57 protein-coding genes (2 of these 57 running past the window's edge) are annotated in these 57,671 nt (G+C 34.4%); 14 read left to right on the forward strand and 43 right to left on the reverse strand.

What is annotated here, in order from left to right; translation table 11 throughout:
* The 16 genes from QLS97_RS07030 to QLS97_RS07105 all read right to left on the reverse strand — a co-directional run.
* On the reverse strand, positions 1 to 83 hold the start of the coding sequence (locus tag QLS97_RS07030; RefSeq protein WP_282715328.1) for a site-2 protease family protein. 1,021 nt of this gene lie to the left of the window's left edge; 83 of the gene's 1,104 nt are visible here — the first part of the coding sequence; its start codon is at positions 81 to 83; its stop codon lies off the left edge, out of view.
* 96 nt (positions 84 to 179) lie between these two features.
* The gene (locus QLS97_RS07035; RefSeq protein WP_282715330.1) at positions 180 to 1,169 is read right to left on the reverse strand and encodes a 2-hydroxyacid dehydrogenase; all 990 of its coding nucleotides are present in this window, start codon (positions 1,167 to 1,169) and stop codon (positions 180 to 182) included.
* 136 nt (positions 1,170 to 1,305) lie between these two features.
* Positions 1,306 to 2,304: an alpha-ketoacid dehydrogenase subunit beta gene (locus QLS97_RS07040; protein WP_282715332.1), complete on the reverse strand. Its 999-nt coding sequence runs from the start codon at positions 2,302 to 2,304 to the stop codon at positions 1,306 to 1,308.
* Positions 2,305 to 2,313: 9 nt separating this feature from the next.
* A complete protein-coding gene (locus tag QLS97_RS07045; protein ID WP_282715334.1) occupies positions 2,314 to 2,580 on the reverse strand; it encodes a zinc ribbon domain-containing protein in 267 nt (88 codons plus the stop codon).
* A gap of 66 nt (positions 2,581 to 2,646) precedes the next feature.
* A complete protein-coding gene (locus QLS97_RS07050) occupies positions 2,647 to 3,594 on the reverse strand; it encodes a thiamine pyrophosphate-dependent enzyme (RefSeq protein WP_282715335.1) in 948 nt (315 codons plus the stop codon).
* A gap of 94 nt (positions 3,595 to 3,688) precedes the next feature.
* Positions 3,689 to 4,159: an OsmC family protein gene (locus tag QLS97_RS07055; protein ID WP_282715337.1), complete on the reverse strand. Its 471-nt coding sequence runs from the start codon at positions 4,157 to 4,159 to the stop codon at positions 3,689 to 3,691.
* Between the two features lie 35 nt (positions 4,160 to 4,194).
* Complete coding sequence (locus QLS97_RS07060; protein ID WP_282715339.1) at positions 4,195 to 4,950, reverse strand: SDR family oxidoreductase; 756 nt, start codon at positions 4,948 to 4,950, stop codon at positions 4,195 to 4,197.
* A gap of 12 nt (positions 4,951 to 4,962) precedes the next feature.
* Positions 4,963 to 7,383 carry a phosphoenolpyruvate synthase gene (gene ppsA / locus QLS97_RS07065; protein WP_282715341.1) on the reverse strand — a complete coding sequence of 807 codons (2,421 nt, stop codon included), beginning with the start codon at positions 7,381 to 7,383 and terminating at the stop codon, positions 4,963 to 4,965.
* 437 nt (positions 7,384 to 7,820) lie between these two features.
* Entirely contained in the window at positions 7,821 to 8,267 is a 447-nt protein-coding gene (locus QLS97_RS07070) for an endo-arabinase (protein ID WP_282715343.1), read from the reverse strand.
* Between the two features lie 111 nt (positions 8,268 to 8,378).
* The gene (locus QLS97_RS07075; RefSeq protein ID WP_282715345.1) at positions 8,379 to 8,870 is read right to left on the reverse strand and encodes a DinB family protein; all 492 of its coding nucleotides are present in this window, start codon (positions 8,868 to 8,870) and stop codon (positions 8,379 to 8,381) included.
* 117 nt (positions 8,871 to 8,987) lie between these two features.
* Complete coding sequence (locus tag QLS97_RS07080; protein ID WP_282715346.1) at positions 8,988 to 9,569, reverse strand: LOG family protein; 582 nt, start codon at positions 9,567 to 9,569, stop codon at positions 8,988 to 8,990.
* 151 nt (positions 9,570 to 9,720) lie between these two features.
* The gene (locus tag QLS97_RS07085; RefSeq protein ID WP_282715347.1) at positions 9,721 to 10,185 is read right to left on the reverse strand and encodes a hypothetical protein; all 465 of its coding nucleotides are present in this window, start codon (positions 10,183 to 10,185) and stop codon (positions 9,721 to 9,723) included.
* A gap of 179 nt (positions 10,186 to 10,364) precedes the next feature.
* The gene (locus tag QLS97_RS07090; RefSeq protein ID WP_282715349.1) at positions 10,365 to 10,829 is read right to left on the reverse strand and encodes a cyclophilin-like fold protein; all 465 of its coding nucleotides are present in this window, start codon (positions 10,827 to 10,829) and stop codon (positions 10,365 to 10,367) included.
* Positions 10,830 to 10,836: 7 nt separating this feature from the next.
* On the reverse strand, positions 10,837 to 11,883 hold the full coding sequence (locus QLS97_RS07095) for an alpha/beta hydrolase (protein WP_282715351.1): 1,047 nt from the start codon (positions 11,881 to 11,883) through the stop codon (positions 10,837 to 10,839).
* Between the two features lie 15 nt (positions 11,884 to 11,898).
* Positions 11,899 to 12,390 (reverse strand): cupin domain-containing protein, encoded by a 492-nt coding sequence (locus tag QLS97_RS07100; protein WP_282715353.1) that lies wholly within the window; start codon positions 12,388 to 12,390, stop codon positions 11,899 to 11,901.
* A gap of 1 nt (position 12,391) precedes the next feature.
* Positions 12,392 to 12,964, reverse strand: a complete 573-nt coding sequence (locus QLS97_RS07105; RefSeq protein WP_282715355.1) for a sugar O-acetyltransferase — start codon at positions 12,962 to 12,964, stop codon at positions 12,392 to 12,394.
* Positions 12,965 to 13,084: 120 nt separating this feature from the next.
* On the opposite strand from QLS97_RS07105, the gene QLS97_RS07110 reads away from it, so the two are divergent.
* The gene (locus QLS97_RS07110) at positions 13,085 to 13,900 is read left to right on the forward strand and encodes a helix-turn-helix domain-containing protein (protein ID WP_282715357.1); all 816 of its coding nucleotides are present in this window, start codon (positions 13,085 to 13,087) and stop codon (positions 13,898 to 13,900) included.
* A gap of 237 nt (positions 13,901 to 14,137) precedes the next feature.
* Here QLS97_RS07110 and QLS97_RS07115 read toward each other — a convergent pair whose 3' ends face one another.
* The 6 genes from QLS97_RS07115 to truA form a co-directional block, all read right to left on the reverse strand.
* Positions 14,138 to 14,845 carry a DUF2071 domain-containing protein gene (locus tag QLS97_RS07115; RefSeq protein ID WP_282715359.1) on the reverse strand — a complete coding sequence of 236 codons (708 nt, stop codon included), beginning with the start codon at positions 14,843 to 14,845 and terminating at the stop codon, positions 14,138 to 14,140.
* A gap of 409 nt (positions 14,846 to 15,254) precedes the next feature.
* A complete protein-coding gene (gene cysK / locus QLS97_RS07120) occupies positions 15,255 to 16,172 on the reverse strand; it encodes a cysteine synthase A (protein ID WP_282715361.1) in 918 nt (305 codons plus the stop codon).
* A gap of 3 nt (positions 16,173 to 16,175) precedes the next feature.
* On the reverse strand, positions 16,176 to 17,012 hold the full coding sequence (locus QLS97_RS07125; protein WP_282715363.1) for a serine O-acetyltransferase: 837 nt from the start codon (positions 17,010 to 17,012) through the stop codon (positions 16,176 to 16,178).
* 255 nt (positions 17,013 to 17,267) lie between these two features.
* A complete protein-coding gene (gene lpdA / locus QLS97_RS07130; RefSeq protein ID WP_282715365.1) occupies positions 17,268 to 18,656 on the reverse strand; it encodes a dihydrolipoyl dehydrogenase in 1,389 nt (462 codons plus the stop codon).
* A 344-nt stretch (positions 18,657 to 19,000) separates the two neighbouring features.
* On the reverse strand, positions 19,001 to 20,755 hold the full coding sequence (locus tag QLS97_RS07135; RefSeq protein WP_282715367.1) for an ABC transporter ATP-binding protein: 1,755 nt from the start codon (positions 20,753 to 20,755) through the stop codon (positions 19,001 to 19,003).
* 86 nt (positions 20,756 to 20,841) lie between these two features.
* On the reverse strand, positions 20,842 to 21,612 hold the full coding sequence (truA, locus tag QLS97_RS07140; protein WP_282715369.1) for a tRNA pseudouridine(38-40) synthase TruA: 771 nt from the start codon (positions 21,610 to 21,612) through the stop codon (positions 20,842 to 20,844).
* Positions 21,613 to 21,834: 222 nt separating this feature from the next.
* Here truA and QLS97_RS07145 point away from each other — a divergent pair, with 222 nt between their 5' ends.
* Entirely contained in the window at positions 21,835 to 22,332 is a 498-nt protein-coding gene (locus QLS97_RS07145; protein ID WP_282715371.1) for a metallophosphoesterase family protein, read from the forward strand.
* Here the strand turns inward: QLS97_RS07145 and QLS97_RS07150 are convergent.
* From QLS97_RS07150 to QLS97_RS07160, 3 genes are all read right to left on the reverse strand, one after another.
* A complete protein-coding gene (locus QLS97_RS07150) occupies positions 22,307 to 24,034 on the reverse strand; it encodes a tetratricopeptide repeat-containing sensor histidine kinase (protein ID WP_282715373.1) in 1,728 nt (575 codons plus the stop codon). The two genes, QLS97_RS07145 and QLS97_RS07150, sit on opposite strands and share 26 nt — an antisense overlap.
* Before the next feature lie 68 nt (positions 24,035 to 24,102).
* Positions 24,103 to 24,765 carry a response regulator gene (locus tag QLS97_RS07155; RefSeq protein ID WP_282715562.1) on the reverse strand — a complete coding sequence of 221 codons (663 nt, stop codon included), beginning with the start codon at positions 24,763 to 24,765 and terminating at the stop codon, positions 24,103 to 24,105.
* Between the two features lie 161 nt (positions 24,766 to 24,926).
* On the reverse strand, positions 24,927 to 25,340 hold the full coding sequence (locus QLS97_RS07160) for a DUF4293 family protein (protein WP_282715375.1): 414 nt from the start codon (positions 25,338 to 25,340) through the stop codon (positions 24,927 to 24,929).
* Positions 25,341 to 25,523: 183 nt separating this feature from the next.
* Between QLS97_RS07160 and rho the strand changes: the two genes are divergently transcribed.
* On the forward strand, positions 25,524 to 27,311 hold the full coding sequence (rho, locus tag QLS97_RS07165) for a transcription termination factor Rho (RefSeq protein WP_282715377.1): 1,788 nt from the start codon (positions 25,524 to 25,526) through the stop codon (positions 27,309 to 27,311).
* A gap of 123 nt (positions 27,312 to 27,434) precedes the next feature.
* Here rho and QLS97_RS07170 read toward each other — a convergent pair whose 3' ends face one another.
* The 3 genes from QLS97_RS07170 to QLS97_RS07180 all read right to left on the reverse strand — a co-directional run bounded on the left by QLS97_RS07170 (position 27,435) and on the right by QLS97_RS07180 (position 32,238).
* On the reverse strand, positions 27,435 to 28,691 hold the full coding sequence (locus tag QLS97_RS07170; protein ID WP_282715379.1) for an RsmB/NOP family class I SAM-dependent RNA methyltransferase: 1,257 nt from the start codon (positions 28,689 to 28,691) through the stop codon (positions 27,435 to 27,437).
* A 141-nt stretch (positions 28,692 to 28,832) separates the two neighbouring features.
* Positions 28,833 to 30,794, reverse strand: a complete 1,962-nt coding sequence (locus QLS97_RS07175) for a KUP/HAK/KT family potassium transporter (protein ID WP_282715381.1) — start codon at positions 30,792 to 30,794, stop codon at positions 28,833 to 28,835.
* Between the two features lie 118 nt (positions 30,795 to 30,912).
* Complete coding sequence (locus tag QLS97_RS07180; RefSeq protein ID WP_282715382.1) at positions 30,913 to 32,238, reverse strand: hypothetical protein; 1,326 nt, start codon at positions 32,236 to 32,238, stop codon at positions 30,913 to 30,915.
* A gap of 117 nt (positions 32,239 to 32,355) precedes the next feature.
* Between QLS97_RS07180 and QLS97_RS07185 the strand changes: the two genes are divergently transcribed.
* On the forward strand, positions 32,356 to 33,417 hold the full coding sequence (locus QLS97_RS07185) for a WD40/YVTN/BNR-like repeat-containing protein (RefSeq protein ID WP_282715384.1): 1,062 nt from the start codon (positions 32,356 to 32,358) through the stop codon (positions 33,415 to 33,417).
* 72 nt (positions 33,418 to 33,489) lie between these two features.
* On the opposite strand, the gene QLS97_RS07190 is transcribed toward QLS97_RS07185, so the two are convergent.
* The 4 genes from QLS97_RS07190 to QLS97_RS07205 all read right to left on the reverse strand — a co-directional run bounded on the left by QLS97_RS07190 (position 33,490) and on the right by QLS97_RS07205 (position 36,178).
* On the reverse strand, positions 33,490 to 33,948 hold the full coding sequence (locus tag QLS97_RS07190; protein ID WP_282715386.1) for a sensor of ECF-type sigma factor: 459 nt from the start codon (positions 33,946 to 33,948) through the stop codon (positions 33,490 to 33,492).
* Between the two features lie 47 nt (positions 33,949 to 33,995).
* Positions 33,996 to 34,409: a hypothetical protein gene (locus QLS97_RS07195; RefSeq protein WP_282715388.1), complete on the reverse strand. Its 414-nt coding sequence runs from the start codon at positions 34,407 to 34,409 to the stop codon at positions 33,996 to 33,998.
* 33 nt (positions 34,410 to 34,442) lie between these two features.
* Positions 34,443 to 34,985 (reverse strand): RNA polymerase sigma factor, encoded by a 543-nt coding sequence (locus QLS97_RS07200; RefSeq protein ID WP_282715390.1) that lies wholly within the window; start codon positions 34,983 to 34,985, stop codon positions 34,443 to 34,445.
* A gap of 62 nt (positions 34,986 to 35,047) precedes the next feature.
* Positions 35,048 to 36,178 carry an SRPBCC family protein gene (locus QLS97_RS07205; protein ID WP_282715392.1) on the reverse strand — a complete coding sequence of 377 codons (1,131 nt, stop codon included), beginning with the start codon at positions 36,176 to 36,178 and terminating at the stop codon, positions 35,048 to 35,050.
* Between the two features lie 598 nt (positions 36,179 to 36,776).
* On the opposite strand from QLS97_RS07205, the gene QLS97_RS07215 reads away from it, so the two are divergent.
* Positions 36,777 to 37,163: a pyrophosphohydrolase domain-containing protein gene (locus QLS97_RS07215; RefSeq protein WP_282715395.1), complete on the forward strand. Its 387-nt coding sequence runs from the start codon at positions 36,777 to 36,779 to the stop codon at positions 37,161 to 37,163.
* Positions 37,164 to 37,261: 98 nt separating this feature from the next.
* Here QLS97_RS07215 and QLS97_RS07220 read toward each other — a convergent pair whose 3' ends face one another.
* Positions 37,262 to 38,329: a branched-chain amino acid aminotransferase gene (locus QLS97_RS07220; protein ID WP_282715397.1), complete on the reverse strand. Its 1,068-nt coding sequence runs from the start codon at positions 38,327 to 38,329 to the stop codon at positions 37,262 to 37,264.
* Positions 38,330 to 38,631: 302 nt separating this feature from the next.
* Here QLS97_RS07220 and mnmC2 point away from each other — a divergent pair, with 302 nt between their 5' ends.
* Together mnmC2 and QLS97_RS07230 are read left to right on the forward strand one after the other, a co-directional pair.
* Positions 38,632 to 39,294, forward strand: coding sequence for a tRNA (5-methylaminomethyl-2-thiouridine)(34)-methyltransferase MnmC2 (gene mnmC2, locus QLS97_RS07225; protein WP_282715399.1), 663 nt, complete (start codon positions 38,632 to 38,634; stop codon positions 39,292 to 39,294).
* Positions 39,295 to 39,462: 168 nt separating this feature from the next.
* The gene (locus QLS97_RS07230) at positions 39,463 to 39,660 is read left to right on the forward strand and encodes a hypothetical protein (RefSeq protein WP_282715401.1); all 198 of its coding nucleotides are present in this window, start codon (positions 39,463 to 39,465) and stop codon (positions 39,658 to 39,660) included.
* A 29-nt stretch (positions 39,661 to 39,689) separates the two neighbouring features.
* On the opposite strand, the gene QLS97_RS07235 is transcribed toward QLS97_RS07230, so the two are convergent.
* A complete protein-coding gene (locus tag QLS97_RS07235) occupies positions 39,690 to 40,631 on the reverse strand; it encodes a LysR substrate-binding domain-containing protein (protein ID WP_282715403.1) in 942 nt (313 codons plus the stop codon).
* Between the two features lie 97 nt (positions 40,632 to 40,728).
* Between QLS97_RS07235 and QLS97_RS07240 the strand changes: the two genes are divergently transcribed.
* The 4 genes from QLS97_RS07240 (at position 40,729) to can (ending at position 44,102) form a co-directional block, all read left to right on the forward strand.
* Positions 40,729 to 41,208 carry a Dps family protein gene (locus tag QLS97_RS07240; RefSeq protein WP_282715404.1) on the forward strand — a complete coding sequence of 160 codons (480 nt, stop codon included), beginning with the start codon at positions 40,729 to 40,731 and terminating at the stop codon, positions 41,206 to 41,208.
* Between the two features lie 128 nt (positions 41,209 to 41,336).
* On the forward strand, positions 41,337 to 41,618 hold the full coding sequence (locus tag QLS97_RS07245) for a hypothetical protein (protein WP_282715406.1): 282 nt from the start codon (positions 41,337 to 41,339) through the stop codon (positions 41,616 to 41,618).
* An 87-nt stretch (positions 41,619 to 41,705) separates the two neighbouring features.
* Positions 41,706 to 43,364 carry a SulP family inorganic anion transporter gene (locus tag QLS97_RS07250; RefSeq protein ID WP_282715408.1) on the forward strand — a complete coding sequence of 553 codons (1,659 nt, stop codon included), beginning with the start codon at positions 41,706 to 41,708 and terminating at the stop codon, positions 43,362 to 43,364.
* 102 nt (positions 43,365 to 43,466) lie between these two features.
* Positions 43,467 to 44,102 (forward strand): carbonate dehydratase, encoded by a 636-nt coding sequence (gene can / locus QLS97_RS07255; protein WP_282715409.1) that lies wholly within the window; start codon positions 43,467 to 43,469, stop codon positions 44,100 to 44,102.
* Between the two features lie 43 nt (positions 44,103 to 44,145).
* On the opposite strand, the gene QLS97_RS07260 is transcribed toward can, so the two are convergent.
* Together QLS97_RS07260 and QLS97_RS07265 are read right to left on the reverse strand one after the other, a co-directional pair.
* The gene (locus QLS97_RS07260) at positions 44,146 to 45,345 is read right to left on the reverse strand and encodes an LETM1-related biofilm-associated protein (RefSeq protein ID WP_282715411.1); all 1,200 of its coding nucleotides are present in this window, start codon (positions 45,343 to 45,345) and stop codon (positions 44,146 to 44,148) included.
* A gap of 275 nt (positions 45,346 to 45,620) precedes the next feature.
* Positions 45,621 to 46,397, reverse strand: a complete 777-nt coding sequence (locus tag QLS97_RS07265) for a superoxide dismutase (protein ID WP_428831777.1) — start codon at positions 46,395 to 46,397, stop codon at positions 45,621 to 45,623.
* A 298-nt stretch (positions 46,398 to 46,695) separates the two neighbouring features.
* Here QLS97_RS07265 and QLS97_RS07270 point away from each other — a divergent pair, with 298 nt between their 5' ends.
* From QLS97_RS07270 to QLS97_RS07280, 3 genes are all read left to right on the forward strand, one after another.
* Entirely contained in the window at positions 46,696 to 47,613 is a 918-nt protein-coding gene (locus QLS97_RS07270; RefSeq protein ID WP_282715413.1) for a YihY/virulence factor BrkB family protein, read from the forward strand.
* Positions 47,614 to 47,758: 145 nt separating this feature from the next.
* Positions 47,759 to 48,190, forward strand: coding sequence for an META domain-containing protein (locus tag QLS97_RS07275; RefSeq protein ID WP_282715414.1), 432 nt, complete (start codon positions 47,759 to 47,761; stop codon positions 48,188 to 48,190).
* Between the two features lie 103 nt (positions 48,191 to 48,293).
* Complete coding sequence (locus tag QLS97_RS07280; RefSeq protein WP_282715416.1) at positions 48,294 to 48,815, forward strand: DUF4251 domain-containing protein; 522 nt, start codon at positions 48,294 to 48,296, stop codon at positions 48,813 to 48,815.
* A 91-nt stretch (positions 48,816 to 48,906) separates the two neighbouring features.
* Here the strand turns inward: QLS97_RS07280 and QLS97_RS07285 are convergent, their stop codons facing one another.
* From QLS97_RS07285 to QLS97_RS07315, 7 genes are all read right to left on the reverse strand, one after another.
* Positions 48,907 to 50,712, reverse strand: coding sequence for an acyl-CoA dehydrogenase family protein (locus QLS97_RS07285; protein WP_282715418.1), 1,806 nt, complete (start codon positions 50,710 to 50,712; stop codon positions 48,907 to 48,909).
* Between the two features lie 145 nt (positions 50,713 to 50,857).
* Entirely contained in the window at positions 50,858 to 52,039 is a 1,182-nt protein-coding gene (locus QLS97_RS07290) for an acetyl-CoA C-acyltransferase (RefSeq protein WP_035671235.1), read from the reverse strand.
* An 80-nt stretch (positions 52,040 to 52,119) separates the two neighbouring features.
* Complete coding sequence (locus tag QLS97_RS07295; RefSeq protein WP_282715423.1) at positions 52,120 to 54,510, reverse strand: 3-hydroxyacyl-CoA dehydrogenase/enoyl-CoA hydratase family protein; 2,391 nt, start codon at positions 54,508 to 54,510, stop codon at positions 52,120 to 52,122.
* A 42-nt stretch (positions 54,511 to 54,552) separates the two neighbouring features.
* Positions 54,553 to 55,038 (reverse strand): MarR family winged helix-turn-helix transcriptional regulator, encoded by a 486-nt coding sequence (locus QLS97_RS07300; protein ID WP_282715425.1) that lies wholly within the window; start codon positions 55,036 to 55,038, stop codon positions 54,553 to 54,555.
* 136 nt (positions 55,039 to 55,174) lie between these two features.
* On the reverse strand, positions 55,175 to 55,561 hold the full coding sequence (locus QLS97_RS07305; protein ID WP_282715427.1) for a hypothetical protein: 387 nt from the start codon (positions 55,559 to 55,561) through the stop codon (positions 55,175 to 55,177).
* Positions 55,562 to 55,727: 166 nt separating this feature from the next.
* Complete coding sequence (locus QLS97_RS07310) at positions 55,728 to 56,780, reverse strand: proline iminopeptidase-family hydrolase (RefSeq protein WP_282715429.1); 1,053 nt, start codon at positions 56,778 to 56,780, stop codon at positions 55,728 to 55,730.
* Between the two features lie 23 nt (positions 56,781 to 56,803).
* On the reverse strand, positions 56,804 to 57,671 hold the final stretch of the coding sequence (locus QLS97_RS07315; RefSeq protein ID WP_282715431.1) for an AMP-dependent synthetase/ligase. It continues 908 nt past the right edge of the window; 868 of the gene's 1,776 nt are visible here — the last part of the coding sequence; its start codon lies beyond the right edge, outside the window; its stop codon occupies positions 56,804 to 56,806.

Here is a 57,671-nt window from a genome sequence, read left to right on the forward strand (position 1 = left end):
ATAAACAGAATAAGTAAAGAGAATGTCCAGTGAATAAATATTCCGATACCAGCGACTTTTCCGAGTTTAAAGGATCCTTTCATTTTTTGAGTTTTTAATACTACTTATCGCAGTATGATTTGAAAAAACAGACAAACAATAAAAAAAATATTCGTTTATAAATGAATTCAAAACGGGTATCAGTTCACCTCATTTCCAGAAATACCGTTATAGGCCCAAGCATTCAAATTAGCAATCGTAGTATGTGCAATTCCCTCTAATGCTTCGTTTGTCAAAAAACCTTGATGTCCGGTAATCATTACATTAGGATGGGAGCGAAGTTTTAAAAACAAGTTGTCATGTATTGGAGAATCAGTATGATCTTGAAAAAAAATAGGTTTCTCTTTTTCGTAAACATCTAAGCCGGCTGCACCAATGGTTTTATTTTCGATAGCTTCTAGTAAATCTTTAGTGTTTACAATTCCTCCACGAGCAGTATTAATAAAAATCACTCCTTTTTTCATTAAAGCAAAAGTACTTTTATTAAACAGGTGGTTTGTTGTTCCATTGAGCAGATAATGCACAGATATCACATCGGCAGTGGCGCATAAATCTTCGAGTGAAACATAGGTAATAGGAATTTCATCCAGCAGTTCCTTGTTCTCCTCAATATCAAAAGCTACTATTTTACAACCAAAACCATGCATGATTTTTGCAAAAGCAACACCTATTTTTCCAGTTCCTACGATACCTATTGTTTTTCCATATAAATCAAAACCCACTAAATGATCCAAACGATAATCACCAATTTGCATCAACGTCTGACCTAAAACCAGTTTTCTGTTTAGTGCCAATAATAAAGCTACGGCTAGTTCTGCAATAGCGTGAGGCGAATATGCAGGAACATTTGCCACTTTTATAGCTAATGATTTTGCTCGAACCAAATCAACATGATCATAACCTACGGAACGCAGGGCAATATATTTTACACCACAAGTATATAGTTTCTGCAATACTGTCTCTGAAGCATCATCAGAAGTAAAAAGTGAAACAGCATCAAATCCTTTGGCAAGGGCTGCGGTACTTTCATTCAAAGGTTGCTCCGTAAAAACTAATTCGTGATTACCATGCGCTGCTTTTTCAAGGAAAGCCTTATCAAAACCCAATATGCTATAGACTAATACTTTCATTTTTGCTGTTTTTCATTTCTAAAATAATACATGTTAAGGTAGTGAATTTTCTACAGACCTGTTTCAGGAATTTCAATTCTTATTTTAAATTTAAAGAAGCTAAATTCTTTTTAATCAGTAATTCAACTTAAAAAAATCAATTCCTATAAATCATCTTTTTTACCGTACTTATAATATCAATTTTTTGAGGAATGGCAGCTTCTTCCAAGTGTACAGGGTAGGGAATAGGGACTTCAATGCCACACAATCGTTGTACCGGAGCATCCAAATTATAAAATCCGTTTTCCATAATCCGGGCGCTTACTTCCGAGGAAATACTCACGGAACGCCAAGCATCTTCGACTATTAATACCCGATGCGTTTTGGCTATCGAAGTCAAGAAAGTAGATTCATCCAATGGTCGTAAAACTCGTAAATCAATGACTTCAGCATCAATCCCAACGGAAGCTAATTCGGCAGCAGCCTCTAAACTTTTATACACTCCGGTTCCGTAGGTGATAATCGAAATATCTTTTCCCTCTCGTAACACTTTAGCTTTAGAGAGAGAGGCAATTGGTAAATCAGTTGCAATCTCTTTTTCTAGATTAAGCAGCATCGTGTATTCAAACAAGAGCACGGGATCATGACTTTGCAGGGCAGCATGCAGCATACTTCTCGCATCCTCATGTGTCCCCACTGAAAGGACAATTAATCCTGGAATATGTGCATAAAAGGGTTCCCAACTATGCGAATGTTGTGTTCCTAACTGGCGTCCAATACCGCTTCCCATTCGTATAATTAGTGGTACATTCAATTGTCCACCGGACATGTGCTGTAATGTGGCCGCATTATTCACGATTTGATCCATTGCGAATAAACTGAAATTGACTGTCATTATTTCAATAATAGGTTTCATTCCTGCCATTGCTGCTCCAATTCCGGCTCCCACAAAACCAGCTTCCAAAAGCGGGACATCCATAATACGGTCTTCTCCAAACTCCTGTAATAATCCTTTGCTTACCGCAAAAGCACCTCCGTAGCGACCCACATCTTCACCCATCAAAAAGACGCGTTCATCATTTTGCAATGCTTCGCGAAGACCTTGATTCAAAGCCTCTCGATAGGTTATGGATAGTGTAGTCATGCTGTTTTTCATGGGTTGCAATTATTGTTGTTTGCTTTTCCAACGTTTTAATGCAGGCAAAATATTAACGGCCTTTTGAATCATATAACTGGGAAGTTTTCTTTTTTCCATATAGGTTTGTACAACATTTTTCATGTCATCCAGGTTCATTTCTGGATTTTTAAAATCACTGTTTACATAACAATACTTGCAATAGTCATTGCTTTTAATACCGTTATTTTCGGTTCCTTTTAGTTTATCCGAATTAAGTGGCATCCCGCAACTTTGACAAAATAATATGTCTTCCATACTGTTTTGTTTTAATGAGTTTAGTGTAAAGTTTTTCATGGTGTTTTTGATTTTAATGTTTATAATTCAAATCTCGGAGTAAACAAATTTTGTCAGTTGCATTAATGGTTCCCGAGCACCTTCTTCTGCAAAATCTAATGCTTTCTGGATTTTTGTTTTTATTTTGTTTTCAAAAGCTGCAATTTCATTTTCGGTAATCCATTGCTGTTGCAAAAGAAACTGCTCAAATTGCGGAATAGGATCTCGTCTTTTCCATTCCTCGACTTTCTTTTTGGCACGGTATAATTCGACATCAAATAGAGAGTATGCTCTAAAACGATACGTGTTACAAATCAGTAAATAGGGTTTTCCTGTACTTTTTATTTTTCCTACAACCGCGTGGGCCGCCTGCATTACTTTTATTAAATTCATACCATCTACGGAAGAAGATGCAATCCCTTTTTTTTCTAATTCTGTTGCAGTGTGCGAATACCGGACAGCCTTACCAGTAGCATACAGATTGTTTTCACAAACAAATAAAACAGGAACTTTCCAAAGTGCTGCTAAGTTCAGCGCTTCCTGAAATTCACATTTGGCAATATCATCTTCACTAAAAAAGCAACAGATAATATTGTTTTTCTTTTGTCTTTTGGATGCTAATGCCATTCCAACGGCTATTGATAGATTGCCACTTACTACAGCATTACTTCCGTAAAATTTTTTTGAGCTATCAAAAAGGTGCATTGCGCCACCTCGACCTCGGCTGCAGCCTTCCAGTTTGCCATACATTTCTGCCATGATTAAATCAGGATCAATACCTCGTGCCAAAGCATGACCATGCTCCCTATAGGTACTTAACACAATGTCATCATCGGTTAAAGTCTGTATTACACCTACGGCGGTGGCTTCTTCACCAATATATAAATGATGGAATCCCCTGATTTTGGCTTTAGTATATAATTCGGCAGCTTTCTCTTCAAATCGTCGCATGAGCAGCATTTGATACAAAAGTAAAAGTCCTTTTTTTGCATCCATGATTGTCTTTTTTGAATCAATTTTTAACTCGTTATTTAATGTTGTACTATAGAATGCTGGTCAGTATAGCTTTATGTTTTTTCGAAAATAGTTTCTAAATACTATTCTTGAAGGAATTGCCAAGCGGAACAAGATTATACTCAATGATTATTTCTGGCTCTAAACGAATGGTTATTTTTATGGCATTTGAAATTAAGCAGGCCTTTTCACTCATCTCCAAAATATGTTTTGCCCGCTCCGGTTTTTGGGAATAATGGATGACGAGTTTTGGTTGTAGAATGATTTCGGTTATAGTATGTTTTCCGTTAATTTTATCAACATTACAGGTCGATTTACTTTCAAAGCTTATAAACTGCAGTCTCGAATTTTCGGCAATCGATAGAAAAGTAGTTAGCAGACAACTGTTTATCGCTGCAACAAAGAGATGCTCAGGAGACCAAATTTTCTCCATGCCTTTCGGGAACTCAGGAGGTGTCGCAACTTCAATATTTTGAGGCAGAACAGGGGAACTTAACATCCCTTTCCTTTTGTCTGACCATTTTAGATTTACTTCGTAAGTATACATCCTATACATTTTTTAGTGGTATTAATACTCAAAAATTATTGTGCGACAAATCCGCCGTCTACTGCCATTGCATGTCCAGTTACAAAAGAAGCTTCGTCAGAGCACATCCATACTACTGCGTTGGCTATTTCTTCGGGTTTGCCAAAACGTCCAATTGGCTCTAAACCTGTAAATTGTTCTATTGCTTCTTTCGTTTTTCCGGTAAGTCGATCAATCATAGGTGTTTGTATAACGCCGGGGCAAACAACATTTATTCTGATTCCTAGTTTAGAACATTCTAAAGCTGCTGTTTTTGATAATCCAATGACGCCGTGTTTGGAGGCTACATAAGCAGGTAAACCAGCGAATCCAACCAATCCGGCTACAGAAGCACAGTTTACAATTGCTCCTTTGCCTTGTTTTACTATTTCGGGAATCTCATATTTCATGCAAAGCCAAATTCCTTTTAGATTGATACCTATAGTTAGATCCCAGTTTTCTTCGGTGCAATCTTGTGTAACAGCAGATTTTCCTTCAACGCCGGCATTATTATAAGCATAATCCAAACGGCCAAAAGTTTCAATAGTTTTTTCAACCATAGCTTTTACGTCTTCAGTTTTTGATACATCGCATTTGATAAAAATGGTTTCGGCACCTAAATCCTTAATGAGATTCATTGTTTCGCTGTTTTCTATCCAATCCACGACAACTACTTTAGCTCCCTTTTGGGCGAAAGCCAAGGCAGTAGATTTACCAATTCCAGAGGAACCACCCGTCACGATGGCTACTTTATTTTTGAATGTTGCTTCCATAATTAAATCGATTTACATTAGAATTTTTCTTTTTGTTTTCTTTTCTGCTTCCAAAATATTTTCAATTCCTTTTATTAGAGCATCTGGATTAAACGAGATACTGTCAATGCCTTCGTTCACTAAAAATTTGGCAAATTGAGGGAGATCGCTCGGAGCTTGTCCGCACAATCCCACTTTTATTTCAAAACGTTTGGCAACCCGAATCGTTTCTTTAATTAAAGATTTGACAGCAGGATTTTCTTCGCTGAACAAATAACTTACCAGTGCGGAATCGCGGTCTAAACCTAATGTGAGTTGAGTTAAATCATTGGAACCAATAGAAAATCCGTCAAAGAGTTTTGCAAATTCATCGGCCATTAATACATTACTCGGAATCTCAATCATGACATATACCTGTAATCCGTTGATGCCTTGCACCAATCCGTTTTTAGACATTTCGGTAAGTACATTTTCACCTTCTTCAACGGTTCTGCAAAAAGGAATCATCAGTTTTACATTGTGCAGTCCCATTTCGTTTCGTACTTTTTTCATGGCTTCGCATTCTAAAGCAAACCCTTTTCGATAAAAATCACTGTAATAACGCGAGGCACCACGGAAACCAATCATGGGATTTTCCTCATCTGGCTCGTAATATTTCCCTCCGATGAGGTTGGCATATTCGTTACTTTTAAAATCACTCATTCGAACAATAACCTCTTTTGGATAAAAAGCGGCGGCAACAATTGCTACAGCTTCAGCCAGTTTATCAATGAAATAATTTTTAGGATCTTCATAGCCTTTCGTTAATGCCGCTATTTCGGCGATAATCTTCTCATCTGTTATTTTTTCAGGTTCGCACAGCGCCAACGGATGAATTTTGATAGTATTCGAAATGGCAAATTCCATTCGCATCAAACCCACGCCCTGATTGGGATAATGGCTTAATTCAAAAGCTCTTTCCGGATCAGCAAGAATAAGCATGGGAGCTGTTTTTGGCATTTCAAGTTTGCTGAAATCCTGTTTTGATACTTCCCATTTCAATTTTCCTTCGTAAATATTTCCTTCTTTGCCTTCGGCACAGGAAACGGTAATTTCCTGACCATTTTTTATTACAGAAGTGGCATCTCCGCAGCCTACAACCGCAACAGTTCCTAATTCTCGAGCAACAATCGCGGCATGGCTGGTGCGTCCGCCTTTATTGGTGATAATTGCCGAAGCTCTTTTCATAATAGGATCCCAATCCGGATTAGTCAAATCCGTTACTATAATTTCTCCATTTTGCAATAAATTCCCTTCTTGCGGACTGTTTAGAATACGCGCTTTTCCGGAAGCAATTTTATCGCCAAGTGCAATTCCTTGCGTCAAAAGAGTACTTTTTTCTATGAGTTTGTAAATTTCCCGAACTTGTTTATTCGCTTTTCCATGAACCGTTTCGGGACGAGCCTGAACAATATAGAGTTGGTTGTTCAAACCGTCTTTTGCCCATTCAATATCCATTGGTTTTTTATAATGTTTTTCAATTTTAGAACACCATTGGGAGAGTTGAACGACTTCTTTATCATTGAGCGAAAACTGATTTTGTTTTTCGAAAGAAGTATCGGTATTCACTATGGTGTTTTCTGCCGATGAACTTTCTGATTTTTCAGCATAAATCATCGTGAATTCTTTTCTTCCGCACTGTCTTTTCAGAATGGGATTCAAATCCTGATTTTCTAAAGTAGGTTTAAAGACCATCCATTCATCAGGAGTCACGGTTCCTTGAACAATATTTTCGCCCAAACCCCAACACCCATTGATGATGATGGTGTTTTCGAAACCGCTGTCAGGATCTATGGTAAACGCAACTCCTGACGATGCTTTATCGCTTCGAACCATTTGCTGTACGCCAACAGAAATGGCAATGTCTAATGCGGCAAAACCCATGTCATGACGGTATTTGATGGCTCGATCTGTAAATAAGGATACAAAACAGCGGTGAACGGCATCCAATAATTGCACATCACCGTTGATATTTAAAAACGATTGCATTTGTCCTGCAAAACTCGCTGTTGGTAAATCTTCGGACGTAGCACTGCTTCGCACGGCCACATCAAGGGTATTGCTGTTGCATTGTTTGCTAAGGGATAGGTAGGCAGCGTAAATTTCATCCCGAATTTCGTCTGGAATAGCAGCAGTTAAAATAAGGTTTCTGGCTTTTTCTCCAATAGAAGAAAGATTGGAATAGTGTTCTGTATCTAATGAAAACAATAAATCTGTCAATGGTTTCTCCAGATTATTCATTTTCCTGAAAAGGCGATATCCTTCAGCAGTAACTGCAAATCCATTAGGAATACTAATCCCTATTGGATTAAGCTGATTGTACATTTCGCCTAAAGAAGCGTTTTTGCCACCAACTTTACCAATGGCATCAATACCAATTTGGTCAAAAAACAGTATGTATTTGTACTTCCCCATTTCGTATGTTTTTTTAGTATAAACAGACCATTATCGGTATGCTAGATTATAAACAATAGAAAATTACTGGGGCGGATTTTTAGTTAATAGGATAGTAAATTTTGTAATGCTGAAGTAGGTTTGAAATTTACATATCAAGTTTAAAAGATGAGGTAGTAGGTGTTCCTGCCTGTTTAAACCAATACTGTAAATTTAAACAAATAATTATTTTATTGGTACAAAAAAATACTTTTTTTTTGATATTTTTTATTTTAAGTATTTAGTAAACAGCTATTTGTGTTTTTATTTCGTTTCAGGTAATGCAAGTTGGAACTCAGTGCAGAATGGTGCTGTTTTGGATTAAAATTTAAATCTTTATTGAATTATCCACACATAACGATTTCTATTTAGTGGATACTAAACAGAGTGATAATTCCTTGCAGATGAAGTGTAGAAGATTATTTTGGATTATACAAGTGGATGGATTGCCCCACTAATTTCCATTGTCCTTTTATTTTTTCTAATAATCGAATTTCATAGGAGAAGGTTTTTTTACCATCCTTAGCAGTTGATTCTTCGTCATGGCTTACCCACGCACTATTCCCATTAATACTCATTTTATAGTTTGTATTTACAGAGAAACCACCATTGCCCATAGCGTTAGGATTTGTGTTAATCATAGCAGTTGGCGGAATATCCAGTGTAACTCCGTCTGCAGTCGAAATTAATATTCGGCTGTACGGTTGAATGTGCCAGCACTCCGTATGACCTTTACTATCGGCAGCTCTCCATGTTGCGGACTCTTTTTCAAGTAGTTTTTTTATAACTGCAGCTTCATCAATCTTCTGGCTGTAACTTGCCATGTTGATAATTAGGATAAGAAAAAAAGATGCTGTCCACTTCATATTGTTCGTGTTTTTTGGTTTTGATTAATCGTCTTGCTCGTTTTAATGCTAATTAGAGTAAATATATTATTTTATAACATAAAAACAAACTACTGTTCAGTTGTTTGCAGTTTAGTGCAGTTGTTTAATTGTGGTTTTGAACTTTTGAATTTGTCTCCTGTGGCGTAAAATATGAACTATTGCATGTTCCATTAATTGTTCTATGTCGTAAAGTTGTCCCCAAGAAGTCCTAATTTTCTTTGATGCCTCACATTCTTCAAGTGCATCATCCTCAATAATTGCAAATGTTTCCTGTGTGAATTTTAGAACGTTATCTAAATCATTTATATAGTCAACAATAGAACTCCGATTTACTTTTTCGGGACGGATGCTATTTTTGTTTTTAAAATTCAGAATGTAAACACAATAGGAATATCCTGAACTCACCACATGGGAAAGTATCGTTTGAATGGATTTACAATCAGGATTTTTGGTCTCTTGATCTACTGTAAATATTAGGTCATCTTGGGAAATTTCTTGAATTACGTACTGCAATTCTATGATTGCTTTTTCATATTCGGCTAATAATGCACTAACCGCGTTTTGATTGTTTTTATCGTTCATCTGTAGACTTAGTTTGAATACGGCGGCATAATTTATGAGAAATATTAAACAGAGACCTAAAGTAGAATAACAGCTTTTTTTATAAAAGCGAAACAATTAAAGTTGTTTGCCTCTTAATTATTCATTTCCTTTTTTAATCCATTTTCCAACTTCGGGAGCGACATAATTTTCCATTTTGTCAAGTAAATCTGCCGCATTATCACTTACCAGTATCATTTGCTGATTGGTTGGTTTTAGAAAACCTTTATCGACCATGTTTGCAACAAATTCCAGCAGCAAATCATAAAAGCCATCGACATTCAAAATTCCGATTGGCTTTTTATGCAGTCCAAGTTGCGCCCAAGTCAGCATTTCGAAAAATTCTTCCAGAGTTCCAAATCCGCCAGGCAAAGCAATTATGCCATCGCTAAGTTCATTCATTTTGGTTTTTCTCTCATGCATGCTTTCCACAATGAATAATTCAGTCAATCTATCGTGTGCGATTTCTTTGCTCATCAGAAAACTTGGCAAAACACCAAATACTTTTCCGTTATGATTTAAGACGCCATCTGCAACACTTCCCATAAGACCTACTTTTGCGCCCCCGTACACTAATTCATAATTATTTTCGGCCATTATTTGTCCAAGTTTGAAAGCTTGAATTTCATAATTTTTTTCGTTTCCAAAACTGGATCCACAAAAGACAGTAATTCTTTTCATGTATAAAATGTTTCTTATTTATTTGATAGTTTGTAGGAAGACTAATTTTAGCCAATTATAAACATAGCCTAAAATGGAATTCATAGCTTTTATTGAAGGAAAAAACTGCTCAAGCTATTGCGCTAAATCGCTGTTATAACCAGTTTTTTTATTAATCAACAATTTCTATTTTATTTACTTCAGAAACCTTTCCATTTTTAAAAGTCAACTTTAAACTATTGAATTGCCAACCAAATCTTGCACCAGACATACCTAAGTCATACGTCCAAACATCTGAAGTTTTGGTGTCTGGTTTTCCGATAAGCTTGACTATTTGAGTTTTATTTTTATTCTTCAATATCTCGCTTTCTACTATATCGTCACGCATTTCAAATCTGCCATTTTTATCAGCAAACCATTTTTGTTCGTCAAAATCATATTGCGGTTCATAAAACAAAAAACTAAAGAATGCGATTACAAGAATCAAATATGAAACCGGTGCTAAAAAAATTGCTCCAATAATTGATATTCTTGTTCTACTTTTCGAATCTTTAATGTATTTTTTCAGAATCCACTTCAATCCAAAATAAATTAAAATTCCAAGTATCAGAATAATGATTGGTACTTCTAAACTCATTCGCTCAAAAAAAATGGTTACAACGTTCCGTTACTAAAGCTGGTTTGAAACTAAAAGCACAAATGCTCAATTAAACACCAATGCCAAATATACGCACAAATGTTCAATTAAGCACTTCAGCCCCAACATTGCAAAACCGCTGTTATAGGCTATGGTTCTTGTAGCTTACATCTTTCTCGTTACTTCAATTCAAAAGTAACCGTTGCATTTCCCGAACCTAAGGCAGATGCTAATCCTGTTGCATCATCTATTGTTCCCAGTTTTGTGTAGCTGTATGAGGTTGAAAAAGATTGGTAGAAAAGTACTAAAGTTTTTGAGCCGTAAAGCATTAAGTTGCCATTTTTTATTATTCCGGGATTGGAAGAATTTGTCGGAAGACTATTTGGAAAATCATAAAACTTTTCGTTGCCGTTTAGCTCCGTCATATTTATAGTTAAAGGCAACATTTGCTTAAAGGCTTTTGCGGAATTATTGTCCAAAAGCATAGCAGTAAACGTTTGAGAATTGACCGTTATTTTGATTTTTTCATTTGCCATAGGTTTGTTGTTTTCTATGTTAATATTGTCATCGTCTTTATTGCAAGAAGTTGCACTACTCACAAGAAACGACATCAATGTTAATAGTATGAAAAACGATTGTTTCATATTGGTTTTATTTTAAATTTTTCTTGAAAAAATCTTCTAATTTATCAAAAGGAATTACATCCACCTTATCATACAAATCAACGTGAACGGCGTTTGGTATAATCATTAATTCTTTGGGTTTGGCTGCCAAATTATAGATGTCTTCGCTCATATATCGTGAATGCGCATTTTCGCCAGCAATTAACAGCATTGGTCTTGGTGAGATTTCTTTCAGATGCGCTAAAATTTGCATATTCGTCAATCCAATGGCAGAAGTATTTGCCCAAGCTCCATTTGAATTGATAGAACGAGAATGAAAACCACGTGGCGTTTTATAATAATCAAAATATTCTTTGATGAATTGTGGTTCATCTCCGTTTAATTTATCAGGATTTGGTTGAGCACCGTACTTTGGTTTTCCGTTTTCGGCATCTTCCCATCGCTGTAAGCTCAATGTTTCTAACGTTTTTGTGCGTTCTGCAATGGTTACTTTATCATTGTATCCGTTTGCATTCACTCTCGGAATATCGTACATACTTGTTGTAGCAACGGCTTTCACTCTTTTATCAACCGCAACAGCGTTCAATGCAAAACCACCAAAACCACAAATCCCAATGATACCGATTTTATTTCTGTCCACATTTTTTTGAAGTCCTAAAAAATCAACTGCAGCACTAAAATCTTCTGTGTTGATGTCAGATGAAGCAATATTACGAGGTTCGCCGCCGCTTTCGCCTGTGTAAGATGGGTCGAATGCCACCACTGCAAAACCACGTTCTGCCATTTGATTGGCATACAAGCCAGATGATTGTTCTTTTACCGCTCCGAAAGGTCCGCTGATTGCCAAAGCAGCTAATTTTTCAGTTCCTGCATTTTTTGGAAGGTATAAATCGCCTGAAAGTGTAATGCCATAACGATTTTTGAAGCTTACTTTTTGACGGGTTACTTTATCGCTTAATTTAAAAGTATAGTATTCTGTTGTTTCCATTTTTTCTGATTTCGACTTTCGGTTTTGTGCAAATGTTTGCCCGACAGTCATTAGAAATGCAATTGCGATTATTATTTTATTTTTCATCTTAATTTTTTTTAATTATTTTTTATTTGCAGAATATTGTTCATCTGTTACTGCTTCTTTCCATTCCACAATGCCTTTTTCGGTATTGGGAATAATGTACAATTGCTGTAAACCCACATCAGCACTTGCTCCGTGCCAATGTCTTACGTTGGGCGGACATTTTATTACATCGCCTTTTTTTATGATTTCAATAGGTTTTCCTTCTATTTGATGGTAACCAATTCCGTCTGTTATGATCAAAATTTGACCGGCAGGATGACTGTGCCAATTGCTTCTTGCTCCTGGTTCGAAATACACATTACCAATGGCTGTTGTGAATGTGCTGTCTGCATCTACCAGACCAATAAAGTATGCATTTCCTGTGAATAGATCTTTTGAGCCTAATTCTCCTTTCGGAAAAATAGCTTCCAATTCCTGTTTTGTATTTTCCATTTTTTCTTTGTTTTGATTGCAAGACAATAACATCGCCGATGTGATGATTGCCAGTGTGATTTGTACAATTTTCATATTAATTAGTTGAATTGATTTCTTTAATAATTTTTGCAGGAGTTCCACCCACGATGGTATTGTCGGGAACATCTTTTGAAACCACCGAACCTGCTGCTACGATTGCATTTTCACCAATAGTTACGCCTTGTAAAATGGTTGCATTTGCACCAATCCAAGCATTTTTTTTGATGTGAATAGGTTTTGGAATTAAAGAATGTCGGTCTTCTATTGCGGTGGGATGTCCTTCGGTTAATAAACTCACTTTCGGAGCAATTAACACGTTGTCTTCTATTGTAATTCCGCCTAAATCCAAAAACACACAATCGAAGTTGATGAATACATTTTTGCCGATTTTGGTATGCTTTCCGTAATTGATGTGCAACGGAGTAAATACGGTAACGCTCTCGTCAATTTCTGTTCCTGTAATTTGACTTAAAAAGCTTCTGATTTCTTCGGGTTCAGTTGCATTATTCATTTGAATTACAAGCTTTTTTGTGGCAAAAGATGCTTCACGCATTTTATAACCATCTGGGTCGTTAGGTAAAATGGTTTCTCCATTGCGTAGCCGTTCAAAAATATCTATTGTCTTCATTGCCTTACTTACTTTATACTACAAAGTTAAAAGCATTTTAAAAGTGTTATGTTACATTTATGGCTCAATTAATGTCAAATATTACTTATCTTTGTTTAAGGTTTCTTTATTTAAATGAATATGCCAGAAAAACAAAAAGTTATCCTTTATAAAACGGCATCAACGGCTCAATTTCCCGAAGATTTTCAAACTCGGTTTCATACGCATATTTATTGTCAAAGTGGAAGTGTGAAATTTATCTTCAATGGTCAGCAATATCAAAGTAAAAAAGGGGAATTTATCTTTTGGTTGGCAGGTTTTAAAGTTTCGGACTTGTCTTTTTCAAAGAATTTTAAAGCAACAATGTTGTTTGTGGACAGGGATTTATTGACAACAAATTTACCGAGTGCAAATGCGAGTATAGATAGCGTTATACACTCCAAAGAAAATCCGATTTTGCATCCTGATAAAGAAGACAAAGATAAAATCTTAAAAAATTTTCAGCTGCTTTACGATAAGTCGCAAGAAACAAACCATCGATTTTACGAAGAAATGTTGAGACTCCAAATGCAACTTTTTCTTCTGGAAATGTGGCACATTTTTGAAGATGAACTCGACAGACGAAAACGAAGTTTACAAAGCGGAACATTATACGAACGGTTTTTGTCATTAGTACAGGAACACTGTTTGAAAGAACGAGAAGTGCAATTTTACAGCGATAAGCTGAACATCACACCTAAATATCTCAATTATATTTGCAAGGTCAATACCCGAATAACTGCTTCTGAATGGATACAGCGTAATGCGAAAGAGCGGATAATACTCCTGTTGCAAAATAAGAACCTAAATATTTCCGAAATTGCCGATGAAATGGATTTTTCGAGCCGTTCGTTTTTTACTCGCTATGTGAAAAAATTGCTTGGAGTAACTCCGAAAGAATATCGGGAACGAATATGAAAAAGTTTATAACATAACTTTTTAGTGCGTTGGGGTTTTATTTTTTCGGTGTCAAGCAGTTCTGGTCAGGTGCAGAAGTGTGTCGTTTTACGCTTGCTCCTAACGTTCTGGTACTACAGCGGGTTTGGGACTAAATTAAGCCCTATTTTCGGATTTGCCAAATCATTCCAAATACAAAACCAACTTTCCATTAAACCTATTGCCAAAATCCGTTGTAGTAGCTGTTATAGCCAGTGGTTATTTGTCCGTTTCGCTTTTCCATTCGTGTTCAATGTTTGTCATAAGCAATGCGTTGTCAAAAGTCACCGAGCCATTAGGAAAAATTTCTTCATTTTCAAAAAAGCTTGATTTTACTTTTGAAACATCAAGCGGTCTAACTTCCCATTTATATGCATTCAGTCTTAGACCATCAAATTTGTCTTTGTTTGGTGAATATCCAAGGTCACCATTTTCAAAAAAGTCTGAAGCGTTATTTAATGTTTCAAAAATTGATTTATCGCTAAATAGCTTTGTTTCCGTAGCGTCAATTAATATTTCGGTGTCGTCTGAACTTTTAAAGTCGATATGATAATTTCCGTTTTTTTCAGCTACATTAAATTTTGCATAATAGTGTTTGCCTGGAAATATTCGCCCGCCAACTAACGTGTTTAATTTTAAAGAAGTGTCTCTGCGAGGAATATAAACTCCTGATTTTGTCTCACCGTTTTCGTCCCATTCGACCGCAATTCTGTGAGCACCATTTTCAGAGTTTACACCAATAAAATCAGGAAACCCTTTGGGTTTTATGTTTTTTAGTCTGATTAAGCAAATTCCAACGATAGCTTTGTCTTTGTATAGTTTTGGTCTAAAAGGAAACGGAATAATTTTCTCCACCGATTTTGGGTCAGCTGTGAAGTTGATTAAAATTCTTCTGTCGATATATCCGTGTATTGTCGGGATTTTCATTGTTGTTTCGGTTTTTGAACCATTGGCTATAACTTGTATATATGCGCTACAAAGTAGCGCATATACATCTTATTTTGGGTGGATAGGCGCTACTGAGTAGCGTATTACTGTCAAATATACACTTTAATTATTATCTTACAAATCATCAAAAGGGCTTTTAATTTGTTGAATACTTTTGTACTTACAAGAGCATCTATTTAGCACCTTTTGCGTGAAGGATGGAAGTGGAGCTCTTTATTGTTTTATCCCGAAGGGTAAAATAATAAAAGCGGAAACAAACAGCCTGACCTTGTTGTAGGACTAAACAAAGTAATTTATACGAAGTGCAACAACAAGGACACGCCCAAAAAAAGCACAAAAAAAACCGACTTGTTTTCACAAATCGGTTCGTATTTAAAGGGATTTCCGTTTATACAAATAAGCCTTCGATGCTTAAATAATGTTCGCCGGTGTCGTAGCAAAAAGTTAAGACTTTGGCATTTTCAGGAATTTCTGGGAGTTTTTTGGCCACGGCAGCAAGGGATGCTCCAGAGGATATTCCTATGAACATGCCTTCTTCTTTGGCGGCTCTTTGAGTATAGGCAAATGCTTCGTCTTTGCTCACTTGGATGGTTCCGTCCAATAGATCAGTGTGCAGGTTGGTAGGGATAAATCCTGCTCCAATTCCTTGAATAGGGTGGGGAGCCGGTGCGCCACCACTGATTACTGGTGAAGCTTCGGGTTCTACGGCGTATACTTTCAGGTTGGGGAAATGTTGTTTCAATATTTCGGCACAACCTGTGATGTGACCGCCGGTTCCTACGCCGGTTATCAAATAATCCAGTCCGTCAGGGAATGCTTTTATGATTTCCTGAGCGGTGGTTGTTTTATGAATTTCAATATTGGCAGGATTCTCAAATTGAAGCGGTGACCAAGCATTAGGTATTTCGCTTACTAATTCCTGTGCTTTTTCCAGCGCGCCTTTCATTCCTTTTTCACGGGGCGTCAAGACAAATTCGGCACCATAAAGGCTCATGAGTCGGCGTCTTTCTATCGACATGGATTCTGGCATCACCAGTATTAATTTATAGCCTTTTACGGCAGCAACCATTGCTAGTCCAATTCCTGTATTTCCGGATGTGGCTTCAATAATGGTGCCTCCTGCTTTCAGTAATCCTTTTGCTTCGGCATCTTCAATCATCGCAAGAGCGATTCTGTCCTTGATGCTGGCTCCGGGATTGGCACGTTCCAGTTTGATCCAGACATTGTGGTTGGCACCAAACAAACGATTTATTTTTACATGTGGCGTGTTGCCTATTGTTTCTAGTATGTTGTTGTATTTTGTCATAATTTATATGGAGAAAAAATTAATATCTTTTGTTTCCTGCTGATTCAAAACGGTGTTTTTATTGGATTGCATGACAAACGAATACGGATTAACACTCTTGGTAATAAACGTATTTCCACCCACAATACTATGATTTCCTATGATGGTGCTTCCGCCCAAAATGGTGGCATTGGCATAAATAATAACATGGTCTTCTACGGTAGGATGGCGTTTTTTTTCCTGCATGTTTTTCTCGACTTGCAACGCTCCCAAAGTAACTCCTTGATAAATACTCACGTGTTTTCCTATGGTTGTGGTTTCGCCAATGACAATTCCGGTACCATGATCAATCATAAACGGAACGTCGATGGTGGCACTTGGGTGAATGTCAATTCCGGTTTTGCTATGCGCATATTCGGTAAGAATTCGCGGCAGCAGACACGAGGTTCGGGAAGCAATGGCATTGGCAATGCGATAGACTTCTATGGCAAAAAAACCGGGATAGGAATTGATGATTTCCTGAATACAATCAGCAGCTGGATCCGTATCTAATATGGCTTGCGCATCTTTTTGCATCGAATGGTACAAGTCCGGAAGTGTGGTGTAAAAAGATTCGGCGTCATCCAGAATTTCATTGGCCGTTTTGTCTTTTACAATCTCCGAAAGAATGGCAATAAAGTTGGCTTTGTTTTGATCCAAAAGCAATTCGATTTGAATGGTTTCCAAAGCTTTCTCGGGGAATAATATTTTGAATAAATCATCAATCCAATTGATAATTTTGGTAGAATCGATGGCTCTTACCCAATTTTTGTTTTGGTTTTCATGCAGTGTATTCGAAAAACGGTTGGTTTCAGTATTCATTTATGGTATGGTAAAATCGGAATGGAATTAGTAAAATGGCTTGAAATACAAATATAAAGCAGAATTGAATAGGTTCATAACGCTGCTTTGTAAATAAATGTTAATATGTTAAATTCCCACAAAATGGATGCTTTGTGTTGGAAATGATTCCATAAAAAAATCCGATTTGCTTTCACAAATCGGATTTTATATTTTTCTGTAGAGACTGCAGTGCGTCTCTACTTTCGTGCGTCTCTACGTTACATGATTATTTATTTACAAATGTATTACCTCACCATACGCATCAGCTACAGCTTCCATAACTGCTTCGCTCATAGTTGGGTGTGGGTGAATTGATTTAAGGATTTCATGTCCTGTAGTTTCCAGTTTACGCGCCACAACTGCCTCAGCAATCATATCCGTAACTCCGGCGCCAATCATGTGACATCCTAACCATTCTCCGTATTTAGCATCAAAAATTACTTTTACAAAACCATCCGGTGTTCCGGCAGCTTTTGCTTTTCCTGAAGCTGAAAATGGGAATTTACCAATTTTCAATTCGTATCCTTTTTCTTTAGCTTGTTTTTCAGTCAAACCTACAGAAGCAATTTCTGGAGTAGCATACGTACAACCCGGAACGTTTCCGTAATCGATAGGTTCTACGTGAAGTCCTGCAATTTTCTCCACACAATTGATTCCTTCCGCAGAAGCTACGTGAGCCAATGCTTGTCCTGGCGTAACATCACCAATGGCGTAATAACCAGGAATGTTCGTTTGGTTGTAAGCATTTACCAAAATTTTATCTTTGTCAGTAGCAATTCCTACTTCTTCTAATCCGATGTTTTCAATGTTGGTTTTGATTCCAACAGCTGAAAGTAAAATTTCTGCTTCCAGAACTTCTTCTCCTTTAGCCGTTTTCACAAATGCTTTAACACCTGCTCCAGTTGTATCAATTCTCTCAACAGATGAGTTTGTCATGATTTTGATACCTGCTTTTTTCAAAGAACGTTCCATTTGTTTCGAAATGTCCTCGTCTTCAACAGGAACTACATTTGGCATAAATTCTACAATAGTTACATCAGTTCCCATTGAGTTGTAGAAATGTGCAAATTCAACACCAATCGCTCCAGAACCAACAATAATCATTGATTTTGGTTGTGTTGGTAATGTCATTGCTTGTCTGTAACCAATCACTTTTACACCATCTTGAGGCAAGTTTGGCAACTCACGAGAACGTGCTCCAGTAGCTACAATGATATGATCAGCACTGTATTCAGTAACTTTATTGTCTTTGTCAGTAACATCAACTTTTTTTCCTGGCTTTAGTTTTCCAAAACCATCAATCACGTCAATTTTATTTTTTTTCATCAAGAATTGAACCCCTTTGCTCATTCCGTCAGCTACTGAACGGCTGCGTTGTACAACAGCAGGGAAGTCTTTGTCAAATGATGAAACAGTCAATCCATAATCAGAAGCGTGCTTAAGATAATCAAAAACCTGAGCTGATTTTAGTAACGCTTTTGTTGGGATACAACCCCAGTTCAAGCATACACCGCCTAAGTTTTCTTTTTCTATTACGGCTACTTTAAAGCCTAATTGTGATGCTCTAATAGCTGTAACATAACCACCTGGACCACTTCCTAAAACTATAATATCGTATTTCATTTTTTTATTTTTATTTAAATTTTTGTAAAAATGAATTCCTAAAAACTCATTTCATTTTGTGTGTTTCTCTTGTTTAATTGATTGGGCGAATTTAAGGATTTATTCTGTTTTGAGAAAGTTTCGAAGTAATAAAGTGGCAAACTAACAAATTTTTAGAAAAACACCTTTGTTTCAAACAAATTGCAAAAGTGTAAATCCAGATTTATTATCTTTTAGCTTCTGTGATTTTTTTAAAATAAGTTGAAAAATTGGCACACAGACTACACGGATTTAGTTGATTAACACTGATTTTCAACCTTGAAGCCTTTGCTTCTCTGTTCCTTGCTATTCCTTTGCAGCAAAAACTAATTCGCTACCGAAAACTGGGAATCATACAAATTCTTGTAATAGCCACTCTCGCGGTTGATTAATTCCAGATGCGTTCCTTGTTCTACAATCAGTCCTTTGTCCATTACTACAATTTTATCAGCATTGACAATCGTTGCCAAGCGGTGCGCAATTACAATAGATGTTCTGCCTTTGGTAATGGTTTCCGTAGCGCGCTGAATCAATTCTTCAGAATACGTATCGATCGAGGACGTGGCTTCGTCCAAAATCAAAATACTGGGATTACTCACATACGCTCTCAAGAAAGCAATCAGTTGGCGTTGTCCTGATGATAACATAACGCCGCGTTCCTTCACATCAAAATCATAATTATCAGGTAAACTCATGATGAATTCATGGACGCCAATTTTTTTGGCTGCAGCCAAAACTTGTTCCCGACTAATTTCAGGATTATTTAAGGTGATATTGTTGAAAATAGTATCGGCAAAAAGGAAAACATCCTGCAAAACAACTGCAATTTGTTTTCGTAACGAACTCAATGTGTAATTCTCAATATTGTGATTGTCTATGTAAATAGAACCGCTGTTGATTTCGTAAAAACGATTCAGCAAGTTAATAATCGTAGATTTTCCGGCACCTGTAGAGCCTACAATAGCAATAGTTTGACCAGCATTAACCTCTAAGTCGATTCCTTTTATCACTTCTTCATCCGGAATATATCCAAAACGAACATTCTTGAATTCGATGTCTCCCTTAAAGATTGGCGCTTCGATAATTCCGGTATCCTGAATTTGATCTTCGGTATCTAAAATATCAAAAACACGGTTTGCCGCAATCATTCCCAGTTGCATCTCGTTGAATTTATCCGCAATTTGACGTAGTGGATTGAACAACATTCCGATGAACATGGTGTACGAAAATAAATCTCCAAAAGTGGTGAAATTATCCCCGTTTAAGATCTTGATTCCTCCATACAGTACAATAAAACCAAGTGTTAAAGACGAAATAATATCAGCAATAGGGAAGAAGATGGAGTTATAAAGAATGGTTTTTATCCACGCTTTTTTGTGTTTATCATTAATGCTTTTAAATTTTTCAGACTCAATGTCTTCTCTGTTAAAAAGTTGGACAATCTTCATTCCTGTTACGCGTTCCTGCACAAAGGAATTCATATTGGCAATTTGAGTACGCACTTCTTCAAAAGCGACTTGCATTTTCTTCTGGAAAATTCGAGTGAAATAAACTAAAATTGGCATCGCCACTATCACAATCCAAGTCAGTTTCCAGTTCATGTAGAACATAAAAATAAGTACCACGAACATTTTCATCAAGTCACTGATAATCATAAACAAACCTTGACTAAAAATACGGGCGATCGATTCAATATCCGAAACCGAACGTGTCACGAGTTGGCCCACAGGAACGTGATCAAAATATTTCATTCGGAAACTCAAAATATGTTGAAACAGTTTCGTCCGAATGTCTTTTACAATATCCTGACCAAGCCAGTTCGCCCAATACACAAAGTAAAATTGCGAAAATACCTCCAGTAATAGTACAATTCCCATCAAGACTACATACATCAATAATCCTTGCTGGTCTTGGGTTGCGATGTAACCATCCACGGTTTGTTTCAATAAATACGGACGCAATGCCGCAAAAATCGATAGTGAAATGGCGAAAATAATCACGCCATTAAAACGCCATTGATAGGGTTTGGTAAATTTTAATATTCGTTTGAATAGTCTAGTATCAAATGCTTTTGCTTTCATATTTTTGGAGCTATTTCCTGCTATTCGTTGCAATCTTTTATGTTTTTGGCAGCAAAAACATAAAAGGATTTTCACTGCTATCAGGGCTATTGCGTAATGTAATCGTATTCTATTTTGGTTAAATACAAACCATGCGCCGGAACTGAAAAACCAGCTTTATCTCGGTTTTTACTTTCTATGATGGCGGTAAAATCTGCCAATGTAATCTTGTGTAATCCTATGTTTACCAATGTTCCTACAATAGCACGCACCATATTTCGTAAGAAACGATTGGCCGAAATTGTAAAAATCAGGTTGCCATTTTCTTGTTTGTCTGCGCCCTGTTCGGCTGTGCCTCGAGTCCAATAAGCTTCAAAAATCGTACAGTCAAAAGTATTTACATCCGTATTGACTTTCGAAAAACATTGAAAATCAGTATGATTAAATAATAGTTGGGCCGCTTCATTCATCAAATCGATATCTAACTTTTGATGGAAATACCAGCTTTGCTCTTGCGAAAAAACATCTTTAAACGTATTGATGTGGTATTCGTAGGTTCTTTTTGTAGCATCAAAACGAGTATGCGCCTCATCATGTACCGGAATAATGTCATAAACAACAATATCTTTAGGTAAATAAGAGTTGAGTTTGTGTACTAAACTTGGAATGTCAAATGGGTTTTCAAAATTAAAATGAGCATACATCTCTTTTGCGTGAACGCCGGTATCCGTTCTTCCGGCTCCCATAAGATTGATAGTTGTGTTCAATAGCACCGAAAACGCTTTGTTCATCGTTTCCTGAACGGAAGCAGCATTGGGTTGGTATTGCCAGCCGTGATAATGGGTTCCGTTGTATGCTAATTTGATGAAATATCTCAAGTGAATTTTTTTGAAGCCACAAAGATACTTATTAATTTTTTTGCCACGAAGTCGCATAGGTGCAAACTTTGTTAAGTTTCGATTTCATTTTTTATTTGGAATCCGAATGTTTATTTTTACCTCAAAATCCTAGCCCTGATAAAAGTGAAAATCCTTTATTGTTTTTTTTTAAACAATAAAGATTGTAACGGATAGCAGGAAATTGCTCCTAAAAAAATTACTTTGAAAAAAATACTCCTACTTTCTGATACACACAGTCACATTGATGATACGATTTTGAAATATGTCGCTCAGGCTGACGAAGTTTGGCATGCAGGCGATATAGGTGATTTGGCTGTAACGGATGCGATAAAAAAGATAAAACCGTTGCGTTGTGTGTATGGGAATATCGACGATGCCAAGGCGCGAATGGAATTTCCGTTGCACAATCGTTTTATGTGTGAAGGAGTTGATGTTTGGATTACACATATTGGCGGGTATCCGGGGAAATACAATCCCAATATTAAAGCAGAGATGGAATCGAATCCTCCAAAATTGTTTATTTGTGGACATTCGCACATCCTAAAAGTTATATTTGATAAGAAATATAATTTATTGCACATGAATCCCGGAGCTGCCGGAAAAAGTGGTTTTCATCAGGTACGCACGATGTTGCGTTTTGTGATTGAAGGTGATAAAATCAAGGATATGGAAATTATTGAGATGGAAAAACGGGTGTAGTTATTTTTTTTTGATAGGTAATAGGCACGTCAATAGCCACAGTTGTTCCTGAATTAAGCTTTGAATTTATTGCAATAGTTCCTTTTAGATTGTTTATTCTGGCTTTGATTTGGTTGATTCCAAAACCTTCCAGAATATAAAATTTATCGGTGTCAAATCCTTTACCGTTATCCTCGATTTTGATTTGGAGTGATTTATTGTTTTCTTGAATAGACAAATTTGCCTGAGTGGCGCTACTGTGTTTTATGATGTTGTTTAGTAGTTCCATTATGATAAAATACATTTTCATTTCAAAATCTTCATTGTAACGTGTTTTTGTAGGTACCACAATGGAGTAGTTAAATTGAATTACGGAGTTTGAGTTTTTTTCGCATAAATCCTCTAAGGCATAAAATAAACCAAATCGTGCTAAAAGGGTTGGCATCAGTTCATGAGATAAATCCCTTATTTGATCGTGCGCTTCTTCTAATATGGCTTTAGTTTTTATAATTTCTTCGGCATTAGTATGGTTTTGAGAGGTAAATGCATTGAGATGCAATCCTGCAGAGGATAGCAAAGCGCTGATGTTATCATGTAAAAACGAAGCAATTTTTTTTCGTTCTAATTCTTGTCCGTTGATAGATGCATTGATTGTATTCTGTTGCAATTGACTTTGTATGTCTTTAATTTTGTTTTTTTGCTTAAGCTTTGAGTTTTCTGAGAAAATATAAAAAAGGAAAAAGAAAAATAATAAAAGGATAATTATTATAATTACAATTTTTTTGTTTCTGGATTGCTCTTGTATTAGTAAATATTCTTTGGTTTTGTACTCGTTTCCTATTTTATCGATTTCTCTTTTATACTCGTCAATTTCAAGATTTATTCCAGCTACATTTGCTTTGTTGAGCTTTTCCTCATTGTTAAGTTTAATCGTTAGCTCATTGTAGAGTGCAAGATTTTTATAAGCATTTTCATAATCTCCATTTTTTAATAAAAATTTAGAAAACTCATGATGCGAATATGATAAATCTGATTTTTCATTTCCTTCGTTTCCTAATTTGATGGCATTTTGGAAAAAGAATAACGCATTTGCCGAATCATTTTTATAGCTGTGATACATCCCATTTAGCATGTTTAAAGCTACAATAGTTGATTCATCGCCATGTTTTTGGTGGTGTTTATTGATGTATTTTAGATAGGGAAGACCTTCTTCATAACGGCCAATGTCAAAATAGGCCCAGGTAATATTAAGTTTAGTGAAAACTATTTGAGCTGAATCATGAATTTTTGTGCTGTATTGAAGCGATTTTTTGTAGTAGTAAATTCCTTTTTCATATTGCTTTTTGTCAAAACAATAAATGTTTCCCAAGTTATTATTGATCCAATTTTTTAAAACATCATTATTCGTTTTATTAGCATAGGTTAATCCCTTGTTATAATAAAAAAAAGCTTTGTCATATTCAGATAATTGATCAAAATTTGCTGCAATTGTGTTGTAGGTAGCCGCAATTAGATTGTCATCTTTTAAAGCAATAGCATAGGTGAGGGCAAGTCTCGATTTTATTAATGATTTTTCAAAATTACCGGCTTTCATAAGCTCATTAGCTTCTTTTGCGAGTATTGTGACTTCTTGCTTTTTGTGTGATTTTTTATGTGCAAAAACAGTAATTCCAGAGAAATTAAGTAGTAAAGTCAATACTATAACAATTTGTTTGTACGGCATAGATACTTTATTTTTTTCTGATTGTTATTGTTTTTGGTTAAAAGTAAATCCTATTTCAGATTGAGAAATCAAGATTTGATTAATTTATTTTTGATGGCATATTTAACCAGACTTATGGAGTTTTTGGCATCTAGTTTTTTCATTATATTTTTGCGATGGGTTTCAACAGTATTCACACTGATAAACAGTTGGTCACTAATTTCTTTACCGCTGTATTCAAGTGATATTAAGGTGATGATTTCTAACTCACGATCCGTCAAAATAGAATTTACAACAGACTCGTTTTTGATTAATTTTACATTGTCTTTTGTGACTGTACTAAATATTTTTTCCCTGACTGATTTACAAAAATATTCTTCGCCTCTGGATACCGCCTGAATTGCTTCGACGATATTTTCACCGGCACATTTTTTTGTCAAATAGCCACTACTGCCTAATTTCATAACTTCTTTTATTATTCTTAAATCATCGTAACTGGATAAAACAATAATTTTACAAGGAAATCCTTTTTCAGCAAATTCCTTAATGACTTCGATTCCATCTTTTTTAGGCATATTGATATCTAAAATAAGAATATCTGCTTTGTTTTCGGTAACCTCATTGAAAATAGTGTCACCATTCAGAGAGAATCCAACTACTTCAAAATCATGAAGTGTATGTAGCAAAGTACGTATACCATCAATAAGTATTTGATGGTCATCTGCAAGATGAATTTTAATTTTTTGTAACATATCGTAATTACTATTTTCAAATTTATAAAAAAAATAGGAGAATATCATTTTATAAGATTTTTATTCGTTTTTTTTAAATCAAATAAAAAGATTTAGACACAAAAAAACCCGAATTGTTACATTCGGGTTCTCTTCGCACTAATAAACTAAAGTTTATAGGTTTACCTCAATCTGTCCACAGATTTTACAAGATCTTCATCCTTTTTGATAGCTTTATTAGCCAAGACTAATAACACGATAGCAACTACAGGTAGAAACATCCCAATACCTTTCTCCGAAACAGCAGGTGTTTCTCCAGATAGATTTAGTGAACGATATACAAACAATCCTAATAAAATCAAATTTAATATGATATTCAATCTGCCAATAACAAATTGATTTTGTCTTTTTTTATAGGAAACAATACTTAACAAAGTCAGCGTAGTACTCAATCCCAATAATATGGTATATACTTGGCTTTGCATGAAATAAAAGTCTTTCCCATCTTTCATTGTCCACAACGGAATAAAAAATAGTAAAATGCCTGTAACTACAAAAGCAAGTAGTAAATATATGGTCTGAATTCTTTGTATCATTTGTTAAATATCTTTTACAAAAATATATTTTCTTTTTTATAAATACTATTGTCTGATTAAATTTTATTCGTATTATTGCATCATAATACCGTAAGCACTTCATACTGCGGTTGATTCAAAATAAAGTTCACTACCTATCTTTTACATTATTTTCCAAAAATTAATTAAACTCATAGAACATTCATGTTTGATATTTCTGCATTAAAAGAAATGAAGCTTTCTGAGCTTCAAGAAATAGCTAAATCAGCTAAAACCATAAAATTTAACGGTGTAAAAAAAGAGACATTAATCAGTCAGATTTTAGAGCATCAAGTGGACAACGTTGATTCTACATCAGATACAAAAAAGGAAAGCGACCTTGAGGACGATAAGCCCAAAAGAGCTAGAATTGTTCCTGTTAAAAAAGCAGCAATTCAAAAAGCGGTACCAAATTCTCTTTTTGAAAAAGAAGAAGTTGTAGCTGAAATAAATGTTCCTGTTGAAAATAATCTTCCTATTGAAGCTATTTCAAAAGAAGAAGAGGCTACAAAAACTGAATCTGAAGGAAATGAGAAAAAAGTAGGTAAAATTATTAAATTTAATAAATCAGCTTACGAAAAGAAAATTGCTTTAAAAAAGGATAAAGAAGAGGTAAAAGAAGGAAGTGCAGAGGATGCTATAGTTGCAGATTCAGTAACTGAAGACAAAACAGAAGCTCCTGTTGCTCCAGCAAAAAAGATAAATCCAAACCAATTACATAAGCAAAATCCAAATCAGAATCCTAACCAAAATCCAAATCAAAACGGAAATGGTAACGGGAATCAAAATCCAAATTTTAAAAATAAGAAAAGTAATTTCGCTGCTTCTGATTTTGAATTTGACGGAATTATAGAAAGTGAAGGTGTTCTAGAAATGATGCCGGATGGATATGGTTTCTTGCGTTCTTCAGATTATAATTATTTGGCTTCGCCAGATGATATTTATTTGTCGACTTCACAAATCAGATTGTTCGGTCTTAAAACCGGAGATACGGTAAAAGGAGTGGTTCGTCCACCAAAAGAAGGAGAGAAATTTTTTCCATTAGTACGCGTTTTAAAAATAAACGGACACGATCCTCAAGTCGTTCGTGATAGAGTTTCATTCGAACATTTAACACCGGTTTTTCCATCAGAAAAATTCAAATTGGCCGAAAAACAAAGCACGATTTCAACGCGAATTATCGATTTGTTTTCACCAATAGGAAAAGGACAACGTGGAATGATTGTGGCACAGCCTAAAACCGGTAAAACGATGTTGCTAAAGGAAATTGCCAATGCAATAGCGGCAAATCATCCTGAAGTATATTTGATTGTTTTACTGATTGATGAGCGTCCGGAAGAGGTTACGGATATGCAACGTAGTGTGCGTGGCGAAGTGATTGCTTCTACATTTGACAGAGAACCACAAGAGCATGTGAAAATTGCGAATATCGTTCTTGAAAAAGCAAAACGATTGGTAGAATGTGGTCACGATGTAGTGATTCTATTGGATTCCATTACACGTTTAGCGAGAGCGTATAATACGGTTCAGCCTGCTTCAGGTAAAGTATTAAGTGGTGGTGTGGATGCGAATGCATTGCAAAAGCCAAAACGTTTCTTTGGAGCTGCCCGTAACGTAGAAAACGGAGGTTCGTTAAGTATTATCGCTACTGCATTGACAGAAACTGGTTCGAAAATGGATGAAGTTATCTTCGAAGAATTTAAAGGTACCGGTAATATGGAATTGCAATTGGATAGAAAAATTGCTAACAAACGTATTTTTCCGGCTATCGATTTGACTTCTTCAAGTACAAGACGTGACGATATGTTATTGGATCAAAAAACATTGCAAAGAATGTGGATTATGCGTAAATACCTTTCGGATATGAATCCAGTGGAAGCGATGGACTTTATCAATGATCGTTTCAAGAAAACGAAGAACAATGAAGAGTTTTTAATCTCAATGAATGATTAATATAAAATTTAAGTTTTTTAGTTTAAGGTTTAAAGTTGGAAAAAGATTAAGCTGAAAAAATAATGATATAAAAAAAGTCCTCGAATTTCGAGGACTTTTTTTGTGAATTCTGGAGTCTAAAATCTATTCTACTTCTTTTTGTACTCTTTTTTCTTTCTGTTCTGAGCTTTCTTTACGTTCTAACAAAGCCATGTAGAATCCGTCAAAACCTGACTCTGAAGCCAATATTTTTTGATCTTTTATAAAATTGAATTGTTTACCAATGTCAGTTGTCAAAAAGTGCTCTACCTGTTCTTGATTTTCTGATGGTAATATAGAACAAGTAGCATATACTAATTTTCCTCCAGGTTTTACAATTTTAGAATAGCTTTCTAAAACTTCCGATTGTACTTTACGAATGTTGTCAATAAATTCCGGTTTCAATTTCCATTTAGCATCTGGATTTCTTTTCAGAACTCCTAAACCACTACAAGGTGCGTCAATTAACACACGGTCTGCTTTTTCGTGTAGTTTTTTGATGATTTTTGTCGAGTCAATAATGCGGTATTCAATATTGAAAGCACCGTCTCTTTTAGCTCTGATTTTTAGTTGCTTCAATTTGCTTTCATACAAATCCATAGCAATTAATTGTCCTTTGTTTTCCATTAAAGAAGCAATGTGCAATGTTTTTCCACCAGCGCCAGCACAAGTATCAACGACACGCATTCCTGGTTTTACATCAAGGAAAGCAGCTACTAATTGGGAGTTGGCATCCTGAACTTCAAAAAAACCTTGTTTGAAAGCGTCTGTCAAGAAAACATTAGCTCTTTCTTTTAGAACCAAAGCATCAGGTTGGTTTTTCAGCGTTTCTGTCTCAATGTTTAAATCCATCAAAATAGCACGTAGTGCCTCTCTTGTTGTCTTAAGTGTGTTTACTCTTAGAATTACCTTAGCAGGTTGGTTTTGAGCTGCTATTTCAGTTGCCCAAACTTTCTCTCCTAATTCTTTCACGCCTAATTCATCCATCCAGTCTGGAATAGATTCTTTTAAAGCTCTCACTTTTGAAAGTTCGTCAAAACGTCCTTTTATTTTTCGTTCTGGAGTTCCTTCCAGTTGACGCCAATCCGGAATAGGATAGCCTCTTAATACCGCCCAAACAGAAAACATTCTCCAAAGATTGTCTCTGTCAAATGGTTCTTTTACTTCGGCTATTTCTGCGTATAGTCTTTTCCAACGTACAATTTCGTAGATGGTTTCGGCAACAAACTTTCTGTCAGAGCTTCCCCAGCGTTTGTCTTTTTTTAAGGATCTTGCAACCACTTTGTCAGCATATTCGCCTTCATTAAAAATGGCGTTTAAAGCGTCTATTGTTGTGTAAACTAAATTTCTGTGTAATCTCATTTTAAATAATTGAGGTGCAAAGGTACTATTAATTGATTGAATGTTATATTTTTAATAATGAATGTTGTTTTTTAATTTTTTGGCAAAAAAAAACACTGTTTTTAAAACAGTGTTTTTTTTTATTTTTAAATGAAGAGAGGTTTATTTTACTCTTGTTAAACCTATGTTTTCAGGTGCATGAAGAACCATTGGAAATTTCTCCACTTTTACGGAACTACTATCTAGACCAAATGCTCTTTCTTCTGATAAACTTAGTTTTTTGATAAAGAAATAGGAGTTCATAATTATTTTTTCATGCCAACGTAAATCGCTGTCATTAGAAAGGAACTTTTCAGATAATACAAATTTGAAATCACCTATTATATTATTTTTGTTTAAAGATTCGTATCTGCTGGTAATATCTACTTCACCTTTTTGTACCATATCTTTAATTACTTCTTTAAACATCAAGTTTATTTTTGTAGGTTCTCTAAAACCTAAATTAAAGTCTACACGATACAAATCATCTTTTACAATTTCGGTTACTTTATATTCAGTCTTGTAAGGTTCTGTTAATATATTTACGTGTACAAACCAGTAAATATCAGCCCTTTTAGGTCTTTTTTGTAAAATAGAATACATGACTTTTTCTTCTATTTCATCAATTCTGCCAGCATTGGTCATATAAACTAAATGCGTTGCATATTTAGGTATTGATAAATCAGCACTTAATTCAACGAGTACTTTTTTATAATCTTCAATTTTGACAATTTTAGTATAACTCTTGTTTATTTTTTTAGCCAAATACCAAATTGTCATTATACTTATTAAAGTAATTGCGATGAAAAGTGTTACATAACCACCATCAGCAAATTTAGTAATATTGGCTGCCAGAAAACTAAATTCGATTACTAAATAAATAGTAATCAGCGGTACTATAAAATACAATTTCACTCTTTTCATTATCAAATAAAAATTAAGTAAAATAGTGGTCATTATCATGCATAAAATAATTGCGAGTCCGTATGCATGTTCCATATTGCTAGATTCTTCAAAGTGCAAAACGATTCCGACACAACCAAAAAACAATAACCAATTTATCGATGGAATGTACAATTGCCCTTTTAATTCGGTAGGATATTTTATTTTTACTTTTGGCCAAAAATTCAATCGCATCGCCTCATTTATCAATGTGAATGAACCACTAATCAATGCTTGTGATGCTATTACGGCTGCAAGTGTAGCTATAATAATTCCTATAGGTTGAAACCAGTCTGGCATTATAAGATAAAATGGGTTTCCATTTTTTCCACCCAAACTTTGTAATGTTTCTCCTTCGTGATGTATTAAATAAGCCGCCTGTCCAAAATAATTAAGCACCAAAGCAATTTTTACAAAAATCCAACTGATTCTAATATTTTTTCGGCCACAATGGCCCATGTCTGAGTACAATGCTTCAGCACCAGTTGTACAAAGAAATACAAATCCTAAAACAAAAAAACCTTCTGGATGAATAGTCAATAAATGATACGCGTAATAGGGATTGATGGCTTTTAAAACCTCAGTGTGTTGAGAAATTTGAGTGATTCCAAGAACAGCAAGCATTCCAAACCAAATCAGCATCATAGGTGCAAAAAATTTACCAACTAATTTGGTTCCAAATTGTTGAATGGTAAAAAGCACAAATAGGATGCCTATAACAATTGGGATAGTATTTATTTCGGGATAATAGGTTCTTATTCCCTCAACCGCAGAGGATACTGAGATAGGTGGGGTAATAATTCCGTCAGCAAGCAATGCGCTTCCCCCAATTATTGCGGGTACTATTAGCCATTGGATTTTTGTCTTTTTTACTAAAGCATATAATGCAAAAATACCTCCTTCTCCATGATTGTCAGCACTTAGAGTAATGATGACGTACTTTATGGTAGTCTGTAAAGTAAGTGTCCAAAAAACACATGAGATTCCGCCTAAAACAATATCAGCATTAATAACATGATCCCCAAGTATGGCTTTCATTACGTATAATGGTGAAGTTCCAATATCACCGTAAATTATTCCTAATGAAATTAATAATCCACCTAATGTCCATTTGCTATGGAGGTCTTTGTGTGAAGTGCTCATGAAAAAATTTTTAAAAAACTGGTCAAATTTACACTTTTAAAATAAATTAACGCTTTTTATGCAATAAAAAAAAACACGGCGATATGAGCCGTGTTTTTTAAGTTTTCTATTGAAGTTTTTAAGATCTTCTATTGTCATTTCTTGATGAATTACCTCTTTGAGATTCATTTCTTTGTGGAGCTGATTCTCTTGAAGAATTACCTCTGCTTTGAGATTCTACTCTCTGTGGTGCCGCCTGTCTGGACGAATTTCCTCTGTTTTGTGACTCTGCTCTTTGTGGAGCAGCCTGAGTAGAAGGACTGGTTCTGTTTTGAGAGTAATCCCTTTGAGAATTTCCTCTTTGTGGAGCAGCCTGAGCAGAAGGACTGGTTCTGTTTTGAGAGTAATCTCTTTGAGAATTTCCTCTTTGTGGCGTTGCCTGAGTAGAAGGAGTGGCTCTGTTTTGAGAATAATCCCTTTGAGAATTTCCTCTTTGTGGCGTTGCCTGAGTAGAAGGAGTGGCTCTGTTTTGAGAATAATCCCTTTGAGAATTTCCTCTCTGTGGTGCTACTTCTCTCGAAGGATTGGTTCTGTTTTGAGAATAATCTCTAGACGAACCAGATCTTTGTGGAGTTGCTTCTCTTGATGAACTAGTTCTGTTTTGAGAATAATCTCTTTGAGTTCCTGCTCTTCTGTTTGAATAACCCACTTCGTTTCTTGACCCTCTTCTTTGATCTAATTCATAACGGTTTGTTACATTAGCATTTCTTCTCGAGAAGGAATAATTCGGGTGTTGTCTTTCATAACCATTTGAACGTCTTGAATTGTGAAGAACTATAGCACGCTCACTTCTTCTATAATTAACATAATTGTAATTGTTGTTAATGTTCAAACTAATGTTGATATTATTTCTATATCTGAATATTGGGAATGGATTCCATGCATAATAATAAGAAGGATAATACCCCCAATTCCATGTAGAATAATAAGGACGATAATTAGGAGACCAGAATGAAGCATAAATTAGTGGAGTGGTATAATATACAGGCTCATAAATATAATTTTGACCATACATGTATACATCTCCTACGACTTGAACGTGAATATTATTGTTTCTGTCTTTTTCAACGTCAATTGTAGCTACATCTTGATACACATCAGTATCTATAACAGATTGAATGATAATTACGTGAGTCCGATTTTCGACAGTTTCGATAACTCTTAAATAATCAACTTCATTATCATTATTCAAATCTAAATTTGATATTTGTAGTTCGGGGTCATTCAGGCGTTGTTCAAAATCTTGTAGATTTCTTGAGTCACCAAAAATAGAAGCAACAGCTCTTAAATCAAGATTGTCACTGATTTCATTATTCATTGCATTTACTGATGTTCTATCTTGCGCCTGTATTTGAGTTGCGAAAACAGTAGTCAATAGACTCAATAGTAGTAGTTTCGTTTTCATAATTAATTGAATTAAGTTTATCTTTTTTTTTGATTATCCAATTACTGTGCCAATTAATTTAATGCTTATTTACAATTCTTATTATTAATTGTAAATTAGCCATAAAATGTATAAAAAATGAGAACTTTTTTTTTGATTCTATTGATTTCAAATGTTTTTACATCCTGTAAAACAGCTGATTTTACTGTAAAAAACGATGCTAATACTGAATTTAAGTCCGTTGTAGTTGACACATTATTTCAGGATAAAATAAGTATCAGAGCTATTTTAATTGATGCAAATAAAATTTGGTTTGCTGCTGATAAAGGAAGATTTGGTTTTTTTAATTTAGATAATAATCAAAAATTTGAAAGCAAAATTATCAAAGATTCTCTAAAGCTTGAGTTTAGAAGTAATGCCAAAACAAAAAAGCATATTTTTATTCTAAATGTTGGAAATCCAGCTTTGTTATATCGAATTTCAAAAGACGGAAAAGAAACAAAATTAGTGTATCAGGAAAATCATGAGAAAGTGTTTTATGATAGTATGCAATTTTGGAATGATAAGGAAGGAATAGCGATGGGAGACCCAATTGCTGATTGTCTGAACATTATAATCACTCGTGATGGCGGAAATTCATGGAATAAAGTCCCGTCTAATAAATTGCCAAAAGTGATGGATGGAGAAGCAGCTTTTGCGGCAAGCAACACTAATATTATCATCAAAGGGAATAATACGTGGATTGTTTCCGGCGGCAAAAAATCGAGAGTTTTTTATTCTCCAGATAAGGGAAATACATGGACAGTGTATGAAACTCCAATAGTGCAAGGAAAATCAATGACCGGAATTTTTACCGCAGATTTTTATGATGCTCAAACTGGATTTATAGCCGGAGGAGATTATGAAGTGCGAGATCAAAATTTTTCTAATAAAGCAATCACAACTGATGGCGGAAAAACATGGAAGCTAATAGCAGAAAATCAAGCTTTTGGATATGCTTCTTGTGTGCAATATGTTCCTGAAAGCAATGGTAAAGGACTGGTAACGGTTGGTTTTTCAGGAATATACTATTCCTCAGATAGTGGTAATTCGTGGAAGCAATTATCTACTGATTCCACTCTTAATACCATCAGGTTTATAGATAAGCATACGGCAATTGCTGCTGGGCAAAATAAAATGATTCGCATCAGTTTTAAATAATTAAAAATACCCTAAGTCTAAATATAATCAGAGCTTAGGGTATTTTTTTTGAACTAATAAAAATAAAAAATATTATTTTTTTTGACCTTTGTTACGATATTGTTGCAGCAATTTTCTATTGAAATCTTCTTCTGCTTTTTTAAGTTTAACTATTTTCACTGCAGGTAAAATTGTTCTCACATTTTGCATGAATTTTTTTCGCAATAAAAATAACTCTTCTTCAGTATCTTCAATTTGGGACAAAAAGGTATTTGCTTCTTTTTCAGTTATTTTATCCAGTGAGCCATCACTCATTCTTCTCATGTAGGTTTTCATTTTTTGATGTCTCAGTTCAAACTGTTTGTCATCAAATGTATTGTAAATGGGCCAGAATCTTTCGGCTTCATTAGTTGTTAAGTCTAATTCAGTCGTGAAAAAAGCTACTTTTAAAGCTTTTATTTGCTCTCTTTTCTCTTTCATACTTTCGCCTTGAGCGTAAAAGTTGAATGAAACAAGGAGTAATAGTATTGGTAATAATTTTTTTATGTTCATTTTTTATTTGTTTAATTATGCTTTAAATAAAAGCTTTACGGTCTAATTTATTCTAAAATAAGATTTTCTAAGTTTGAATTTGTTGATAAATGATCTTCTATCGCTTCATCTTCTAAAACAATACCTGTTTTTATATTATTAATATCTTCGGTTTCTAATACACTTATCAAGTCATACTGATTTACATTAGACTGATAGGTGATGTAGTTTTCTAAAGCCACAGCGTCTAATTCTTTCGTGTTTGTCGAAGAAGGACTTAAAATTGGAATCATCAGAGCAAGTATTAAAACTGCTGCTGCCATCATAATTAAAGTTTTTCTTTTTTGAAAAATAGAAATTACTTTTGGCTCGTTTTTAGGTAATTGCTCCATCATTTTGATTGAAAAATTTTCAAAATAATGGTCTGGAGTTTTAAATCCAGTTTCAATTTTAGGTTCGTTCTCTAATTTAAATGTTTTCATAATGTACTTTAGACAGTGTTACAGCTAAAAGGTTTAATTTGTCGAAACAAAAGCTTCAATTTTTTTTACAGCAAGATGATAGGATGCTTTTAATCCGCCAACGGTGGTTCCCAGAATTTCTGAAATTTCTTCGTATTTCAGTTCTTGAAAATATTTCATTTTAAAAACCAATTGTTGCTTTTCGGGCAATAATGCAATTGCTTTTTGTAATTTTATTTGAATTTCATTTCCGTCAAAAAATACGTCGGCTTCCAGATTATCAATAGTTTTGTTCTGTAAAGTTTCTGATGAAATGCCACTCGTTTTTGATTTTTGTTTCAAAAACGTCAAGGCTTCATTCGTAGCGATGCGATACATCCATGAAAAAAGTTTACTTTCGCCTTTGAAATTTTTTAGATTTTGAAATATTTTTATAAAAGTATTTTGCAGCACATCATCAGCATCATCGTGATTCAAAACGATATTACGAATGTGATTGTATAACGGTCTTTGATAATCCTGTAATAACTGCTGAAACGCTTGATTTTGCGTTTTAGGGTCTAACAAGTGATTTATAAATTCCTGTTCTTCTTGCAAAGCGATTATTTAAAAGTTAGAATAGAATTTATTAAAAAGGTTTAATCAGCTACAAAAAAATATTAAAATTCAGATTGTTCTTCTTCCTTATTTATTACTGGTGCAGGCGTTTTTACTGCTTCAGCTTTCTTAATAACAGCTGGAGTGAAAGCCTTTGAAGGAATTACTGGAATTGCTTTAGGTTTTATTGGATAATAAATTTCCGTAACCCATTTTGAAGGGTTTTTAATTTCTGTTTTGCTGATGGTGAAATTCTCTACATGAGAAAATGTAGGATCGATAGCAATTCGATTCGTGTTAATGTATGTTTTGGCTTTATCCAAAGCTTTTTTTGTATGCGAATAATCCCCAGTTAAAGTAGTTTTAATGGCGTCGAATGGTTCTAGTTTTCCCGTTAAAATATCACTTCCTGAACTCGTTAAGATTTGATTTTTTATTGGTACACAAAAAGATAATTTGGTCAATCCGCTTACAGTATCATAAGTGTGATAAATTATAAATGGCTTTCCGTTTAATTCGATATTATTTTGTTCGCAAAAAGTAATCATTTTTGGGAATACGATTTGACCGTTTTTAATGACTTTTGAAATTTCACTTGTAAAGGTTTGTCTTAAATAAAAAGTGCCAAGTTTTTTTACTAATCCATTTACTTTTACCGCATAAGTATTTATTTCAAAATCAAGAGTTTTGTCTAAGTTAGCTAAACTTTTTTCATATGATTTTCCTATAATTTTATTCATTCCTCCATTAAAAGCCGTATAAACTTTCATGGTGAAACTCATTTTTCCGGTTGTTTTCCAAGTTACTTTTGTTCCGCCTATAGTATCCTTAAAACTCCAAAAAACAGATGAGGAAGTTCCATCATAATTCATTTTTTGAGAAATACTGTCATTTTCTTTCACAAAAACGGTCAACATATCTCCAGTTCCCTCTTTTCCTTCCCATGAAAAGGAAGCTCCCGGGCCAATTGTTTTTTTAGGGTATGTAATTTGCATTTCAGGATCTTCAACAATCCATGAACTAAAATCTTCCCAGTTTCTATAATCATTAACAAAATTAAATACGGTAGATTTTGGAGAATTTATGATTTGACTTCTTTCTACGGTAAAATCTCCTTTTTGAGTTGCCACAAAAATGGATAGAGCCACAAAACTTAGCAATAGTAAAAGAAATAAGTATTTTAAAATCCTCATAATATACAGGTTTGTTAATTTTTGTAAAGTTAAAGATTTTATTTACAAGTCATCGAAAGCGTTAAATAAATATAGATCATTTTCTATATAAAGAATGTTTATCTATTTGTGTTTGATTTGCGTTTAAAGGAATCTTTATGTTATTCGATCATTTGTATCTGATTCTTTTTCGAATAAAAAAAGGAAGATGCTGAGTGATTTAGATTGCTAAGTATTTGTTTTTTAATTAAATAAAAGAGTTTATTGCGAATTTTTATTGCTGATTATGAAAAATATGTAAATAAAAAAGTCCGCATTTAGCGGACATTATTTGTTTGGTTTAAAAAAACTAACGTTTGAAAAATACTTTTATAAAAAATAAAATTCCAATAAAAATTCCAAATCCTATCAGAATCTTGTAATTTCCTTTATAAAACTCTTTATGTATTTTTATATCTTTTCGATAGGCATAAATTGCTGCGATGATAAATGCAACTAAAAACAAGCCTGCAAACACTAATTGACCTTGACTAAACATAGTTTAAATTATTTCCGGCAAATTTAGGTAATAGTTTAGAAATAGTTGCTAATTTGCCTTTTCATTTAACAAAATAAAAAGATGCAAAAACAGATAAACTCAGTTAAAGAATTTCATACGGCTTTTAAAATAGGTCACAGTGAAATTCCTACAGCTAATTTAGGGGAAAGTAAACACACGCTTCGGTACAACTTAATGAAAGAGGAAAACGAAGAATATCTTGAAGCAGTTCAAAATAATGATTTGGTAGAAATTGCAGATGCATTGGGTGATATGATGTATATTCTATGCGGAACCATTATCGAACACGGTTTGCAGCATAAAATAGAAGCAGTTTTTGACGAAATCCAACGCAGTAATATGAGTAAGTTAGGGGAAGATGGTAAACCTATTTACCGTGAAGATGGGAAAGTCATGAAAGGACCTAATTATTTCAAACCTGATTTTTCTAAAATAATAGAAGAATAGAGCATAGCGCTTAAAGTTTTATTAATACATAAATTGTGATATAAAAAAAGCGATTTTCACCGTGAAAATCGCTTTTTTAAAATTATGAAATCTTAGGATTATACTTTAACAGTCCATCCAAAAGTATCTTCTTCTAATTTGTTTTGGATATTTTCCAATTTAGTTTTTAGTTGTAAAGCCATTGTGAATTCAATTTTTGGCAATTCATAATAAACATCCTGATAAGAAAATCCAGAAATTGGACTTACTACAGCAGCCGTTCCTGCACCAAAAATTTCTTTTAAAGTTCCATTTTTAGCAGCCTCAACAAGCTCAGATACTAAAACGGAACGAATTTCTACATTTATACCTATACTTTTTGCTAAATCAATAAGTGTTTTTCTAGTCACACCATCAAGAATTCTTTCGCTTACAGGAGCAGTTAATAATGTGTCATTTATTCTAAAAAACACATTCATAGTACCTGCTTCTTCCAGTTTGGTATGCGTAGCATCATCAGTCCAAATTACCTGCTGAAAACCTTCTTTATTTGCTAAATTAGTTGGGTAAAATTGAGCAGCATAATTCCCGGCAGCTTTTGCAGCTCCTATTCCTCCATTTGCAGCTCTACTGAAATGTTCTGCAATAAGTACTTTTACATCACCAGAATAATAAGAACTCACAGGCGATAAAATAATCATGAATTTATAGTCATCCGAAGGGTTAGCAATTACTCCAGTACCAGTTGCAATCATAAATGGTCTGATGTACATGGCATTTCCTTTTCCTTTTTTAATCCAAGCTTCGTCTAATTGCAACAATTGATTCAAACCGCTCATAAATATCTCTTCAGGAACTTCCGGCATAGCCATTCTTACTGCAGATGTATTAAAACGCTTGTAGTTTTCATCAGGTCTAAAAAGCCAAACGTCATCATTCTCGTCTTTGTAGGCTTTCATACCTTCAAAAATCGCTTGACCATAATGAAAAACTCTTGTAGATGGGTCTAACAAAAATGGTGCATAAGGTTTAATGACCGGTTTTTGCCATTCCCCATTTTTATAATCACATTCAAATAGATGATCTGTAAAAACAGAACCAAAGCTTAAGTTTGAAAAATCAACCTCGTTTATTTTTGTAGAGGAAGCTTTTATTGTTTCAATTTTGTTAGTTTGAGTAGTACTCATAGTAATGTATTGTTTTTTGATTTTTTTTTAATGACAAACTAGAGCTTAAAAAACTAGATTTCTATAAGTTGAAGTTTAATCTTTGCAAAATTAAATAAAAATCAACAAAAGACTTGTCAAAAAACTATTAATTATAGCATTTAACTAAGATTTGTTTACATTTTAAAAAAAACAAAAAAATCATGCCTATTTCTACTGATTATACAATAAATATAGATTTTTCAGAGGCAAACGTATTAGATTTTGATTAATTTTGGACAAACATTGTAGCTTTTAATTCAATATAACCTCAAAATCCAATTTTGAAAAGAGAAATAATCCAAACACTTGATGGTTCAACTACCATTCACCTAGCAGAATGGGACGAATGTTATCATTCTAAACATGGCGCTATCCAGGAAGCACAGCATGTATTTATTAAAAACGGCCTTTCATTATTTCAAAACAGAAATCTTTCTATTTTGGAAATAGGATTTGGTACAGGTTTAAATGCATTTATTACTTTGCTGGAGTCAAAAAAAATGAAGCAATCGGTTGATTATGTAGGAGTAGAAGCTTATCCAATTTCAGTAGACGAAGTTTTGCTGATGAATTATGTCACAGAATTAAATGCAAGTCAAGAAAGCGCAACTTTTGATAAAATGCATGAAAGCAATTGGGGAGAAAAAATTGATTTGAGAGAGGATTTTTCACTGACCAAAAGGAAACAATTTTTTGAAGAAATTGATGATATTAATCAATTTGATTTGATTTATTTTGATGCTTTTGGGTACAGAGTGCAACCTGAATTATGGAGTACCGCTATTTTTGAGAAGATGTATAAGGCGCTTAAAGCGAATGGTGTACTGGTTACTTATGCCGCCAGAGGAGTTGTGAAAAGGAGTATGATTGAAGTGGGCTTTACTGTCGAAAAACTTGCCGGACCACCCGGAAAAAGAGAAATGTTTCGTGCTAGAAAAAGTTGATGTTTGTTGTTTAAGTTGTTTGTTTTCAGGGATTTATTTTTCATTAGCCAAAACCTATGAATTAAAAATTAAAAAATTAAAACTAAGTTAAATAGTTATGTTTTAATAAAAAAAAATGTATTTTTACAAGACTTTAGAATCCAAATCTAACTAAAATCAACGTTTACTATGTCAAAAATCATGTATGATTATACAAAATCAATTTTAGAAAGAGTGAGTTTTGATCCATTGCTTTTTTGCAAGGAATTAGAAAAAGCCATCAAAACTTTATTACCATACGAAATGGATCAATTGCGAGAATGGTTATTAAATTTTACAATTGGAAAACCAGAATTAAAACAATGTTTATTAATCGTAAATTCATAAAAAAAGGAACCGCAAAACGGTTCCTTTTTTTATTTTTTAGGAAGTGAACTTATAATTTGAACATTTTGAAATACGATTGCACCTTTTACAACTCCTGCAATTGTATTTCGAAGCGCATCAATTATCTGTATTTTTAATTCGCTCTTAGGGAAGATTAGACTGACCTCTCTGGCAGGTTTAGGTTCCTTAAAATGGCGTAATTTTAATTTGTCAGTTTCTTTTAAATCCAAGGTGTGTAAATAAGGAAGCAATGTTGTCCCTAAACCTTCATCAGCTAATTTTATAAGGGTTTCAAAACTTCCGCTTTCAATTTGAAAACGACTCGTTTCATTTTTACTTACATTTTTGCATAAATTTAAAATTCCGTCTCGAAAACAGTGTCCGTCTTGTAATAGTAAGATTTCATCTAAGTTTAAGTCTGAAACTTCTATTTCTTCTTTTTGAAAATGATGGTGACTTTCTGGGATGTACGCTACAAAAGGTTCGTAATACAAGACAATTTCTTTTATTTTTTCCTCCATCAAAGGAGTGGCAGCAATGGCAGCATCGAGGTGACCATTGTTTAGTTTTATTATAATTTCTTCTGTATTTAACTCTTCGATTATGAGTTTTACTTTTGGGTATTTTTTTATAAAATTATTCAAGAACATTGGCAATAGAGTAGGCATAATGGTTGGAATTATTCCCAATCTGAATTCACCGCCAATAAATCCTTTTTGTTGTTCTACTATATCCTGAATCCTATCGGCTTCATTGACGATATTTTTTGCCTGATTGACTATTTTTTGACCAATGTCAGTAAGCTGAATGGGTTTTTTGGTTCTGTCGAAAATCTGGATACTTAATTCTTCTTCTATTTTTTGAATTTGCATGCTCAATGTAGGTTGAGTTACAAAACATTTTTCGGCAGCTAGAGTGAAATTTTTGTGTTCGGCTACAGCAAGAACATATTTTAATTGAGTAATTGTCATCTTTTATAGTAATATCTGATGCAAATATAAAAACAATCAATTTAACTTATAGTGTGAAATGGTGTTTTCTTATCTAAATTTGTAGAAAATAAAAATTATGAAAACAAATATTTTAGGATTACCGGTAAAAGAATCAGAATTGATAGTACGTGAATTGAATGTTTTGTTATCTAATTTTCAAGTTTATTATCAAAATTTAAGAGGAATTCATTGGAATATCAGAGGGAAACGTTTTTTTGATTTGCACGTAAAATTTGAAGAATTATATACGGATGCCCAAATTAAAATTGATTTAATAGCCGAAAGGGTTCTTACTGTTGGTGGGACACCACTTCATACTTTTGAAGATTACATAAATAATAATCAGTTAGTTGTAGGTAAAAATATTTCAAATGATGAAAAAGCAGTACATTTAATTGTTACTTCATTGTCACATTTGTTAAAAATAGAAAGAGAGATTCTTAACAAAGCTGGTGAAATTAATGATGAAGGGACAAATTCGATGATGAGTGATTTTATTTCAGAACAAGAAAAGACTATCTGGATGATGCAAGCTTGGTTAGAAGAAAGTTTGTAGTTTCATAAGAATTAAAAAAAGTGTAATGAAATGAATTAAGGTCTTCCTGCTTTTATTTAATGTTAATTTTTTTTTAAATTTAGAAAAACGATTGCTTATTTAATAAACTTAATTCTATTTTTGCGCAAATGAAAATGATATCTAAAATATTTTTAATACTATTTATCACTTTTCTCATCACACCAACTATTGTTACTGTGATTGAGAAAAGTGCAGATATTTCTATTTTCTATAGTGTTTCCGAAGAAGAACATGCGCATAAAGAAATTAAAACCTTTTTTTATTTAGAATCTCCTGCTGAAGTTATCACTTCATCAAGATTATCCTCTAGCGCTATTCTATCTGAGAACTTATCAAAACACGATAATATCACCTCCTCGATATTCATTCCTCCTCCCAACGAAGTTTAATACAATTTTCGATTTTAATTTTTTAAAATCAATTTTCACATATGGCATGTGGACAAATTTTTTGTATTCAATTTTTAGTTCGGTATTATGACAAAAAAAATCAATCTTTTTGCTAACCTTAAATCTGATTTTGCGTCTGGTTTAGTGGTTTTCTTGGTGGCGCTACCATTGTGTTTAGGTATTGCAATGGCTTCAGGTGCTCCTTTATTTTCAGGGATTATTTCAGGGATTATAGGAGGAATAGTTGTAGGTTATTTAAGTACCTCTAACATAAGTGTGTCTGGACCTGCCGCTGGTCTTACTGCAATTGTTCTTACTGCAATAACAGATTTAGGTGCTTTTGATATTTTTTTAACTGCAGTTTTTATAGCAGGTCTGGTACAATTGATATTAGGATTTGTCAAAGCAGGAAGTATTTCTAATTATTTTCCAACAAATGTTATTGAAGGAATGTTAGCAGGGATTGGAATTATTATTATTCTGAAACAATTACCGCACGCTTTTGGTTACGACAATGATTTTGAAGGCGATCAAGCGTTTTCACAAATGGATGGCAGTAATACATTTTCAACGCTGTTTGGTATTTTTGATTATATCCAAATAGGCTCCATTGTTATTACATTGGTTTCTATGGCGATTTTGATCTCTTGGGATAAAGTTCCTTTTTTGAAAAAATTAAAATTAGTTCCCGGAGCCTTAATAGCTGTTGCTCTTGGTGTTATTTTGAATGAAATTTTCATTGGTACCGGAAGTGCTTTGGCTATTGGAAAAGAACATTTGGTTTCTTTGCCGGTTCCATCATCTTTCGAAGAATTTAAATCAATTATTGTAACGCCTAACCTTTCAGGGGTTACGAATCCTAAAGTTTGGGTAGTAGCATTTACAATTGCTATTGTTGCTTCCATCGAAACACTTTTAAGTATTGAAGCGGCTGATAGAATGGATGTTCAAAAACGCTATACTGACACTAATAAGGAATTGAAAGCGCAAGGAATTGGTAATATGGTGAGTTCTCTTTTAGGAGGTTTGCCATTAACATCTGTGATTGTACGTTCTTCTGCAAATAGTAATTCAGGAGCCAAATCTAAAATGTCTACCATTATCCACGGATTATTGTTGTTGATTAGTGTACTTGCCATTCCAGTGATTCTGAATAAAATTCCGTTGGCTACTTTAGCAGCTATCTTAATCTTAGTTGGATATAAACTGGCTAAACCAGCTACATTCAAACATTTTTGGGAGAAAGGAAAGTATCAATTTGTACCTTTTATTGCTACCTTATTGGCGGTAGTATTTTTGGATTTATTGAAAGGAGTCGCTCTTGGAATTATGATTAGTATTATTTTTGTTTTAAAAGGGAATCTTAAAAGAGCTTATTACTTTAGAAAAGAAGAATATGCAGATGGCGATGTAATTCATATTGATTTGGCTCAGGAAGTTTCTTTCTTGAATAAAGCTGCAATCAAACAAACATTAAATCATATTCCGGAAAATTCTAAGGTCATAATTGACGCAAAAGATACCGTTTATATTGCGCATGATATTTTGGATTTAATCCATGAATTTAAAACGACCAGGGCAGTAGATAATAATATAAAAGTGAAGCTGAAAGGATTTAAAAAAGCGTATCAGTTAGAAAACACCGAAGGCTCTCAAAATCATGTGACTATTGAGCACTATTATGATGCTGCGAGAAGGGTTATGGTTAAAAAGGAAATAACAGATGAAGAATTCATCAAAGAATAAAACTAAAATTAATTAGGGATTTAATTTAAAAAAAAGAGTTCCTTTACATTGTATTGACTAGTTACTAAACGTTTGTATTAATAAAATAATTACACAAAGATTATGAGCGATTTTTATAAAAAAATATTAGAGAATAATAAAAAATGGGTTGAAACTTCTTTAGCGAGTGACCCAAATTATTTCCAAGATCTTGCCAAAGGTCAAACACCGCCATTATTATGGATAGGTTGTTCAGATAGTAGGGTTCCTGCAAATGAAATTGTAGGAGCAAAACCCGGAGAAGTTTTTGTACACAGAAACATTGCCAATATGGTTGTGCATAGTGATATGAATATGTTGAGCGTATTGGATTATGCCGTGAATGTATTGAAAGTAAAACACGTACTGGTATGTGGCCATTATGGTTGCGGAGGTGTCAAGGCAGCAATGGGTAACGATTCTATTGGTATTATTGATAACTGGATTCGACACATAAAAGATGTATATCGTTTGCACAGTAGCTATTTAGATTCTATCGAAGATGAAACGGAGCGTTTTAATACTTTTGTAGAATTAAATGTAAAAGAACAGGTTTTTGATTTAGCTAAAACATCAATTGTACAGTCTGCTTGGAGAAACGGTCAAGATTTAACTTTACATGGATGGGCTTACGGACTTAATTCCGGTTTTGTAACGGATTTAGATGTTAACATCAGTTCCGAAAAAGATTTGGACGAAGTGTACCAATTGAAATTTTAATGCAAGAATTCAAATAAAAAATCCGCTTAATAGCGGATTTTTTTTATTCGTTATCCAGATTTTCATTAAAAGCTGAGGGCAATAGAGTAGGGATAAATTTTATTAAAATAGGTAACAATAAACTGCCGCCGGGAAGTAAAAATATAGTCAACGAAGGAATGGTTTTACAAATTTCCAATAATTGTTTTTTGACTTTTTTCTTTTCTTTTTCGTCCAAATCTCTTCGAGTAGAGTAGGCTAATAACACCATTAACTCTTTGCTTTGTACAATTTCCTTTATCAATCTGTTTTTATTACGGCTTATTAGCGTAACAACACTTTGAGTCGTTTGATCGTAAAAATGTTTTACAGGGTTTGAATAATTGAAATACGGTATTTCTTTTTTATGTTTCGTTATAAATGCATCAGTACTGTCTATGCTTTTATTTACAAAATCATCTGAAACCGATACTATTTCAGCTAATGAATGTAAAAAATAGGCTTCATTGTTTTCTATTTTGCCATCACTCCATAAAGCCATTCCGGCGATATCTATCAAATAATATTGTTCTAATTCATTTGTAAAATAATCCAATTGAATTGTTTCAAGGCTTTGCACAGAAATTCTCGAAAATTTGCTGTAGCGTATGGAGGCTTCAAAAAGTTTTATCAATAAATCATCATATTGTGATTTTTTAGATTTAATTTTTAAAGCTAATGTTACAATATTTACAATTGTCTCTTCAATTTTCTTTAAGTATTTTTCTGGAATTTCACCATGTATCAAGTATTGGCGAAAAGCCAAAACATCTATAAAAAGTAACGCATTAGTTACCAAATGGGAGAAATTTTTACTGATGATACTATCGTTCGTTTGAACACGCTCATCAATTATTTTTTCCAGTGTTAAGGAAAGCGAATTTTTAGGCAGTATTTTTTTAAACAAACTGAAACCCTCAGGATTCATTTGATTGTAAAAAGTAACCGTTTGTTTAATGAAATTTTCGGCACTGATTTCGTCACTCGTCAAACAAAAAACATTGTATAAAGTGTTTAATAGTGCAACTTTAGAGATTTCTTCTTTAAACCAGCCTTTGGTTTCGATGGGATTTACAGTGTCAAATGTGATTATGTGGCCATAAATAAATCCGGTTTCTCTAACTTTTTGATAAAATGTATCAGTAGTTTTAGAAACCGTTTTCTCTGAAATTTTTTGTTCAATAAAAAATTTATCTATCCAACCTGATGCCGAAGGGTTAATCATTGCTTTAATTTGAAGGTACAAAGCTATACTTTTTTGCGATAGTTTTACCTGGTGTTTTTCAGTTTAACACAGATACTACAATTAATTAGTATTGTTTTTTTAGTTTTAAACAAGATAAATTTAATTGTTATAATTTTTGATAAAAAACGTCAGCAATCAGACACTATTTCAATAGCAATGATTGAGAATTGGTAGTAATAAAATGGGATTTATACAAAATATATCGAATAATAAGAAGCCCTGATTTGCAATTAAAACAGGGCTTTCGTAGGTATTTAAGAATTGAATAAAGCTTCAGCAGCTTCCCAATTGACTACATTCCAAAAAGAAGCAATATAATCGGCTCTGCGGTTTTGATTTTTCAAATAATAAGCATGTTCCCAAACGTCTAAAGCTAGAACAGGCTTTCCTTTTAATCCTTTACCACGCAAGCTCATTAATGGATTGTCTTGATTTGCCGTTGAACCGATAACTAATTTGCCGTCTTGAACCACTAACCAAGCCCAACCGGAACCAAATCGTTTCATCGAAGCGTCACCAAATTGTTTTTTGAATTCATCAAATGAACCAAAAGTACTCGTTATAGCATCTCCTAATTTCCCTTTTGGAGTGCCACCGCCATTTGGTTTCAGTAAACTCCAGAATAAGCTGTGATTGTAATGTCCACCACCATTATTGCGAATTGCTTCCGGAAATTTAGACATTTTTCCGAAGATGCTTTCCAATGATTTAGAATGTTCTACTAAGTTTTTATCCAAAGTTTCTATTGCTTTATTCAAATTAGTCACATAAGCTTGATGGTGTTTGCTGTAATGAATTTCCATTGTAATTTTATCAATATGAGGCTCTAAAGCATCATAAGCGTATGGTAATTTTGGAAGGCTATAGTTTCCTTGAAAATCCATAGTGTCTAATTCCAGGATATGATTTTCTAATTTCAAAGGGTTTTCAGAAGCAAATGCTGAATTAAATATGCTAGAGCCAATAATTGTCCCTGTTGAAAGTATTGCTGTTTGTTTTAAAAAATTTCTTCGTGTATTATTATTTTCCATAGGTTGAAAATTTATCCTAAAAAGGTTATTAAAGTAGGACATAAATTTAAACATTAAAAGATAGGGATGGGTTAATAAAGACTTAAAATTTGGTTAGTTTTTTGTTTGCTATATATTCTAAGAACTTTAAAGTGTATAGGAATTATATAAATTTCATTTCAAATTTGTATAAAATATCTTTGTAATTTTGAAAAGATTCGCAAATAGAATAGCCTTAAAAAGGGATTCTGTTTTTTGTAAATAAATGAAAATCAGAATATCTAATTTTTTCGTTTGAATGAATATAAAAAATATAAAAATGAAACATAAAGAAATAGCCGTGACGAGTTGGAGTTTACTGAAGCGAACCTATCAGGAATTTGATGATGACAATGCCATAAAATTAAGTGCCTCATTGTCTTATTATACGATTTTTTCATTGCCTCCATTGTTAATTATTATTTTGTCAATTTTTAGCTTTTTCTTTGGAAGAGAAGCAGTTACCGGAAGGTTTTTTGGACAAATTAATGGGATGGTTGGGAATGAAGCTGCAATTCAAATTCAAGAGACAATTAAGAACATAGAACTTTCTGACAGTAATACATTTGCAGCTATTTTTGGAGGAACTATGTTGCTAATAGGTGCTTCTGGTGTGTTTGCTGAAATACAAAGCTCCATCAACTTTATCTGGGGTTTAAAGGCAAAACCCAATAAAGGAATCATGAAATTCATTAAAAATAGACTGATGTCATTTTCTATGATTGCTTCGGTTGGTTTTTTACTGATGGTGAGTTTAATGGTCAATACAGTGATGGATGTTATAAACACGCGATTACTTGTTTATTTTCCTGATACGACGGTTTATATATTTTATATTTTCAATATAATAATACTGTTTGCAACTACAACCATGTTATTTGCTATCATTTTCAAGACTTTGCCTGATGGAAATATTGATTGGAAAGATGCTTTAATAGGTTCCAGTTTTACTTCTTTTTTCTTTATGTTTGGTAAGTTTGCCATTGGATTTTATTTAGGAAGTTCAACTGTTGCGACTGTTTACGGTGCTGCGGGATCAATCATAATTATTTTAATTTGGGTGTATTATTCGGCAATAATCTTATATTTTGGAGCTGAATTCACTAAAGTATATGCTAATGCGCATGGAAATAAAATTATTCCAAATGGGTATGCTGTCGCAATTAAGGTAGAAGTTGTAGAGGTGAAAAAGAGTTAAATTTTGATTTCTGGCTTTAAGGTTTGATGGCTTTAAAAGATAGTTTTTGTAAGACTCTTTTTTTGTGTTTTTTTTTTTTGAAAAACGACACATTGGCAATGTTTTTGAACTATAGAAAAAAATATAAAAATCAAAAATGGATCACATGAGAAAAATAATTCTGTCGCTTACGGTTATATGTTTAGCATTTATTTCTTGCAATTCGGTTAAAACAATCACAGGTAAAAAAGCTTCACTTGAAGGAACTTGGGAATTGAATTATGTTACAGGACCAAGAATAGCTTTTAATGGATTGTATCCAAATAAAAAACCAACTATTATCTTTGACTTGAAAGAAAACCGTTTTTCTGGAAATACCAGTTGCAATAATTACACGGGAAAATTAACTGTTAATGGAAATACAATCAGTTTTAAAGAACCGATGGCGGTAACCAGAATGATGTGTCTTGACGGTCAAGGTGAAAGTGTGTACTTGTCAACTTTAGAAAAAATTGATTCTTACTCCATTTCAGAAGATGGAAAGACTTTAAATTTTATCATGGGTGACATCGCAATGATGCGTTTTGAGAAAAAATAAATCTGGATTTTTAGTGTAATCTATTTTTCTGAATCTTTCAATATGTATTTATATTGCTTTTGAATTAACAAATAGTCATACCAAAACATTAAAAAAGTATACTATGAAAACGAAAACATCAATTTTGATACTTTTTCTATCATTACTTCTAACAGTAAGTTTTGCTCAGGAAAAAAGTAAGAAAGAATTAAGAGAGGAACGCAAAATAGAGAAGCAAAAACAAACGGCAGCTTTGATTGATTCTAAAGAGTTTGTTTTTATTGGAAGAACAGCTTTGCCTCAAGGATTTAGAACTATGGATTTGACTACAAATTCAAATTATGTACAATTTTATCCAAATATAATCAAGAGTGAAATGCCTTTTTTTGGGAGAGCATTTGGTGGAATTGGCTATGGTAGTGATGTAGGATTACATTTTGAAGGAACTCCTAGAGAATTTACTATTAAAAAAGGTAAAAAATTCTATCAGATAAAAGCAGTTGTTAAGGGCGAAAAGGATACCTATACGTTGTTACTTTCTGTTTTCTTTGAGGGAAGTGCTACACTTTCTATTAGTTCCAATAATCGAAGTACCATTTCTTATAATGGTGATATATTTAAAATTGAAAAGAAAGAGCTGAAGTGATTTAGTTACAGAATTAATAAAAAAACCCGTCTTGTTTTCAGTAACAAGGCGGGTTTTTTAAACAAATAAATTACTAAAAACTATCTTCTAATTAAAAACAATATGCATTTTCAGCCACTAATTTAGAAGTGATTATTTCTCTTAATCCTACTATATTTGGCATGTTCGTGTATTTTGTAAAACGACGTAATCCCATCAACATCATACGTTGTTCATCGCCTTCAGCAAAAGAGATTACACTTTCTTTTCCTTTTTGAGTTACAATATCTACAGCTTTGTATAAGTATAATTTTGCCATTGCAATTTGCTCTTGCACTTTGGCTTCTCCTTCTTTTTTGGCTAATTTTTCCGTTCTAAGAATAGTACTTTCTGCCATATAGATTTCGATTAAAATATCTGAAGCTGCCATCAATAATTGTTGGTGTGAATCTAAATCTGGGCCATATTTTTGAACAGCCCCGCCGGCAACCATTAAGAATGCTTTTTTCAATTTACCAATCATTTCTTTTTCTTCTGCAAATAATTCAGAATAATCAGGAGTGTCAAAAGATGGAATTCCCATTAATTCTTCTTGTACTTTTGAGGCAGGTCCTAGTAAATCAACATGACCTTTCATCGCTTTTTTAATCAACATCCCTACAGAAAGCATTCTGTTGATTTCATTTGTACCTTCGTAAATACGGGCAATTCTGGCATCTCTCCAAGCACTTTCCATCGGAGTGTCTTCAGAGAATCCCATTCCACCAAAGATTTGTATACCTTCATCAGCACAGTTTTGAATATCTTCAGAAACAGCTACTTTTAGTATAGAACATTCAATAGCATATTCTTCAACACCTTTTAGTTCTGCTTCTTGATGTGAAGATCCTTCTGCTTCACGAGCCGTAATTCGATCTTCAATATCTTTTGCAGCGCGGTAAGAAGCACTTTCTCCAGCATAACAGCTCGTTGCCATTTCTGCTAATTTTGCACGAATAGCACCAAACTGAGAAATTGCAGTGTTAAACTGGATTCTTTCGTTAGCATATTGAACTGAACCTGAAATTACTCTTCTTTGCGCATCTAGACAAGCTGCTGCTAATTTGATACGACCTACGTTCAAAGCATTCATCGCTATTTTGAAACCGTTTCCTCTTTCAGAAAGCATGTTTTCAACAGGAACTTTCGTTTCACTGAAGAAAACCTGACGCGTAGAAGAAGCACGAATCCCTAATTTATGCTCTTCTTCACCCATAGAAATTCCGTTATCAGCGGTGTTTTCTAGGATAAAACCAGTGATATTTTTATCATCACCAATACGGGCAAAAACGATGAATACAGAGCAAAATCCAGCATTCGAAATCCACATTTTTTGTCCTGTGATTTTGTAATGTGTTCCGTCTTCAGATAAAACTGCTTTTGTTTTCCCAGAATTAGCATCAGATCCTGCGCCTGGTTCTGTCAAACAATAGGCTCCAAACCATTCGCCAGAAGCTAATTTAGGAACGTATTTTTGTTTTTGTTCTTCGGTTCCGTATAATGTAATTGGCATAGTTCCAATTCCGGTGTGTGCTCCAAAAGCTGTAGAAAATGACCCAGTAGCTCCCGAAATATAATCACAAACCAACATTGTAGAAACAAATCCCATTCCTAATCCGCCGTAAGCTTCAGGTACAGCAACTCCTAAAAGTCCTAAGTCCCCCGCTTTTTTCATGGTTTCTTGTGTATATGCATAATCCTTTTTCTCAAAACGATCTTTATGTGCCCATAATTCTTTGTCCACAAACTCTTTTACAGAGTCACGCATCATTAATTGCTCTTCCGAAAAATCTTCTGGAGTGAAGATATCTTCGCACTTTGTTTCTTTAACCAAAAACTGACCGCCACGGGTTACGTTTTTTTCAATTGTATCTGCCATTTTTTTTATTTTTTTAATATGTTTTTTTTATAATCTAAATCCTCCATATTGTCATTCCGACGAAGGAGGAATCTCAATAGATAATTCTGCAATACTGGTGAAGATTCCTCCTTCGTCGGAATGACAAACGGATGGGAATCTATGACTACAAAAGTTCGTAAATCCCTGCTGAACCTTGTCCAGTTCCCACACACATACTCACAATTCCGTATTTGCTTCCTCTGCGTTTCATTTCGTCGAATAATTGAACAGACAATTTTGCTCCGGTACAACCTAGTGGGTGACCTAATGCAATCGCTCCACCATTGACATTAATGATATCTGGATTTAGGTTTAGTTCTCTCGTTACAGCTAGTGCTTGTGATGCAAAAGCTTCGTTTAACTCAATTAAATCAATATCATTCAATGTTAAACCAGCTTGTTTCAAGGCTTTTGGAATTGCTTTTACTGGTCCAATTCCCATGATTCTTGGTTCAACTCCTGCCGAAGCGAAGTTTACCAAACGGGCGATAGGAGTAAGGTTCAATTCTTTTACCATTTCTTCGCTCATGATTAAAACAAATGCTGCTCCATCACTCATTTGAGAAGAGTTTCCTGCAGTTACACTTCCGTTCGCTTCAAAAACGGGTCTTAAACCTGCCAAAGCTTCTACTGAAGTTCCTGCTCTAGGACCTTCATCTTTATTGACGATATACGATTTAGTTTCTTTTTTACCATTTTCATTGATAAACGTTTGTTCTACAGTAATCGGAACAATTTGTTTGTCAAATTTACCTTCGGCTTGCGCTTTCAGGGCTTTCATATGGGAGTTATAAGCAAACTCATCTTGGTCGGCACGAGATACATTGAATTGTTGGGCGACTGCTTCCGCAGTTAGTCCCATTCCCCAATAATAATCTTCGTTACCCGCTTTTGCAACAGCATAATCCGGAGTTGGTTTGTAACCTCCCATTGGAATAAAACTCATGCTTTCGGCTCCACCTGCAATGATACAATCCGCCATTCCAGATTGGATTTTGGCTGTTGCCATACCAATTGTTTCTAATCCTGACGCGCAATAACGGTTTACGGTTACACCCGGAACATCTTCGATTTTCAATCCCATCAAAGAGATTAATCGTCCCACGTTTAATCCTTGTTCCGCTTCCGGCATGGCATTTCCTACCATCACGTCATCAATGCGTTTTTTGTCGAAATCAGGCAACTCATTCATCATAAACTGAATCGTTTCTGCTGCCAATTCATCAGGACGTTTAAATCTAAACACACCTTTTGGGGCTTTACCCACGGCTGTTCTGTATGCTTTAACTATATAGGCTGTTTTCATGACTATTATTTTGAATTTTGAATTATAAATTTTAAATGAAGCTCATTCATAATTTATAATTCATAATTTATAATTAAAAATTAATTTCTTAGCGGTTTTCCTTTGGTCAACATAAACTGAATTCTTTCTAATGTTTTTCTTTCTGTACATAATGACAAGAAAGCTTCACGTTCTAAATCCAATAAATATTGTTCGGTTACTAAAGTTGGTTCTGATAAATCACCACCAGCCATAACATAAGCCAGTTTGTTAGCGATTTTCTTGTCGTGTTCCGAGATGTATTTTCCGGCTTCCATTTGGTCCGTTCCTACTAAGAACATTCCAAGAGCTTGCTTTCCTAATACTTTCACATCGCTTCTGCGAATCGGTTGTGTGTAACCGGCTTCGGCCATTAGTAAAGCGTGTTTCTTCGCTTCGGCAATCTGACGGTCTTTGTTCACTACAATAATATCTTTTCCGTGTTGTAAAAGGCCCGTATCAAAAGCTTCGTAACCAGAAGTAGAGACTTTTGCCATAGCGATAGTCAAGAAATATTCTTGTAAAACATTTAGCTCCACATCATTTTTATGAAATAAATCAGCTGCACGCAAGGCCATTTCTTTCGATCCGCCACCGCCAGGAATTACTCCAACACCAAATTCCACTAATCCCATATACGTTTCCGCTGCAGCGACTACTTTATCAGCATGCAAACTCATTTCGCACCCCCCGCCAAAAGTCATTCCGTGTGGTGCAACGACCACTGGAATTCCAGAGTAGCGTACGCGCATCATCGTATCTTGGAACATTTTGATTGCCATATTCAAGTCATCGTATTCTTGCTCAACTGCCATCATGAATATCATTCCGATATTGGCTCCCACAGAGAAATTCGCTGCTTGATTTCCAATAACCAATCCTTGATATTCTTTTTCAGATAAATCAATCGCTTTATTGATGGCTGCCAAAACATCTCCACCAATCGTATTCATTTTAGATTGGAATTCTAAATTCAAGATTCCATCTCCTAAATCTTGTATAATCGCACCGCTGTTGCTCCATACTTTTTTGCTTTCGCGAATGTTGTTCAGGATAATAAAGGCATCCTGCCCTGGAACTTTAGTTTGTGATTTTGTAGGGATATTGTAGAAAAAAGTTGCTCCTTCTTTAATAGAATAAAAACTAGAACTTCCAGAAGCCAACATATCAGTTACCCAAGCAGCTGGCGCTAAACCTTCCGCTTTCATGATTTCGATTCCTTTTTCGACACCAATGGCATCCCAAATTTCGAAAGGACCATTTTCCCATCCGAAACCGGCTTTCATGGCATCGTCAATCTTGTATAATTCATCTGTAATTTCAGGAATTCGGTTCGAAACATAAGCAAACATTCCTGCAAAACTTTTACGGTAGAATTCTCCTGCTTTGTCTTTTCCTTTTACCAGAACTTTAAAACGGTCAATTGGTTTATCAATCGTTTTTGTCAATTCCAAAGTGGTAAAAGAAGCTCTTTTAGCCGGACGGTATTCTAATGTGTCTAAGTCCAAAGACAAAATATCTTTGTCTACTTTTTTATAAAAACCTTGACCAGTTTTGCTTCCCAGCCATTTGTTTTCCATCATTTTATTGACGAATTCTGGAAGTTTAAACAACTCGTGTTGTTCGTCATTCGGGCAGTTTTCATAGATTCCGTTGGCAACATGTACCAAAGTATCCAATCCAACTACGTCAACAGTTCTGAAAGTAGCCGATTTTGGTCTTCCGATAACCGGACCAGTCAATTTATCCACTTCTTCAATCGTCAATCCCATTTCTTTTACCAAATGAAACAAACTCTGAATCCCATAAATCCCGATTCGGTTTCCAATAAATGCCGGAGTATCTTTGGCAACGACCGAAGTTTTGCCCAAAAATTTTGAACCATAATCTGTAAGGAAATCCAAAACTTCTGTTGAAGTTTGCGGACCAGGAATGATTTCGAATAATTTCAAATAACGCGCAGGGTTAAAAAAGTGTGTCCCACAGAAATGCTTTTGAAAATCGTCGCTTCTTCCTTCACTCATAAAATGAATTGGAATACCAGATGTATTTGAAGTCACCAAGGTTCCCGGTTTTCTGAATTTTTCAATTTGTTCAAAAACCATTTTTTTGATGTCCAAACGTTCCACCACAACTTCAATAATCCAATCAACAGTAGCAATTTTAGCCATGTCATCGGTAGTATTTCCAGTAGTGATTCTGCTGGCAAATTTCTGACTGTAAATAGGGGACGGTTTCGATTTCAGGGAATTAGCCAAATGCTCGTTCACCAATCGGTTTCTTACGATTTTGCTTTCTAAAGTCAGTCCTTTTTTAGCTTCCGCTTCGGTAAGTTCTCTTGGAACAATGTCCAACAGTAACACTTCAACTCCAATGTTGGCAAAATGGCAGGCAATTCCTGAACCCATAATTCCGGATCCTATTACTGCAACTTTTTTAATTGTGCGTTTCATACGTTGTTTATATTTGTTTTTTATTTGAATATGGGAGCGCCATTATTGATTGTTCTTTTGAATCATGGCGATGTCATTTTCTGTTTTTTCGGTTTGATTAAATATGTTTTTGTCTAGAATTAATTCGTTGATCGTTTCCGCTACTTCTATAAAGTGTTTCAACTTCTCCTCTGAGATGTGTTGTTTCACCGTTTCATTGAATTTCAACACTGTATTCTTAGATAATTCTCTTTTTTCTTTACCAAAATCAGTCAGGTAAATCAATACGCCACGGCCATCTTCCGGGTTTTTCTTTCGGATGATTAAGCCTTTTTCCTCCATAGATTTTAAGGTTCTGGTCAGGCTGGTGGCTTCCATTCCCATTTTTGGTCCCAAAGAAGTCGATGGTGTCCCACCTTCTTTATCAATACTCAACAAAGCAAAACCTGTGGCCATGCTCGCATCATATTTAGAAGCTTCTTCGTTATACATTCTGGCTACTGCTTGCCAGGTGGCACGTAAAATATAATCTATCGTTTTATCTTTCATATGTAACTATATCGATTTCAAATATAATAAAAAAATACTATGCACGCATAATATATTAAAATATTTTTTTGTAAATTTTTGTTTAAACTAAAAAACTCCCCATAAAATGAGGAGTTTACTGGTGTGTTTTTATATTTTATTTTATTTTCCCATTAACAAGAGCAATTACTGCACCTACTAATGCGGCCATTACAATAGTGATTACAATATCTAACCCCATAGTTTGATAATTGATTTCACTTGTCATAGAATTCATAAAGAAATTACTGTACAGGGACATGAATAATCCAATAACCGCACCGGCTTTTAAACCAGTCGCCGCATTGGAAATTCCGGCCCATTTCGTAAAAATGTAAGAGACGAAAAATCCAAAAGTCATACATCCTAAAAATATGAATAGCATGTTTTCATTTCCATCACTAGGGAATGAGTTTTTAAATAGGATTCCGTAAAACAACCATCCTAAAAGAAATTGGACGATACCACCTACAATGCCCGAAACTAAAAAAAATTTTACATTCATAATGTTTGGTTTTATTGGTTAATACAATAAAGGTATTAAAAAATAGCAAAATAACAGATAAAGTGTTAAAAAACAATTGAATATGAAATGATTGGTTGTGTTTTTGTTTTAGATTTAAAAAAAAACTCATCAGCAATTGATGAGTTTGTATTATTTCGAATAAAGTCTATCTTTTCTTAAACTCCCCGCTATCCACATCTTTTAAGAACTTGATTACGCCCGGAAAATAGGTTTTTGGGTCATCGTATTGCGAAAGGTGGCTTCCGTTAGGGCAAAACAAGAAACGCCCGTTTTGAACTTCATTGGCAATCCATTTCATGTGTTCGGGATCCATCGTGTCGTATTTAGAACCAATACTCAAGGTAGGAACCGTCAGGGTTTTTAGTCTGGCTTTGACATCCCAATTTTTAAGTGTAGCGTTTCCAGTGATACCAAATTCACTATGGCCTTGCATATAAACATATACATTAGGGTTAATATGCTTGAAGCATCTGTTGATGGATTCTGGCCATTTCTCCAGTGGCATTCTCAAAATGTGTTCCGTGTAGTAATGTTTGAACAGTAATTCACTGTATTTTGGATTATCAAAATCATTATTGTTCTCAATATCCTGCAATTGTTTTAGGATTTTAGGATCCATTTGCGGTGCCAACACGTCTTTTGCGTAAGCGTTATATTCTGCTGCACTCGCCATCATATTGGAGATAATTAAGCCTTTCAGGTTTTTTTGGTATTTCAAAGCGTATTCCATTGCTAGAATTCCACCCCAAGATTGTCCCATCAAGTAAAAGTTAGAACTGTCCAAGCCTAATGCGATACGTACTTGCTCCACTTCCTCCACAAAACGTTCATTGGTCCATAAACTATTGTCATTGGGTTGGTCGCTGTAATACGAACCCAACTGGTCGTAATAAATGTATTCAATGCTTTCGTTAGGGAAATAGCCGTCAAAAGATTCGTATAATTCATGCGTCAATCCCGGTCCGCCGTGAAGTAGCAACACTTTTATTTTCGGATTGTTGCCTACTCGTTTTGTCCAAACGTTAAAGGTGCCTTTTGGTGTTTTAATCGGAATCATTTTGATACCGCCTGTCAGCTGGTCATCCCGTTTGGAAAAGTCTAAATAATTTGCCTTTATGGAATCTTCCTTTGGTTTTTCTTGACAATTAGAAAAAAAGAACACACTTATAACGGAGCAAATCAAGACTTTTAGTTTCATAACGGAACGGTTTTTATCAAAGGCTAGTTGTAGATTTTATGGAACAAATCAATGTATTTCTCCATCACTATTTTTCGTTTTAGTTTTAGAGTAGGAGTAAGCTGTCCGCCTTCAATAGACCAAATATCCGGTGTCAATTCAAAACGTTTTATTTTCTCCCAATTTCCAAATTTTTCATTTAAGCTGTCAATTTCTTCTTGAATTCGGGCAATAACTTTTTCGTTTGAGACGATTTCTTCATTGCTTTTTCCAACATCAATTCCATGGATAACGCCCCATTCTTTAATAAAATCAAAACTTGGTTGAATGAAAGCGGCCGGCATTTTTTGTCCATCACCAATTACCATTATTTGTTCAATGAAACGGGATTGTTTCATCGTATTCTCAATTAATTGTGGCGCAATGTATTTCCCTCCGGAGGTTTTGAACATTTCTTTTTTACGGTCCGTAATTTTCAAGAATCCTTCTTCGTCAAAAATTCCGATATCGCCAGTATGAAAATAACCGTCAGTAATTACTTCATTGGTCAGTTTTTCATCTTTGTAATAGCCCATCATTACGTTTGGTCCTTTGCAAAGAATTTCACCGTCTTCCGCAATCAGCACTTCTACATTATCAATTACTTTACCCACAGTTCCTACTTTGAAACCGTGATTTCTCATGTCATTAACAGAGATTACAGGTGACGTTTCGGTCAAACCATAGCCTTCCATTACCGGAATTTCTGCTGCAGCAAAAACTCTCGCTAATCTAGGTTGTAAAGCGGCACTTCCGGAAACCATCAAATCAAGGTTTCCTCCCAAACCTTCTTTCCATTTACTGAAAATAAGTTTGCGGGCAATTTTGAGTTGGAACTCATACCAAAATCCATTTTTGCCATAAGGCTCATAG

Origin of the sequence: Flavobacterium yafengii (assembly GCF_030010375.1) — a bacterium.
Classification (GTDB): Bacteria; Bacteroidota; Bacteroidia; order Flavobacteriales; family Flavobacteriaceae; genus Flavobacterium; species Flavobacterium yafengii.

Bases quoted from the DNA above. Each gene is read 5' to 3' on its own strand.
- QLS97_RS07035 (WP_282715330.1), bottom strand. From the start codon at position 1,169: ATGAAAGTATTAGTCTATAGCATATTGGGTTTTGATAAGGCTTTCCTT.
- QLS97_RS07040 (WP_282715332.1), bottom strand. From the start codon at position 2,304: ATGAAAAACAGCATGACTACACTATCCATAACCTATCGAGAGGCTTTG.
- QLS97_RS07045 (WP_282715334.1), bottom strand. From the start codon at position 2,580: ATGGAAGACATATTATTTTGTCAAAGTTGCGGGATGCCACTTAATTCG.
- QLS97_RS07050 (WP_282715335.1), bottom strand. From the start codon at position 3,594: ATGGATGCAAAAAAAGGACTTTTACTTTTGTATCAAATGCTGCTCATG.
- QLS97_RS07055 (WP_282715337.1), bottom strand. From the start codon at position 4,159: ATGTATACTTACGAAGTAAATCTAAAATGGTCAGACAAAAGGAAAGGG.
- QLS97_RS07060 (WP_282715339.1), bottom strand. From the start codon at position 4,950: ATGGAAGCAACATTCAAAAATAAAGTAGCCATCGTGACGGGTGGTTCC.
- ppsA (WP_282715341.1), bottom strand. From the start codon at position 7,383: ATGGGGAAGTACAAATACATACTGTTTTTTGACCAAATTGGTATTGAT.
- QLS97_RS07070 (WP_282715343.1), bottom strand. From the start codon at position 8,267: ATGAAGTGGACAGCATCTTTTTTTCTTATCCTAATTATCAACATGGCA.
- QLS97_RS07075 (WP_282715345.1), bottom strand. From the start codon at position 8,870: ATGAACGATAAAAACAATCAAAACGCGGTTAGTGCATTATTAGCCGAA.
- QLS97_RS07080 (WP_282715346.1), bottom strand. From the start codon at position 9,569: ATGAAAAGAATTACTGTCTTTTGTGGATCCAGTTTTGGAAACGAAAAA.
- QLS97_RS07085 (WP_282715347.1), bottom strand. From the start codon at position 10,185: ATGAGTTTAGAAGTACCAATCATTATTCTGATACTTGGAATTTTAATT.
- QLS97_RS07090 (WP_282715349.1), bottom strand. From the start codon at position 10,829: ATGAAACAATCGTTTTTCATACTATTAACATTGATGTCGTTTCTTGTG.
- QLS97_RS07095 (WP_282715351.1), bottom strand. From the start codon at position 11,883: ATGAAAAATAAAATAATAATCGCAATTGCATTTCTAATGACTGTCGGG.
- QLS97_RS07100 (WP_282715353.1), bottom strand. From the start codon at position 12,390: ATGAAAATTGTACAAATCACACTGGCAATCATCACATCGGCGATGTTA.
- QLS97_RS07105 (WP_282715355.1), bottom strand. From the start codon at position 12,964: ATGAAGACAATAGATATTTTTGAACGGCTACGCAATGGAGAAACCATT.
- QLS97_RS07110 (WP_282715357.1), top strand. From the start codon at position 13,085: ATGCCAGAAAAACAAAAAGTTATCCTTTATAAAACGGCATCAACGGCT.
- QLS97_RS07115 (WP_282715359.1), bottom strand. From the start codon at position 14,845: ATGAAAATCCCGACAATACACGGATATATCGACAGAAGAATTTTAATC.
- cysK (WP_282715361.1), bottom strand. From the start codon at position 16,172: ATGACAAAATACAACAACATACTAGAAACAATAGGCAACACGCCACAT.
- QLS97_RS07125 (WP_282715363.1), bottom strand. From the start codon at position 17,012: ATGAATACTGAAACCAACCGTTTTTCGAATACACTGCATGAAAACCAA.
- lpdA (WP_282715365.1), bottom strand. From the start codon at position 18,656: ATGAAATACGATATTATAGTTTTAGGAAGTGGTCCAGGTGGTTATGTT.
- QLS97_RS07135 (WP_282715367.1), bottom strand. From the start codon at position 20,755: ATGAAAGCAAAAGCATTTGATACTAGACTATTCAAACGAATATTAAAA.
- QLS97_RS07150 (WP_282715373.1), bottom strand. From the start codon at position 24,034: ATGCCGTACAAACAAATTGTTATAGTATTGACTTTACTACTTAATTTC.
- QLS97_RS07155 (WP_282715562.1), bottom strand. From the start codon at position 24,765: ATGTTACAAAAAATTAAAATTCATCTTGCAGATGACCATCAAATACTT.
- QLS97_RS07160 (WP_282715375.1), bottom strand. From the start codon at position 25,340: ATGATACAAAGAATTCAGACCATATATTTACTACTTGCTTTTGTAGTT.
- rho (WP_282715377.1), top strand. From the start codon at position 25,524: ATGTTTGATATTTCTGCATTAAAAGAAATGAAGCTTTCTGAGCTTCAA.
- QLS97_RS07170 (WP_282715379.1), bottom strand. From the start codon at position 28,691: ATGAGATTACACAGAAATTTAGTTTACACAACAATAGACGCTTTAAAC.
- QLS97_RS07175 (WP_282715381.1), bottom strand. From the start codon at position 30,794: ATGAGCACTTCACACAAAGACCTCCATAGCAAATGGACATTAGGTGGA.
- QLS97_RS07180 (WP_282715382.1), bottom strand. From the start codon at position 32,238: ATGAAAACGAAACTACTACTATTGAGTCTATTGACTACTGTTTTCGCA.
- QLS97_RS07185 (WP_282715384.1), top strand. From the start codon at position 32,356: ATGAGAACTTTTTTTTTGATTCTATTGATTTCAAATGTTTTTACATCC.
- QLS97_RS07190 (WP_282715386.1), bottom strand. From the start codon at position 33,948: ATGAACATAAAAAAATTATTACCAATACTATTACTCCTTGTTTCATTC.
- QLS97_RS07195 (WP_282715388.1), bottom strand. From the start codon at position 34,409: ATGAAAACATTTAAATTAGAGAACGAACCTAAAATTGAAACTGGATTT.
- QLS97_RS07205 (WP_282715392.1), bottom strand. From the start codon at position 36,178: ATGAGGATTTTAAAATACTTATTTCTTTTACTATTGCTAAGTTTTGTG.
- QLS97_RS07215 (WP_282715395.1), top strand. From the start codon at position 36,777: ATGCAAAAACAGATAAACTCAGTTAAAGAATTTCATACGGCTTTTAAA.
- QLS97_RS07220 (WP_282715397.1), bottom strand. From the start codon at position 38,329: ATGAGTACTACTCAAACTAACAAAATTGAAACAATAAAAGCTTCCTCT.
- QLS97_RS07230 (WP_282715401.1), top strand. From the start codon at position 39,463: ATGTCAAAAATCATGTATGATTATACAAAATCAATTTTAGAAAGAGTG.
- QLS97_RS07235 (WP_282715403.1), bottom strand. From the start codon at position 40,631: ATGACAATTACTCAATTAAAATATGTTCTTGCTGTAGCCGAACACAAA.
- QLS97_RS07240 (WP_282715404.1), top strand. From the start codon at position 40,729: ATGAAAACAAATATTTTAGGATTACCGGTAAAAGAATCAGAATTGATA.
- QLS97_RS07245 (WP_282715406.1), top strand. From the start codon at position 41,337: ATGAAAATGATATCTAAAATATTTTTAATACTATTTATCACTTTTCTC.
- QLS97_RS07250 (WP_282715408.1), top strand. From the start codon at position 41,706: ATGACAAAAAAAATCAATCTTTTTGCTAACCTTAAATCTGATTTTGCG.
- can (WP_282715409.1), top strand. From the start codon at position 43,467: ATGAGCGATTTTTATAAAAAAATATTAGAGAATAATAAAAAATGGGTT.
- QLS97_RS07260 (WP_282715411.1), bottom strand. From the start codon at position 45,345: ATGATTAACCCTTCGGCATCAGGTTGGATAGATAAATTTTTTATTGAA.
- QLS97_RS07265 (WP_428831777.1), bottom strand. From the start codon at position 46,397: ATGGAAAATAATAATACACGAAGAAATTTTTTAAAACAAACAGCAATA.
- QLS97_RS07270 (WP_282715413.1), top strand. From the start codon at position 46,696: ATGAAACATAAAGAAATAGCCGTGACGAGTTGGAGTTTACTGAAGCGA.
- QLS97_RS07275 (WP_282715414.1), top strand. From the start codon at position 47,759: ATGAGAAAAATAATTCTGTCGCTTACGGTTATATGTTTAGCATTTATT.
- QLS97_RS07280 (WP_282715416.1), top strand. From the start codon at position 48,294: ATGAAAACGAAAACATCAATTTTGATACTTTTTCTATCATTACTTCTA.
- QLS97_RS07285 (WP_282715418.1), bottom strand. From the start codon at position 50,712: ATGGCAGATACAATTGAAAAAAACGTAACCCGTGGCGGTCAGTTTTTG.
- QLS97_RS07290 (WP_035671235.1), bottom strand. From the start codon at position 52,039: ATGAAAACAGCCTATATAGTTAAAGCATACAGAACAGCCGTGGGTAAA.
- QLS97_RS07295 (WP_282715423.1), bottom strand. From the start codon at position 54,510: ATGAAACGCACAATTAAAAAAGTTGCAGTAATAGGATCCGGAATTATG.
- QLS97_RS07300 (WP_282715425.1), bottom strand. From the start codon at position 55,038: ATGAAAGATAAAACGATAGATTATATTTTACGTGCCACCTGGCAAGCA.
- QLS97_RS07305 (WP_282715427.1), bottom strand. From the start codon at position 55,561: ATGAATGTAAAATTTTTTTTAGTTTCGGGCATTGTAGGTGGTATCGTC.
- QLS97_RS07310 (WP_282715429.1), bottom strand. From the start codon at position 56,780: ATGAAACTAAAAGTCTTGATTTGCTCCGTTATAAGTGTGTTCTTTTTT.